This is a genomic window from Pseudomonas frederiksbergensis (assembly GCF_000802155.2).
Lineage (GTDB): Bacteria > Pseudomonadota > Gammaproteobacteria > Pseudomonadales > Pseudomonadaceae > Aquipseudomonas > Aquipseudomonas frederiksbergensis_A.
Map to the genome: position 1 here is coordinate 55,655 of NZ_JQGJ02000017.1, position 51,401 is coordinate 107,055.

General features: G+C 60.4%; 54 protein-coding genes and 1 tRNA gene. 28 read left to right on the plus strand and 27 right to left on the minus strand.

What is annotated here, in order from left to right:
* Positions 1-399: 399 nt before the first annotated feature.
* The 3 genes from JZ00_RS23630 (at position 400) to JZ00_RS23640 (ending at position 4,592) form a co-directional block, all read left to right on the plus strand.
* Complete coding sequence (locus JZ00_RS23630) at positions 400-1,605, plus strand: acetyl-CoA C-acetyltransferase (protein ID WP_039593694.1); 1,206 nt, start codon at positions 400-402, stop codon at positions 1,603-1,605.
* Positions 1,606-1,630: 25 nt separating this feature from the next.
* Entirely contained in the window at positions 1,631-3,775 is a 2,145-nt protein-coding gene (locus JZ00_RS23635) for a 3-hydroxyacyl-CoA dehydrogenase NAD-binding domain-containing protein (protein ID WP_039593695.1), read from the plus strand.
* 85 nt (positions 3,776-3,860) lie between these two features.
* Positions 3,861-4,592, plus strand: a complete 732-nt coding sequence (locus JZ00_RS23640) for an amidotransferase (RefSeq protein ID WP_039593696.1) — start codon at positions 3,861-3,863, stop codon at positions 4,590-4,592.
* Here JZ00_RS23640 and JZ00_RS23645 read toward each other — a convergent pair.
* The 3 genes from JZ00_RS23645 to JZ00_RS23655 form a co-directional block, all read right to left on the minus strand.
* Entirely contained in the window at positions 4,570-5,541 is a 972-nt protein-coding gene (locus JZ00_RS23645) for a magnesium and cobalt transport protein CorA (protein WP_039593697.1), read from the minus strand. The two genes, JZ00_RS23640 and JZ00_RS23645, sit on opposite strands and share 23 nt — an antisense overlap.
* Before the next feature lie 136 nt (positions 5,542-5,677).
* The gene (locus JZ00_RS23650; protein ID WP_039593698.1) at positions 5,678-6,400 is read right to left on the minus strand and encodes a 1-acylglycerol-3-phosphate O-acyltransferase; all 723 of its coding nucleotides are present in this window, start codon (positions 6,398-6,400) and stop codon (positions 5,678-5,680) included.
* 187 nt (positions 6,401-6,587) lie between these two features.
* A complete protein-coding gene (locus JZ00_RS23655) occupies positions 6,588-7,277 on the minus strand; it encodes a crotonase/enoyl-CoA hydratase family protein (RefSeq protein ID WP_039593699.1) in 690 nt (229 codons plus the stop codon).
* A gap of 306 nt (positions 7,278-7,583) precedes the next feature.
* Here JZ00_RS23655 and JZ00_RS23660 point away from each other — a divergent pair.
* The 3 genes from JZ00_RS23660 to JZ00_RS23670 all read left to right on the plus strand — a co-directional run bounded on the left by JZ00_RS23660 (position 7,584) and on the right by JZ00_RS23670 (position 9,564).
* Positions 7,584-7,673, plus strand: a tRNA-Ser gene (locus tag JZ00_RS23660).
* Positions 7,674-7,906: 233 nt separating this feature from the next.
* On the plus strand, positions 7,907-8,929 hold the full coding sequence (uvsE, locus tag JZ00_RS23665; RefSeq protein ID WP_039593700.1) for a UV DNA damage repair endonuclease UvsE: 1,023 nt from the start codon (positions 7,907-7,909) through the stop codon (positions 8,927-8,929).
* Positions 8,930-9,069: 140 nt separating this feature from the next.
* Positions 9,070-9,564, plus strand: coding sequence for a nuclear transport factor 2 family protein (locus JZ00_RS23670; protein ID WP_411829938.1), 495 nt, complete (start codon positions 9,070-9,072; stop codon positions 9,562-9,564).
* Here JZ00_RS23670 and JZ00_RS23675 read toward each other — a convergent pair.
* Positions 9,536-10,513, minus strand: coding sequence for a DMT family transporter (locus tag JZ00_RS23675; RefSeq protein WP_411829939.1), 978 nt, complete (start codon positions 10,511-10,513; stop codon positions 9,536-9,538). The two genes, JZ00_RS23670 and JZ00_RS23675, sit on opposite strands and share 29 nt — an antisense overlap.
* A gap of 203 nt (positions 10,514-10,716) precedes the next feature.
* On the opposite strand from JZ00_RS23675, the gene JZ00_RS23680 reads away from it, so the two are divergent.
* The gene (locus tag JZ00_RS23680; protein ID WP_039593744.1) at positions 10,717-11,289 is read left to right on the plus strand and encodes a GNAT family N-acetyltransferase; all 573 of its coding nucleotides are present in this window, start codon (positions 10,717-10,719) and stop codon (positions 11,287-11,289) included.
* Between the two features lie 55 nt (positions 11,290-11,344).
* Positions 11,345-12,148 carry a diaminopimelate epimerase gene (dapF, locus tag JZ00_RS23685; protein ID WP_039593701.1) on the plus strand — a complete coding sequence of 268 codons (804 nt, stop codon included), beginning with the start codon at positions 11,345-11,347 and terminating at the stop codon, positions 12,146-12,148.
* Positions 12,149-12,288: 140 nt separating this feature from the next.
* Here the strand turns inward: dapF and JZ00_RS23690 are convergent, their stop codons facing one another.
* Positions 12,289-12,516 carry a hypothetical protein gene (locus tag JZ00_RS23690; protein ID WP_235433113.1) on the minus strand — a complete coding sequence of 76 codons (228 nt, stop codon included), beginning with the start codon at positions 12,514-12,516 and terminating at the stop codon, positions 12,289-12,291.
* On the minus strand, positions 12,494-13,180 hold the full coding sequence (locus JZ00_RS23695) for an HD domain-containing protein (RefSeq protein ID WP_039593703.1): 687 nt from the start codon (positions 13,178-13,180) through the stop codon (positions 12,494-12,496). The genes JZ00_RS23690 and JZ00_RS23695 overlap by 23 nt, the downstream gene beginning before the upstream one ends.
* 250 nt (positions 13,181-13,430) lie before the next feature.
* Here JZ00_RS23695 and JZ00_RS23700 point away from each other — a divergent pair, with 250 nt between their 5' ends.
* From JZ00_RS23700 to JZ00_RS23720, 6 genes are all read left to right on the plus strand, one after another.
* Positions 13,431-14,603 carry a zinc-dependent alcohol dehydrogenase gene (locus JZ00_RS23700; protein WP_039593704.1) on the plus strand — a complete coding sequence of 391 codons (1,173 nt, stop codon included), beginning with the start codon at positions 13,431-13,433 and terminating at the stop codon, positions 14,601-14,603.
* Between the two features lie 367 nt (positions 14,604-14,970).
* Positions 14,971-17,160, plus strand: a complete 2,190-nt coding sequence (locus JZ00_RS23705) for a response regulator (protein WP_039593705.1) — start codon at positions 14,971-14,973, stop codon at positions 17,158-17,160.
* A gap of 89 nt (positions 17,161-17,249) precedes the next feature.
* A complete protein-coding gene (locus tag JZ00_RS23710; protein WP_230633476.1) occupies positions 17,250-17,501 on the plus strand; it encodes a hypothetical protein in 252 nt (83 codons plus the stop codon).
* 315 nt (positions 17,502-17,816) lie between these two features.
* A complete protein-coding gene (locus JZ00_RS23715) occupies positions 17,817-18,227 on the plus strand; it encodes a glycine zipper domain-containing protein (protein WP_039593707.1) in 411 nt (136 codons plus the stop codon).
* A 119-nt stretch (positions 18,228-18,346) separates the two neighbouring features.
* Complete coding sequence (locus JZ00_RS31275; protein WP_196304790.1) at positions 18,347-18,520, plus strand: hypothetical protein; 174 nt, start codon at positions 18,347-18,349, stop codon at positions 18,518-18,520.
* A 39-nt stretch (positions 18,521-18,559) separates the two neighbouring features.
* The gene (locus tag JZ00_RS23720; protein ID WP_039593708.1) at positions 18,560-18,766 is read left to right on the plus strand and encodes a hypothetical protein; all 207 of its coding nucleotides are present in this window, start codon (positions 18,560-18,562) and stop codon (positions 18,764-18,766) included.
* Between the two features lie 62 nt (positions 18,767-18,828).
* On the opposite strand, the gene JZ00_RS31810 is transcribed toward JZ00_RS23720, so the two are convergent.
* Positions 18,829-19,308, minus strand: a complete 480-nt coding sequence (locus JZ00_RS31810) for a hypothetical protein (RefSeq protein ID WP_160300878.1) — start codon at positions 19,306-19,308, stop codon at positions 18,829-18,831.
* 125 nt (positions 19,309-19,433) lie between these two features.
* Between JZ00_RS31810 and JZ00_RS23730 the strand changes: the two genes are divergently transcribed.
* Complete coding sequence (locus JZ00_RS23730; protein ID WP_039593709.1) at positions 19,434-20,129, plus strand: HAD-IA family hydrolase; 696 nt, start codon at positions 19,434-19,436, stop codon at positions 20,127-20,129.
* Positions 20,130-20,168: 39 nt separating this feature from the next.
* Here the strand turns inward: JZ00_RS23730 and JZ00_RS23735 are convergent, their stop codons facing one another.
* Entirely contained in the window at positions 20,169-20,915 is a 747-nt protein-coding gene (locus tag JZ00_RS23735) for a 3-oxoacyl-ACP reductase family protein (protein ID WP_039593710.1), read from the minus strand.
* A gap of 127 nt (positions 20,916-21,042) precedes the next feature.
* Here JZ00_RS23735 and JZ00_RS23740 point away from each other — a divergent pair, with 127 nt between their 5' ends.
* Entirely contained in the window at positions 21,043-21,966 is a 924-nt protein-coding gene (locus JZ00_RS23740) for a LysR family transcriptional regulator (RefSeq protein ID WP_039593711.1), read from the plus strand.
* Positions 21,967-22,075: 109 nt separating this feature from the next.
* On the opposite strand, the gene JZ00_RS23745 is transcribed toward JZ00_RS23740, so the two are convergent.
* Positions 22,076-22,804: an aspartate/glutamate racemase family protein gene (locus JZ00_RS23745; protein ID WP_039593712.1), complete on the minus strand. Its 729-nt coding sequence runs from the start codon at positions 22,802-22,804 to the stop codon at positions 22,076-22,078.
* 95 nt (positions 22,805-22,899) lie between these two features.
* On the minus strand, positions 22,900-23,643 hold the full coding sequence (locus tag JZ00_RS23750; RefSeq protein ID WP_039593713.1) for a phosphoadenylyl-sulfate reductase: 744 nt from the start codon (positions 23,641-23,643) through the stop codon (positions 22,900-22,902).
* A 172-nt stretch (positions 23,644-23,815) separates the two neighbouring features.
* Between JZ00_RS23750 and thrH the strand changes: the two genes are divergently transcribed.
* Positions 23,816-24,433 carry a bifunctional phosphoserine phosphatase/homoserine phosphotransferase ThrH gene (gene thrH, locus JZ00_RS23755; protein ID WP_039593714.1) on the plus strand — a complete coding sequence of 206 codons (618 nt, stop codon included), beginning with the start codon at positions 23,816-23,818 and terminating at the stop codon, positions 24,431-24,433.
* A gap of 63 nt (positions 24,434-24,496) precedes the next feature.
* Here thrH and pabB read toward each other — a convergent pair whose 3' ends face one another.
* The 4 genes from pabB to rloA form a co-directional block, all read right to left on the minus strand.
* Entirely contained in the window at positions 24,497-25,840 is a 1,344-nt protein-coding gene (gene pabB, locus JZ00_RS23760; RefSeq protein WP_039593715.1) for an aminodeoxychorismate synthase component I, read from the minus strand.
* A gap of 193 nt (positions 25,841-26,033) precedes the next feature.
* Positions 26,034-27,020 carry an alpha-L-glutamate ligase-like protein gene (locus tag JZ00_RS23765; RefSeq protein ID WP_039593716.1) on the minus strand — a complete coding sequence of 329 codons (987 nt, stop codon included), beginning with the start codon at positions 27,018-27,020 and terminating at the stop codon, positions 26,034-26,036.
* Positions 27,020-28,552, minus strand: a complete 1,533-nt coding sequence (rloB, locus tag JZ00_RS23770; protein WP_039593717.1) for an osmotic stress tolerance membrane protein RloB — start codon at positions 28,550-28,552, stop codon at positions 27,020-27,022. The genes JZ00_RS23765 and rloB overlap by 1 nt, the downstream gene beginning before the upstream one ends.
* Positions 28,553-28,557: 5 nt before the next feature.
* Positions 28,558-29,094, minus strand: coding sequence for a retropepsin-like aspartic peptidase RloA (rloA, locus tag JZ00_RS23775; RefSeq protein ID WP_039593718.1), 537 nt, complete (start codon positions 29,092-29,094; stop codon positions 28,558-28,560).
* A 279-nt stretch (positions 29,095-29,373) separates the two neighbouring features.
* Here rloA and JZ00_RS23780 point away from each other — a divergent pair, with 279 nt between their 5' ends.
* The 5 genes from JZ00_RS23780 (at position 29,374) to prpF (ending at position 36,102) form a co-directional block, all read left to right on the plus strand.
* The gene (locus tag JZ00_RS23780; RefSeq protein WP_039593719.1) at positions 29,374-30,087 is read left to right on the plus strand and encodes a GntR family transcriptional regulator; all 714 of its coding nucleotides are present in this window, start codon (positions 29,374-29,376) and stop codon (positions 30,085-30,087) included.
* Positions 30,084-30,968: a methylisocitrate lyase gene (gene prpB / locus JZ00_RS23785; protein ID WP_030137801.1), complete on the plus strand. Its 885-nt coding sequence runs from the start codon at positions 30,084-30,086 to the stop codon at positions 30,966-30,968. The genes JZ00_RS23780 and prpB overlap by 4 nt, the downstream gene beginning before the upstream one ends.
* Positions 30,969-31,009: 41 nt before the next feature.
* Positions 31,010-32,137 (plus strand): bifunctional 2-methylcitrate synthase/citrate synthase, encoded by a 1,128-nt coding sequence (prpC, locus tag JZ00_RS23790; RefSeq protein WP_039593720.1) that lies wholly within the window; start codon positions 31,010-31,012, stop codon positions 32,135-32,137.
* Positions 32,138-32,265: 128 nt separating this feature from the next.
* Positions 32,266-34,857 (plus strand): Fe/S-dependent 2-methylisocitrate dehydratase AcnD, encoded by a 2,592-nt coding sequence (acnD, locus tag JZ00_RS23795; protein ID WP_039593721.1) that lies wholly within the window; start codon positions 32,266-32,268, stop codon positions 34,855-34,857.
* 51 nt (positions 34,858-34,908) lie between these two features.
* Positions 34,909-36,102, plus strand: coding sequence for a 2-methylaconitate cis-trans isomerase PrpF (gene prpF / locus JZ00_RS23800; protein WP_039593722.1), 1,194 nt, complete (start codon positions 34,909-34,911; stop codon positions 36,100-36,102).
* A 126-nt stretch (positions 36,103-36,228) separates the two neighbouring features.
* Here the strand turns inward: prpF and JZ00_RS23805 are convergent, their stop codons facing one another.
* From JZ00_RS23805 to soxR, 9 genes are all read right to left on the minus strand, one after another.
* Positions 36,229-37,122, minus strand: coding sequence for a metal ABC transporter solute-binding protein, Zn/Mn family (locus JZ00_RS23805; protein ID WP_039593723.1), 894 nt, complete (start codon positions 37,120-37,122; stop codon positions 36,229-36,231).
* The gene (locus JZ00_RS23810; protein ID WP_030137806.1) at positions 37,123-38,022 is read right to left on the minus strand and encodes a metal ABC transporter permease; all 900 of its coding nucleotides are present in this window, start codon (positions 38,020-38,022) and stop codon (positions 37,123-37,125) included. It lies immediately after the preceding gene.
* Positions 38,022-38,774: a metal ABC transporter ATP-binding protein gene (locus JZ00_RS23815; protein WP_039593724.1), complete on the minus strand. Its 753-nt coding sequence runs from the start codon at positions 38,772-38,774 to the stop codon at positions 38,022-38,024. Before JZ00_RS23815 ends, JZ00_RS23810 begins: the two co-directional genes overlap by 1 nt.
* Positions 38,771-39,700, minus strand: coding sequence for a metal ABC transporter substrate-binding protein (locus tag JZ00_RS23820; protein ID WP_039593725.1), 930 nt, complete (start codon positions 39,698-39,700; stop codon positions 38,771-38,773). Before JZ00_RS23820 ends, JZ00_RS23815 begins: the two co-directional genes overlap by 4 nt.
* A gap of 36 nt (positions 39,701-39,736) precedes the next feature.
* Positions 39,737-40,312 carry a DUF6162 family protein gene (locus JZ00_RS23825; RefSeq protein ID WP_039593726.1) on the minus strand — a complete coding sequence of 192 codons (576 nt, stop codon included), beginning with the start codon at positions 40,310-40,312 and terminating at the stop codon, positions 39,737-39,739.
* Positions 40,309-40,635, minus strand: a complete 327-nt coding sequence (locus JZ00_RS23830) for a hypothetical protein (RefSeq protein ID WP_039593727.1) — start codon at positions 40,633-40,635, stop codon at positions 40,309-40,311. The genes JZ00_RS23825 and JZ00_RS23830 overlap by 4 nt, the downstream gene beginning before the upstream one ends.
* Positions 40,632-41,174, minus strand: coding sequence for a hypothetical protein (locus JZ00_RS23835; RefSeq protein ID WP_039593728.1), 543 nt, complete (start codon positions 41,172-41,174; stop codon positions 40,632-40,634). Before JZ00_RS23835 ends, JZ00_RS23830 begins: the two co-directional genes overlap by 4 nt.
* Entirely contained in the window at positions 41,171-42,385 is a 1,215-nt protein-coding gene (locus JZ00_RS23840) for a PepSY-associated TM helix domain-containing protein (RefSeq protein ID WP_039593729.1), read from the minus strand. The genes JZ00_RS23835 and JZ00_RS23840 overlap by 4 nt, the downstream gene beginning before the upstream one ends.
* 191 nt (positions 42,386-42,576) lie before the next feature.
* Entirely contained in the window at positions 42,577-43,059 is a 483-nt protein-coding gene (gene soxR, locus JZ00_RS23845) for a redox-sensitive transcriptional activator SoxR (RefSeq protein WP_039593746.1), read from the minus strand.
* Positions 43,060-43,152: 93 nt separating this feature from the next.
* Here soxR and JZ00_RS23850 point away from each other — a divergent pair, with 93 nt between their 5' ends.
* The 5 genes from JZ00_RS23850 to JZ00_RS23870 all read left to right on the plus strand — a co-directional run bounded on the left by JZ00_RS23850 (position 43,153) and on the right by JZ00_RS23870 (position 47,798).
* On the plus strand, positions 43,153-43,566 hold the full coding sequence (locus tag JZ00_RS23850) for an antibiotic biosynthesis monooxygenase (RefSeq protein WP_046510120.1): 414 nt from the start codon (positions 43,153-43,155) through the stop codon (positions 43,564-43,566).
* A 68-nt stretch (positions 43,567-43,634) separates the two neighbouring features.
* Complete coding sequence (locus tag JZ00_RS23855) at positions 43,635-43,901, plus strand: hypothetical protein (RefSeq protein WP_039593730.1); 267 nt, start codon at positions 43,635-43,637, stop codon at positions 43,899-43,901.
* A 99-nt stretch (positions 43,902-44,000) separates the two neighbouring features.
* Positions 44,001-44,615 (plus strand): LysE family translocator, encoded by a 615-nt coding sequence (locus JZ00_RS23860; protein ID WP_039593731.1) that lies wholly within the window; start codon positions 44,001-44,003, stop codon positions 44,613-44,615.
* Between the two features lie 161 nt (positions 44,616-44,776).
* Positions 44,777-45,931, plus strand: a complete 1,155-nt coding sequence (locus JZ00_RS23865) for a cysteine desulfurase family protein (RefSeq protein ID WP_039593732.1) — start codon at positions 44,777-44,779, stop codon at positions 45,929-45,931.
* 58 nt (positions 45,932-45,989) lie between these two features.
* Entirely contained in the window at positions 45,990-47,798 is a 1,809-nt protein-coding gene (locus JZ00_RS23870) for an aminopeptidase P family protein (protein ID WP_039593733.1), read from the plus strand.
* A gap of 9 nt (positions 47,799-47,807) precedes the next feature.
* On the opposite strand, the gene JZ00_RS23875 is transcribed toward JZ00_RS23870, so the two are convergent.
* Both JZ00_RS23875 and JZ00_RS23880 read right to left on the minus strand, forming a co-directional pair.
* A complete protein-coding gene (locus tag JZ00_RS23875; RefSeq protein WP_039593734.1) occupies positions 47,808-48,398 on the minus strand; it encodes a 2-hydroxychromene-2-carboxylate isomerase in 591 nt (196 codons plus the stop codon).
* 33 nt (positions 48,399-48,431) lie between these two features.
* The gene (locus JZ00_RS23880) at positions 48,432-49,160 is read right to left on the minus strand and encodes an SDR family oxidoreductase (protein ID WP_039593735.1); all 729 of its coding nucleotides are present in this window, start codon (positions 49,158-49,160) and stop codon (positions 48,432-48,434) included.
* 88 nt (positions 49,161-49,248) lie between these two features.
* Here JZ00_RS23880 and JZ00_RS23885 point away from each other — a divergent pair, with 88 nt between their 5' ends.
* Positions 49,249-49,818, plus strand: a complete 570-nt coding sequence (locus tag JZ00_RS23885; protein WP_039593736.1) for a TetR/AcrR family transcriptional regulator — start codon at positions 49,249-49,251, stop codon at positions 49,816-49,818.
* 7 nt (positions 49,819-49,825) lie between these two features.
* Here the strand turns inward: JZ00_RS23885 and JZ00_RS23890 are convergent, their stop codons facing one another.
* Both JZ00_RS23890 and rhtA read right to left on the minus strand, forming a co-directional pair.
* Entirely contained in the window at positions 49,826-50,107 is a 282-nt protein-coding gene (locus JZ00_RS23890; protein ID WP_039593737.1) for a hypothetical protein, read from the minus strand.
* Positions 50,108-50,272: 165 nt separating this feature from the next.
* Positions 50,273-51,160, minus strand: a complete 888-nt coding sequence (rhtA, locus tag JZ00_RS23895; protein WP_039593738.1) for a threonine/homoserine exporter RhtA — start codon at positions 51,158-51,160, stop codon at positions 50,273-50,275.
* Positions 51,161-51,401: the final 241 nt, after the last annotated feature.

The window sequence follows — 51,401 nt, forward strand, 5'->3', positions numbered from 1 at the left end:
TTGAACATGGCTGACCCGCCTTTTTTGTTATTTCCTGAGGCCAGCCTGCGTAACTCCGTGACGGCTGGCGGTGCACTTCCTGTGTGACAAGCGCCTCGGCAAAACCCGACGACTTTCTTGTACAAGGTTTACATTAGGGGCCGCAGCCCACTTGGCTTAGATCCAATTAATATCAGGTTAGCGCTTGACGCTATCAAAAAGACATGAGGCCTATTGCCAGCTGCTTGCCGGCCCTTTTGCTAGACAGCTTGCTTACCTGAAACGGTTAACCCGATAGCTCGCTACCGTTCGTCTGAGCGTGCCTGTCAATGCCATTGAGCCTTGAGGTCATTGCATCCGCGGCCGCTGGGCTTAAGGTTGGAGATGTTCTAGATTAGCCGATGGCGGCTTGAGGATGTCATGACCGAAGCGATGATTTTTGACGCATTACGCACGCCTCGCGGCAAGGGTAAATCTGATGGCGCCCTGCACACCGTCAAGCCGGTGACCCTGGTCAGCGGGCTGTTGACCGCGTTGCGCGAACGCACCAGCCTGGACACCAGCCAGGTAGACGATATCGTGCTCGGCTGCGTGACGCCGATTGGCGATCAAGGTGCCGACATTGCGAAGACCGCCGCCCTGGTGGCTGACTGGGATGTCAGCGTGCCTGGCGTTCAGCTCAACCGCTTTTGCGCCTCGGGCCTGGAGGCGGTGAACCTGGCGGCGATGAAAGTGCGCTCCGGTTTCGAAGACCTCGTAGTGGCGGGCGGCGTCGAGTCCATGTCACGGGTGCCAATGGGCAGCGATGGCGGCGCATGGGCGCTGGACCCTCAATCCAACTTGCACGGTCATTTCGTTCCCCAGGGCATCGGCGCCGACTTGATCGCCACCCTGGAGGGCTTCAGTCGCGAGGATGTCGATGCCTTTGCGTTGCAGTCCCAGCAAAAAGCCGCGCGGGCGCGGGGAAACGGTTCGTTCGATAAATCACTGGTGGCGGTGCGGGACCAGAACGGCATCGTGCTATTGGATCACGACGAATTCATCCGCGCCGACTCGACGCTCGAAGGCCTGGGCAAACTGCGGCCAAGCTTCGAAGCGATGGGCCAAATGGGGTTCGACGCCACGGCATTACGCGTCTATAGCCATGTCGAGCGGATCAATCATGTGCACACCCCGGGCAACAGCTCGGGCATCGTCGATGGCGCGGCGCTGATGCTCATCGGTTCCCAGGCCAAAGGCCGCGAGCTGGGGATGCAACCCCGGGCGCGGATTGTCGCCACCGCCGTCACCAGCACCGAGCCGACCATCATGCTCACGGGCCCGGCCCCCGCCACCCGCAAGGCGTTGGCGAAAGCGGGGCTGCGGGTCGAGGACATCGACCTGTTCGAAGTCAACGAAGCCTTCGCCTCGGTGGTACTCAAGTTCATCAAGGACATGGCCATCGACCCCGCCAGGGTCAACGTCAACGGCGGCTCGATCGCCATGGGCCATCCGTTGGGCGCCACCGGGTGCGCAATCCTCGGCACGCTGCTCGATGAACTGGAGGCGCGTCGCCTGCGTTATGGCCTGGCGACGCTGTGTGTTGGCGGCGGCATGGGTATTGCCACTGTCATCGAACGCCTCTGAGCCCCGACTTCAAGGAACACATTTCATGACCGATGCCATTCGTTACGAAACCGGGCCGGACCGGATCGTCGTGCTGACCCTGGACATGCCGGGGCAGGCCGCCAACACCATGAACGCGGTGTATCGCGAGGCGATGGCCGCCTGCGTTGCTCGCCTGAGCGCCGAGAAAGACTCGATTGCCGGCGTGATCATCACATCCGCCAAGCAGACTTTTTTTGCCGGTGGCGACCTGAACGAGCTGGTCCAGGTCGACAAATCCCAGGCCCAGGCTTTTTACAAAACGGTCTCTGACATCAAGGCGCAACTGCGCGCGTTGGAGACCCTCGGCAAACCGGTGGTCGCCGCTATCAACGGTGCGGCCCTGGGCGGTGGCTGGGAAATCTGCCTGGCTTGCCATCAACGGGTGGCATTGGATCACCCGTCGGTGCTGATCGGCCTGCCGGAAGTCACCCTTGGCCTGTTGCCGGGCGGCGGCGGTGTGGTGCGGATGGTGCGCTTGCTGGGGCTGGAAAAGGCCTTGCCGTATTTGCTCGAAGGCACGCGGGTTCGTCCGCAACAAGCGTTGCAGGCCGGCCTGATCGATGAGCTGGCGGCCGATCGCGACGAGCTATTGGCCAAGTCCAGGGCATGGATCCTCGCCAACCCGAGCGTGGCCCAGCCGTGGGACAGGAAGGGCTATCGAATCCCTGGGGGCACGCCGTCCGACCCGACCGTCGCCCAGATGCTGGCGATCGCGCCTTCGATCCTGCGCAACAAGACCCAGGGTTGCCTGCCGGCACCGGAGAAGATCCTCTGTGCCGCGGTGGAAGGCGCGCAGGTAGGCCTTGATGCGGCGCTGCTGATCGAAACCCGTTATTTCACTGAACTGGCAACCGGACAGGTGGCGAAAAACCTGATCGGCACGTTCTGGTTCCAACTCAACGAGATCAAGGCCGGAGGCTCTCGCCCCCCAGGCTATGCGCCTTTTCTGACAAAAAAAATCGCTGTGCTCGGCGCCGGAATGATGGGCGCGGGTATCGCCTATGTCGCAGCGACAGCAGGCATTGACGTGGTGCTCAGGGACGTCGATCTGGCCGCAGCACAGAAGGGCAGGGCGCGCGCGGCGGCACTGCTGGACAAGAAAGTCGCCCGCGGCCAACTCACCGCGCAACAGCGCGACGCCACGTTGGCGCGGATCCAGCCGAGCGACAGCGATGTGGACCTGGCCGGTTGCGATCTGATCATCGAAGCCGTATTTGAAGACCGCGCCCTCAAAGCCAGCGTGACGGCCGCAGCCCAGGCGGTGGCCGGCCCGGACGCGGTTATCGCCTCCAACACCTCGACCTTACCCATAACCGGCCTGGCGAGGGCAGTGCCGGACGAGGGCAAATTTATCGGCTTGCACTTCTTCAGTCCGGTGGAAAAGATGCCCTTGGTCGAGATTATCCGGGGCGCCCGTACCAGCGACGAGACGCTCGCCCGTGGCTTTGATTTTGCCCGGCAAATCGACAAGACACCGATTGTCGTGAATGACAGTCGTGGTTTTTTCACTTCACGAGTGTTTGGCGCCTTCATCCACGAAGGCATCGCGATGCTCGGCGAGGGCGTGAGTGCGCCAATGATCGAAACCGAGGCACGCAAGGCCGGGATGCCGATCGGACCGCTGGCTGTCTGCGACGAAGTTTCCCTCAGCCTGATGAGCCATATCCGCGCGCAGGCCGCCATCGACTCGCGAACAGAAGGGAAAGCACCGCCCGAGCACCCCGCATTCGCCGTGATCGACCTGCTGCTCGAAGAATACAAGCGGCGTGGTAAAACGGCCGGGGCCGGTTTTTACGAGTACCCCGCCCAAGGGCAGAAATACCTCTGGCCGGGGCTCAAGGAGCGTTTCGAGAAACCTGCCGGGCAAATTCCTGCCCAGGATATCCGGGATCGCCTGCTGTTCATCCAGGCTTTGGAAACCGTCCGCTGCGTCGAGGAGGGCGTTGTCACGTCGACGGCGGATGCCAATATCGGCTCGATCTTCGGTATCGGATTCGCGGCCTGGACAGGCGGGGCCTTGCAGTTCATCAACCAGTACGGTTTGCAGGCGTTTATCGCCCGCAGCCAGTACTTGGCCGAACAATATGGGGAGCGTTTTGCGCCACCCGCCTTGTTGCTGGAAAAGGCCGCCGCTCAGGCACTGTTCTGACCGCGCATGGGACTTGCCTTGAGACGGTGTTTCAGGGCAGGCTCTGGGGTGTGCAATATTCCCATCATCGTGTCAGGTATTTTTTATGTCGCTACGCATCTGCATTCTGGAAACCGATGTCCTGCGTCCAGAACTGGTCGACCAATATCAGGGCTACGGGCAGATGTTCCAGCGCCTGTTTTCGCAGCAGCCCGTAGCGGCCGAGTTTGTCGTGTACAACGTGGTGCAAGGGCAATACCCAAGCGATGATGAGCAGTTCGACGCTTACCTAGTCACCGGCAGCAAGGCGGATTCCTTCGGTACCGATCCGTGGATACAGACGCTCAAGACCTACCTCATGGACCGCTACCAACGTGGCGACAAGTTGCTGGGCGTCTGCTTTGGTCATCAACTGCTGGCGTTGTTGCTGGGCGGCAAGACCGAGCGCGCCAGCCAGGGTTGGGGGGTGGGCACCCATCGCTACAAGCTCGCGGCCAAGGCCCCGTGGATGAACCCGGTGATGGAGGAGTTGACCTTGTTGATCAGCCATCAGGATCAGGTCACCGAGCTACCGGAAAACGCCACCGTCATTGCTTCGAGCGATTTCTGCCCGTATGCGGCCTATCACATCAATGATCAGGTCCTGTGCTTCCAGGGCCACCCGGAATTCATCCACGATTATTCCCGCGCCTTGTTGGAGATTCGCCAGCAACACCTCGGCGAAAAAATCTACAGCCAGGGCGTGGCGAGCCTCGAACAAGAGCATCACGGCACCACCGTGGCCGAGTGGATGATGCGGTTTGTCGCCCACAAGCCTACAACCACCCCGACCGCTTGAAGCTTGCCCACAGCGCGGTACATCCCACCCCGATGAACCCGAGCACCAGGAAGTACCCGTAGTGCCAGGTTAGCTCCGGCATGTTCTCGAAGTTCATCCCGTAGATGCCGGCCACCGCCGTCGGAAACGCCAGGATCGCCGCCCATGCGGCGAACTTGCGTTGCACCACGCTCTGGCGTGAGGCTTCGAGCAGCACGCCGATTTCAATGGTCTGGCTGGCGATGTCCGCCAGGGTCGCCAGGTCTTCCATCTGCCGCGTGACATGAATCTGCACATCGCGGAAGTACGGGCTCATGTTCTTGTCGATGAAGGGGAAGTCCAGGCGCTGCAGCTCTTCGCTGATCTCCACCATGGGCGCTGCGTAGCGACGCAGGCGCAGCACGTCGCGGCGCAGGCTGTGGAGGTTCTGGATATCTCGTTCATTCAGGGCGCTGCACAACACGTTGCGCTCAAGCTCGTCGATCTCGGCATGAATGGCTTCGCCCACCGGCTGGTAGTTCTCAATGACGAAATCGAGAATTGCGTAGAGGACGAAATCCTCGCCATGCTCCAGCAGGATCGGACGAGCCTCACAACGCTGGCGGACATGGGCGTAGGACGCCGAATGACCGTTGCGGGCGGTAATGATGTAGCCCTTGCCTGCGAAGATATGGGTTTCGATGAATTGCAGCTTGCCGTCCTTGCGCACCGGCGAATACGTGACGATGAACAGCGCATCGCCGAAGGTTTCCAGCTTCGGGCGGCTGTGCTTCTCCATCGCATCTTCAATCGCCAGCTCATGCAGGTCGAACTGGCGTTGCAGGTTGGTCAGCTCCTGGGTGCTGGGCTCTTCGAGGCCGATCCACACGAAGTGTCCGGGCTTGGCAGCCCAGGCGCTGCCTTCGTCGAGGGTGATATTGGTAATTTTCTTCCCGGCGCTGTAAACCGCAGCAGCAACAACTCTACCCATGATGATGGTTCACTTCTTCTTGGAAATCTGGCAGTGGCAGGCAGCGTCCAGCTTAGCGCGCCACGCTGATTGAGAGTCAGCAAAATCCGCTGAGTTCGCCGCAAAAGAAAACCCGCCGTATGGGCGGGTTTTCTGTTCAGCCGATCTGCAACTGCCGGTCCATCGTCTCGATGCACTCGCGCATCTGCTCACGGCATTGGGCGATGAGGCGGGGCATGTCATCCATGCTCAGGCCCGTTGTAGGAATCGCCGGCAGAGAGCGTATGAGAATGTCGCCACTGCGCCAGCGATTAAGCTGCATATGCTTGATATAGGTGCTGACACACACCGGGATGATTGGCACCCCGGCGGCAATCGCCATCTGGAACGCGCCTTTCTTGAACGGCAACAACTCCTCGCCCAGGTTGCGCGTGCCTTCCGGGAACACCCAGATGGAGGTGTCCTCGTGCTGCAAGGTGTGGGTGGTGGTCAGCATCGACTTGCGGGCCTTGATCGCATTGCCGCGGTCAATCAACACGTTGCCCGCCAGCCAGAACAACTGACCGAACAGCGGCACCCATTTCAGGCTCTTCTTGCCAATGCACACGGTACGACGCGGCACCACGTTGCCGAAGACGAACAGATCATAGTTGGACTGGTGATTGGCGATGATCACGCTGCTATGGGCTTTATTCATCAGCGTGTCGACTTCGGCCTTGACCCGCAGGCGCAGGATCCACATCGCAGGGACTGCATAGAGCCTGGCGCATAAACGGCTGTTGTCAGGATTGAACGGCCGGCAAACACCGAGAATCACACCCAACACACCCGCCAGGATAAAGTGCAGGCCCATCAACGACATACGCAGTGCAAACAACATCAACAAGGCCCATTGGGACAAAAGGTGGCGCAGTGTACGGATGTGCACTGTTTTCAGCAATTGTCCCTATAGAGGGAGGAGATGGACGATGTTTAAGCTGATGTTTCGAAACGCTGCGCAACAAGCGGCTTAGAGCGGTTGCCGATTTTCAAGCCGCAGGTGTCGTAGACCTTGCTTCAACCACGGTTCAGCCCATGTATTCCTGATCCAGCAATATCGCGCTGTCCAACGCATCCAGCAGCGCCTTGCGAACCTTCAGCTTGGTATTCTTGTGGGCGGTCATGTTGATTTTCTTCAACTGGCGTGCCGCTTCCAGTGCCGCGGCCTGCAATTCATCCGGCGACACCACTTTGTCGAAAAAGCCCGCGTCCACGGCGCCCTGGGGACTGAACATCTCTCCATTGATGACCGAGCGGTGGAACGCCGATTTGCGCAACCGGTCCCGGGCCAGCTCGATGCCCGCATGGTGCATGGTCATGCCAATCTGCACTTCGTTCAGACCGATGGTGAACGGTCCCTCGACACCAATGCGGTAGTCCGCCGACAACAACAGGAACGCACCCTTGGCCACGGCATGCCCGGGGCAAGCGACAACGACAGGGAAGGGGTGGGACAGCAAGCGGCGGGCCAGGGTCGAACCGGACGCCACCAGACTCACCGCTTCCTTGGGGCCGGCGGTCATCACTTTCAAATCGTACCCGCCCGACAAAATTCCCGGTTGCCCGGTAATGATCACCACCGCGCGATCGGCCACCGCCTGGTCCAGCGCGGCGTTAAACGCGACGATCACATCAGGCGAAATGGCATTGACCTTGCCGTTGTTCAAGGTCAGGGTCGCGATACCGTCTTCGAGATGGTAGGCAATCAAGTCGCTCATGACTTTATTCCTTGTAAGAAAGATGAAGCAGACGTTACCCACCGTCGCAGGCCAGGTAAAGCACCGTGACTGACTCACCGGTCAGCCCCGCCCCTCCCAAACGGCCTTGCCCGCCCCACAGGCCGCGCCCGCTTCTTAACTTCGGTACGCAGACAAAGCCAGAGTTTGGCCGGTTTGCCATGCTCCGGCCCGATTGAAACGCTGCCAGCCTTAACCACATGAAAATTCTGAAAAAAAGCTTTGCCATCGCAAAGGCTTTCGACTACATTAGCGCGCCTCGACAGACTGAACAGTTTGCCGAGACACGGTGAAGTGTCCGAGTGGCTTAAGGAGCACGCCTGGAAAGTGTGTATACAGGAAACTGTATCGAGAGTTCGAATCTCTCCTTCACCGCCACATTCTACAAACACAAACCCCTGATTTTCCTAGAGAAAGTCGGGGGTTTGTGGTTTTTGGTGTCTGGAAAAGGGCGATATGGGAACGATTTGGGAACAGCCACGCTTCTGTTCTGGCTGACACGGCCTGATCCCGAACAGTTTTCGAGGAAAGCTGTTTCAACAGCCAATCCAAAACAACGACCCGATCACCAGGATGTCTACCGCCAACACGGACAACGGCCAGGACCTCCCATGACCCACCCCCGAATTGGCTTCGCCTGCCAATACCGACATCCTGATCGCGGCCTCTCGGTGGCTGCGCTAAAGACAATCGAAGCCCCCTTCAATCCGCGCACCACGACGTTACGATGGATGGACAGCGTCTCTCCACGGGTCGCCCGCGACAAGCTGTTGGAAATCATCACGCACAACCTCGACGCGCAGTTGCGCCTTATCGCCTACGTCGCCGAGCTGCCCCCGACCTTGCGCATGCTTCGACTGAGCAGCGATCTGTTGCCGTTCTATAGTCATCCGAAAGTGAGCGCGTTCTATCAGGACCCTGCCATTCAAAGCCAACTGGAAAAACGCTTCGGCGCGATTGGTGCGCTGGCGCGTTCAGCGGATATCCGGCTGTCCTTTCATCCTGGCCAATATTGCGTGCTGGGTTCGGATAAGCCGCCGGTGGTGGAGAACAGTCTCGCCGAGTTCGAATACCACGCCGACATGATCCGGATGATGGGCTTCGGTCAACGTTTCCAGGATTTTAAATGCAATGTGCACATCGCCGGGCGGCTAGGGGGCGAGGGGATACGTTCGGTCTGGCCGCGGTTGTCAGAGGTGGCGCGCAATTGCATCACCTTCGAGAACGATGAAAAGACCTACGGAGTGGATGACTGCCTGCAACTCTCCGATCTGGCGCCCGTCGTGCTGGATATCCATCACTGTTGGATCAACGAGAACGATTACATCGCGCCGGATTCCCCACGAGTCGATCGCATCATTGAAAGTTGGCGCGGCGTACGGCCCACCATGCATTACTCGCAACCACCGGAGCGACTGCAGGAGTTGGGTTTCGATGCAGACGATAAGCTTGAGATGGAAGCGTTGTTGAAGGTGGTGTCCAAGCGAGACCTATACGGCCACAGCGCGCAAATGTGGAATCGCTGGACGAACCAGTACGCCCTCAGGTTTCTGGACCGGTTCGACATAATGTTGGAGGCCAAGGACAAGAACGTGGCAGCGCAGGATTTTTATGAGGACGTTGTCCAGCGTTAATCGAATGACAAAATACGGGCTGGCCCAACACCAAACAGCATCAGGCAACCGCGCAGCAGTATCGAGCAAAGACCTTTTCTCATGGGCCGTTAAGGTTTTCTTGAAAGAACGTCTCAACTTAATTGCTGTGGGAGAACATCATGACCAAGTGGATGAGTTTGGCTTGGCAAGCCCGAGTGCTCGCACTGTCTTTCCTATTCTCAGCTGGCAGCAGCTGGGCTTCGGAAAGCGTTCAAGACACTAATACGGATCTGGTCCGCCAGGCTTTTGCGAATTGGCAGCAGGGCAAAGGCACGGTGTTCGACCTGCTGGCGCCCGATGCGAAATGGACGGTGGCTGGGACAAGCCCTGTGTCCGGTGTCTACACCAGCAAGGCTGAGCTGGCCCGAGCCGTGCGCCCGATCACCGCTCGGTTGGCTACGCCGATTGTCCCAACGGTGCAAAGCATCATCGCTGAGAACGATGTCGTGGTTGTTCTCTGGCGTGGCACAGCCACAGCACTTGATCACAAGCCCTATAACAATACTTATATGTGGCACATGACGCTCAAGGACGGGCAAATCATACAAGTGACGGCATTGTTGGACACTTATGTCCTGGATGAACTCATGCGTCGGGTGACGCCAGCGCAATAACTTTTACAGGATCCCGCGTCGTCAGGATGATCCGCACCCCCATGACCACCCCAACCAGCACCGCCGCAAGCCCCGACGTTTCCAGGAGCGTCGGCAGCCGGCCGTGAAACCACAAGCCAAGCAGCGTCGCGAACAGCGACTCCAGGGCGATCAATTGCCCGGAAAGCACCATGGGCAAACGCCGCGACGCGGCGTTCCAGGCCCAGGCCCCGACAAAGGATGACATCAACGCGATCACGAAACCCCAGAGATATAAATGCCCCGCAACGGGAACGCTGAAACCCAGGCTCGGTAGTTTGAACAGGTCGAACGCTTGTACCACCGGTAACAAGCACAAGGTGCCCAGGCCGGCGCCAGTCATCATGAGGCCGGTCCACGCGCCAGACGCGTGGGCTGGCAGCGTGAGCAAGGCGCGCTGGTTCAACCAACTGAATGCGAGCCACAAGATCACGGCTCCGATTGAAAACAATAATCCCATCAACCACGATCCGCCGCCTGCAACGGGTTGATGGAGCGCGCCGAGATTCGACAGCAGAAGTCCGACCGTCAGGAATATCAGTGGGATCGCCAGTTTGCGCCACTGGAGGGTCTTGGAGGTGGCGTTGCCCAGCAGCGCCAGCAATACCGGCACCATTCCAATGAAGGCCGGGGTCAGCACCGGCCCGCCGAAAATGATGCCGGCGGCGATGCACGCGCTATAACCGAGGTAGCCGATCACGCCCAGGCTTGCGCCCAGAAGCACCTGGTCGCGATGCAGTAGCCTCAACTGGGCCCGATAAAGCAGCACGACACCCAGGCCCAAGGCACCGGCAATCAGGAACCTTACGACCAACAAATCATGGATCGTATAGGCGCCGGTGACGTAGGGCGCGATGAAATTCAACGCCCAGCTCAGTGTCGCGACGATTGCGAGGGCTACACCGGCGATGAGGTTTGAGTGCGTCTTCAATGTCAGGCAGGTTCTCCGATACGCCACCAATGAACGTCGATTTCATCATCGGTATGCGGTTCAATGTACTGAGCGCCTTCAGTGTAGGTCGTGAAACGATGTGATTGGAAGTTGCGGTGGCTGAGTGTGCAACCTGGCTTTTCCGACTCAAGCTGGCAGCATCCGCTCTGCAGGACGCCACAACATCAAAAAAGGAATTTACCTTGGGAATCATCCCCACCTTCCAAACCCGCCGCCTCATCCTCACGCCCTTGGCGCTGACGGACGCACCGGCAATTCAACGGCTATTCCCACATTGGGAAGTGGTCCGTTACCTGGACCGCCGCGTACCCTGGCCTTACCCGGCTGACGGCGCGCTGACCTACGTGCGCGACCATGCGCTGCCCGCCGTTGCCGCCGGACGCGAGTGGCACTGGATGATTCGTTTAGCCGAAGAGCCCACACAGCGCATCGGCAACATCAGCCTCTACGACCAGCCAGGCAATAACCGCGGTTTCTGGCTGGCACAGCAATGGCAGGGAAAAGGCTACACGCGCGAGGCTTGCGCGGTAGTCAACGGCTATTGGTTCGAAACGCTGGAGCGTCCGGTCATGCGAGTGCCGAAGGCGGTTGGCAACCTGGCTTCGCGCAAGATTTCGGAGCGTGAAGGGATGCGCATGATCGGGACGCAGCAGGGTGATTTTGTCTGCGGGGCGTTGCTAAAGGAAATTTGGGAAATGACGCTTGAGGAGTGGTCTAGGGCAAAAGCTGCGTCAAGGACACCCAGTTGTACCTGAATGAGCCCAGATTGCTCCGAGTCACTTTGGCCAGACCCATACCAGGATCAAATTCATGCCGCTGAACTTCCACAAAATGCACGCCAACGGCGATGACTTCGTTATTGTCGATTCACGAAACTCGGCCAGTCCGGTGACAAGTGCCATAGCGCAGCGAATGGGCGATCGCAACCGCGGGGTGGGCTTCAACCAACTCGCGGTGCTGCTCGATTGCGACGATGCCGCTGCGCGGTTGATTTTCTGGAATGCGGATGGCTCCGCACTGGATGTTTGTGGCAGCGCGACGCGGGGTGCGGCGGACCTGCTCATGCGCGAAGCAAATGTGACTTCGCTGATGCTGCGCACTCACCGTGGTCTGCTGACTTGCGAACGTACCCCAACCGGCAACATTTCAGTCGACATGGGCGTACCGCTTTTCGACTGGTCGGACATCCCTTTGGCGCAAGCAGTGGACACCGCTGCCTTGCCACTGGCTGGCAATCCAGCCGCGTGCAGCATGGGTAATCCGCACTGCACCTATTTTGTCGATGATCTGGCCGGCCTTGATATCGCGACGGTCGGACCGGCTATCGAAACCGACGCTCTATTTCCACTCAAGACCAACGTTCATTTTGTCCAGATCATTGATCGCAGGCACATTCGATTGCGCATCTGGGAGCGTGGCGCCGGGGTCGCGCTGGGTTCAGGTTCTTGCTCCTGTGGTGCGGTTGTTAACGGAATTCGTCGGGGTTTGCTGGACAGCACCGTCGAGGTTGAATGCGATGGCGGAAGTGTGACCGTGCAATGGGATGGCGTGGGGTCTGTCTTTCTTGTCGGGCCGGTGGCGGCGAGTTTTTCGGGGACGATGAACGTCGGCTGAGCGGTTTGGGTTTCTGACACCAAAGGGTTGATCGGAAAGTTATGTGCTATTTTCCAGGATACGGTCCTGGCGCCCGGAATGTCTGAGCAAAATCAGGTCAGCCAAGCTACCAGACGCGCTTCACATTAATGTTTATCACCTCACCCGCTGGTAAAGATAAGCAAGGCGATGAGAATCGCGAGAAGTGCGAGCATCACAAAGCCGCCGACGACAACCGCCCAACCCCAGGCAAAACCGCTCTCTCCCTTGAAACGGCCACCGCTGAGTAGGCGAAGGATGAATGCGCCAATCCGATGTGCCAACGTGTTGATCAGGCAATCAAAAATGTATTTTGGTCCCGGCATTTCAGTCGAGACGGCCAATGGCACGTGCAAGATTGGCGCGTGCCTGCTGTTCGAATGCGTCGAAGTATGCTGCGGTCGTATAAATGCGCCCGCGTGACAGGAAGCCTTCAAGCACTTGGCGCCGTTTTTGGCGGTATACAGGCAGTGGAACAAGCTGATACTCGCTGCGGATTTGCTGATCGTATTCCTCGAACCGTTCGAACGATGCCCCCAGGATCGCCAGATCCGTGTCCACCAGCACCGCTTCGTCTGCCGACGCTGGGGCACCGTCGTGTCGCGTCACCATGACCAGGTCGTAAAGCCTGCGTCGCGTTTCATCGCCCAGGCCGCCATCACGTGCCACGTCGTCCAGCCATTGCGCACTGCGCAGCTCGTTGTCGCTGCGCAGAGGGTCGTAGATCGCATCATGGAACCATAGCGCGAGGTCGACTTCGGCTGGGGCTTGGCAGGTAGCGTTGACGCACTGGCGCACCTGAAGGCATTCCTTCAAATGCTGCAGGTTGTGGTAAGCGCGATGCGGCTCGCTGTAGTGTCGAATGAGTGTTTCGTACGTTTCTCGTGACGCGTTTTCAACGCCCAGCTCCGCCCAGACACAAGCCCAGGCGGCGAGCCCTGTGCCCTCGGCCACGACGAGGTCGCCGTGTGTGCTGGCCGGGAGTGAACCGTTCCCTTCTGGCGAACCCGTCATCGTTCCTCCTGCGCTTCAAAAAATGAAAAAAGGCGACACCCAACAAGCTTGAACGAGGATCCATCCTGGTGGCTCCAACCATAGGGTGCTTTCAGCCTGAGCATCGGCGCAACCGTCTATCGCGTCCTTCTTATCTGCACAGACATGTTTTGAACTAGTCGGCGTTCCCTCCGAACGAAAACATCAGTAGGTGCGCATAACGAGGGAATTTCATGGCTGGCGCACCGACTCTGCCCTGGAGGTGTTCCAAATGAAAGCATTGCGCTGGCATGGAAAAAAAGATATCCGCTGTGATGACCATCTGCCCGATCCGACCATAGAAGACCCGCGAGACGCGATTATCAAGGTGACCTCGTGCGCGATTTGTGGCTCGGACCTGCACTTGTACGACGGCTTCATGCCCGGCATGAAGCATGGCGACATCATGGGCCATGAGTTCATGGGGGAAGTGGTGGAAGTGGGCTCGGCCAACAAGAAACTGAAGATTGGCGATCGCGTGGTGGTGCCCTTTACGATTTGCTGCGGTGAGTGCGATCAATGCCGCCGAGGTAATTTCTCGGTCTGTGAGCGCAGCAACCGCAACAAGGACCTGGCCGACAAGGCCTTCGGCCACACTACTGCCGGGCTGTTTGGCTATACGCACTTGACCGGCGGCTATCCTGGCGGGCAAGCCGAATATGTGCGGGTGCCTTACGCGGACTTCACCCCGGTCGTCATCCCGGACGGCCTGACCGATGAGCAAGTGCTCTTTCTCGGGGACATCTTTCCTACCGGATGGCAGGCCGCCGTGCAATGCGATATCCAGCCTACCGACACCGTGGCCATCTGGGGCGCCGGCCCAGTGGGGCAGTTTACCGTGCGCAGCGCGGTGATCCTGGGGGCCAAGCAGGTGGTGTGCATCGACAACGTGCCCGAGCGCCTGGCCATGGCCAAGGCCGGGGGCGCCATTACCATCAACTTTGATGACGAGAGTGTCCTGGACCGCTTGGCCGAGCTGACGGGTGGCAAGGGGCCAGAAAAGTGCATCGACGCGGTAGGCATGGAATCCCATGCGACCCGTTCGTTCGACTCCCTCTACGATCGGGTCAAGCAAGCGGTGATGCTGGAGTCCGACCGCCCCCACGTGCTGCGCGAGATGATGTACGTGTGCCGCCCCGCTGGCACGCTGTCCATCCCTGGAGTGTATGGCGGCTTGATCGACAAAATCCCGTTCGGCGCCGCCATGAACAAGGGCCTGACTTTCAAGATGGGGCAGACCCACGTGAACCGCTGGACCGACGACCTGCTCCAGCGCATCCAGGAGGGACAGATCGACCCGAGCTTCGTCATCACCCATACCGTGAGCCTTGAGGATGGTCCGGACATGTACAACACCTTCCGCGACAAGAAAGATGGCTGCGTGAAGGTGGTGCTCAAGCCTTGAACCTTCCGCTCCCCACGTTGCCTTGAGAAAATGCTGAACCCGTGGCGAGGGAGCTTGCTCCCGCTTGACCGGGCTGGCGCTCCAGTGCGGAGCGCTCACAAAATGGGGGCTGCTATGCAGCCCGGCGGGAGCAAGCCCCCGCCACGATTCGGCATGACCCTCGCCTGCGTCAGGGCTATTCCCAAAGACATGTAGGAAACTGCCGTAATCCTTCCGCCCATTTTCCCCAATTGCTGTCCATTTGCAGCCCGACACTTCCCACAATCCAATCGCGATTTCCCACTAAGCTCTGGATAATACGCGTTTGCTTGAGGTCACAAGCGCTCCCCCTCCATGGTTTTTTTGGCGGCTGAGAAGGATCGAACGCATGACAGATTGGCTCCAGAGCTATGGAGAAATGGCTGAACGGGTGCGAAGCCATGACTGGGAAGGCACGCCGCTGGGGTTGCCTGAGCAGTGGCCCGATGTGCTGAAGACGACAGCGGCGCTGAGCTTGGCCTCGCACTTTCCCCAGGCAATTGTGTGGGGACCGGACTTGATCACGCTATACAACGACGCGTTTGCGCCCATTCTTGGCAGCAAGCCCGAGGCGCTGGGGCGGCCGTTCAACGAGGTCTGGCAAGAAGCCTGGAGCGATATCGGACCGATCGTGGAAGCGGCGTTCAATGGGCAAGCGACCTATATCGAGAACTTCCCGCTGGTCATCGAGCGCGGCGACGGCCCCGAGCAAGCCTATTTCACGTTCTGCTACAGCCCCATCCGCGATCAGTTCGGCAAGGTCGTGGGCATGCTGGACACGGTTACCGAGACGACTTCCACGGTACTCATGACTCAACGGCTGGCGGTGCTTGATGCGATTGGCAGCGCCGTGGCGAATGCCACGGATCCGCAAGTCATCATGGCGACCACCGCGCGCATCCTCGCGGCGCACCTCAACCTGTCCAACTGCGCCTATGCGGATATGGATGAGGACGAGAACGGTTTTACGATCCGTGGTGATTGGGCGAGAGCTGGTTCGCCGAGCATCAAAGGGCATTACCGTCTGGCGGATTTCGGCCGGTTGGCGGTTACCAACCTGCGCGCCGGCAAGCCATTGGTGATCAACGACAACCTGGCGGAGCTGGCGCCAGAGGAAGCGGCAGCGTTCCAGTCGATAGGAATCGCGGCCACTATTTGCGTGCCGCTGATCAAGGACGGTCGTTTGACCGCCCTGATGGCGATCCACGACAAAACGCCCAGGATCTGGTCACCGAACGACCTGACGTTGCTGCTGGAGGTCACCGAGCGATGCTGGGCTCACATCGAGCGTGCTCGTGCGGACGTCGCGGTGCGTGAAGGCCTGGCGGCCCTGGCCGAGCTGAACGCGACTCTGGAGGAGCGAGTCGAGGAGCGCACCACGCGACTGAAACAGACTGAAGCGGCGCTTCGCCAGTCGCAAAAGCTCGAAGCCATCGGCCAGCTCACCGGTGGCGTGGCCCATGATTTCAACAATCTGTTGACCATCATCCGTTCTTCGGTCGACTTCCTGCGCATGCCCAACCTGTCCGATGAGCGGCGGCAGCGCTACATGACAGCCGTTTCCGAGACGGTGGAGCGGGCTTCGAAGCTGACCAGCCAGTTGCTCGCGTTTGCGCGGCGCCAACCGTTGAAGCCGGAAATCATCGACGTGGGCAAGCAAGTGCAGAGCCTGGGGGACATGCTCGAAACCGTGACCGGGGCTCGCATCCACGTCAAGGTCCAGTTGTGTGACCGGCCTTGCTACATCCGCGCAGACCTGAGCCAGTTCGAAACGGCGCTGATCAACATGGCCTTGAACGCCCGGGATGCCATGAACGGTCAGGGAACGCTGTGTTTGAGGCTCGATTGCGGTCACAGCATGCCGCCGATCCGGGGCCATGCCGGGGCGGGGCAAGCCTTTGCCGCGATCGCTCTTGAGGACACCGGCACGGGGATCACGCCGGACATACTCGAGCACATCTTCGAGCCGTTCTTCACCACCAAGGAGGTGGGTAAAGGAACAGGGCTGGGGTTGTCACAGGTCTTTGGTTTTGCCAAGCAGTCGGGAGGCAACGTCGATGTGTCGACCGTCGTCGGGAAGGGCACGGTATTCACGCTGTATCTTCCGGAAGTCGAGCCTGAGGAAGTACAGGCGCCCGGACGGGAGGAAACCACGCATCTGGTCCTGGAAAAAGGCCGGCGTCGGGTATTGGTGGTGGAGGACAATCTGGAAGTGGGGCGTTTTGCCAATCAGATCCTGCAAGACCTTGGGTACGAAACGGAGTGGGCGACCAATGCCGAGCAGGCGCTGGAAATGATTGGCCCGGATGCGGCGCGGTTCGACGCCGTCTTTTCCGACGTCGTGATGCCAGGCATCAGCGGTATTTCCCTGGCGAGGGAATTGCGCAAGCGTCGCCCGGACCTGCCGGTGGTGCTGACCTCTGGCTATAGCGAGGAGTTGGCCCGCAGCGGTCATGAGGGTTTCGAGTTCTTGTCCAAACCGTATTCCGCGGACCAGGTTTCCAGGGTGCTGAGCCGGACCATACTGGGTGCGGATTAGGTGTTTCTTTTTTGAAACAGTGGGTTCCGTTCGTCAGCCTGGGTTGTTGTGGATATGCAGTCTGTTGATGACCGGCTAGTCTCATTGGCGTGAAGGTCGATATTTCCAGGCAATCGGTTGTTGCCGGTATCGGCCTCGTCGAAAGGGGAAATGCGATGGGAGCACCATACAGCGAGGAAAATGGCGCCGCGTATCCGGTCAACGAAGGTTTACAGTGTGGTCAGGCGGCTTATCGATCAGATTTTGGCGACGAGCCCATCAAGTCCATCAGGACGAAAGTACCCAAGGTGCAGCGAGGGGAAAAAGCCAAGTTCCTGCCCCGTATACCCATCAGGAAATAATCGTCAGCGCAGCCCCGTCACCGAATGGGGCTTTTTTTGCACGTCGGTTTGTAAAATTAGGATGTTTCCTAAGTGTTTTTTATTTTTTTCCTACAGACAATTGCTTTCACGTTTCTTTCACACTCGACCGCGTAGTCTGAGCTCATCCGTTAGAAAGCAGTACCTGCCCGTTTCCCCAGCGGGCTTTTTTTTGCCTGTCATAAAACTACCTTCCTGTTTGTGGTCCAACCGTCATGGCTGTTGCGGTTTGGCGTACACTCGCGCCCGCGCGCGCCGGCCCTTTTTCCCCGATGCGGCATTCTTGAGGTTTTTATCATGCGTTTGACTTTGTCCACCTTGGTGCTTGGGCTTGTGCTCGCTCAGGGCGCGATGGCCGCTGGCGACGGTACTGCTGCGGTCGGCGGTGGTCTCGGCGGTGTATTGGGTAATGTGGTCGGCCAGCAGATGGGCGGCAGCACGGGCGCCGCGATTGGCGCGGGTGTCGGCGGTGCGGCCGGCAGTGCGGTGGGGGCTCGCAAGGGCAGCCGTACGGAAGCAGCCATCGGTGGTGGCCTGGGTTCGGCGGGCGGTTCGATCGTCGGCAACCGTTTGGGCGGATCGACAGGATCCACCATCGGCGCGGGTATCGGCGGGGCTGCCGGCGGTGCGTTGGGCAGCAATCTTTCCAACGACAATGATGGCCATTCGGGCGGCAAGAAGCACAAGCACAAGAAAAAGCATCGCTGAGTGAGCACGCATTAAAAAAACCGGCCTAGTGCCGGTTTTTGCTTATTGGCATTTGGCCGGAACGTTTGCGTTCCCATCGCCTCGAATTCATACATTCACTTGCGATTGTGAGGTCTGCCATGACGCCGGAAACCGAAGGCAAGGAAGAAAAAGGCCCGTCGGGTGTTCCCTTCATCAATGATCCGGGCGTCAACGATCCGGGCAACGAAGATCCCGGTTCCCTGATGGATGATGCCCAGGTTCCCTTGATCGAGGATGAAGATGCCGAGCTTGAGGACGAATCCTACGACTGAGTCGTCTTGCTCCGATAACTGCGCCACCAGGAGGTTGAAATGACTGCCGACACGCCCATTCCCGAAGACGATGAAACGCCGGAGTATCCATTGGGCTCACCCACCGACCCGCTGGGCCGCAATCAGCGGCCACCTGATGACGAGGACAGCGGCGTCGAGCAGGTTCCAATCGACGACCAGGACGTCGAGGCGGCTCCGGAAGATCCGGATATCGCCGGTGACGATGCTTCGGGCAAGCCCAGCTGATCACTTCCGCCCGTCGATTTTGCGGCACCATCGGCGCGCCAGGGTTGCCAGACATCAGGTAATCATCTGAAAAGGAGATTGACCATGATGAAGGTAAACCTGACGGCCGTGGCACTCGCTGGCGTCCTTTCCGCCAGTTCAATGGCAGCTTTTGCCCAGTCTTCGGATAACGCGCCCGTGGACAAGGGAGGCATGCCACCCTCGACCCAGATGGACGCCGGATCCACCACCGAGACTACCGGCAACGCCTTGCCACCCGGCTCCGTGGGAGGAGGCAACGGCGGTGATGCCAGCGGCAGCAGCACCAGTCCGGGAACCGGCAGTGGTTCCACCAGCGGTGGCAGCACGATGGGGGGCGGTTCCGGCACAGGCAATGGAACCGGTAGCAGCGGCGGCAGCGGAAGCGCAAGTGGCAGCTCAAGCGGCGGCGGATCGGGCTCCGGTTCAGGGAGTTCCGGCGGTTGATGCACCAACCGACTGCTGATCATCCAACCTAAGGGTGGCGAGGGGGCTTGCAGCAGCCACCCCCTCGCCATCGTCACGAAAATTTCCCATTGCCTGCACCGAGCGCGCCTCGCTATTCTGCTGAATCCTTTAAGGCGAACACGCTGCGCCGGGCGCACCTGAGCCATCCCTGGAATGTTGTGTTGATAACGGATCAGATGCAATGAATGCACCGCTGAAAAAGTTTGGCCCGATCAAGGCCGTGATTTTCGACATGGATGGCTTGCTGCTGGACACCGAAGGCATCTATACCGAGGTCACCTCCATCATCGCCGAGCGCTACGGGCGCACGTTCGACTGGAGCGTCAAGCAGAACATCATCGGGCGCGGCGCCACGGACCTGGCCAATTACGTCGTCCAGGCGCTGGAATTGCCGATCACCCCGCAAGAATTCCTGATCATTCGCGAACCCTTGATGCGCGAGCGTTTTCCCCATGCCCTGGGAATGCCTGGGGCCGAAGAACTGGTGCGGCATCTCAAGGCTCACGACGTTCCGATTGCGGTGGGGACGAGTTCGGCGCGCCAGTCGTTCGAGCTGAAAACCACCCTGCATCGGGATTGGTTCGCGTTGTTCGACTTTATCGTGACGGCAGATGACCCGGAAGTCGGTGCGGCCAAGCCGGCGCCGGATATCTTCCTCACTGCGGCCCGACGCCTGGGCGTCGAGCCTCGCGATTGCCTGGTGTTCGAGGACTCGCCGTTCGGCGTCACGGCGGCGAAAGCGGCGGGCATGACTGCCATCGCTATCCCGGACTCGGCCATGGCTGATGAAAAGTACGCCCACGCCGACGCGATCATCCGTTCGCTCAAGCTGTTCCAGCCAAGCCTGTGTGGGTTGCCGGAACTGGAGTGGGCTTGAGGCAAAGGGCTGCTGGGCACCCCTGCGGTTTGGCTTGGATCAGGCGCCGAAACCACCGTCGATGGTCAGGCTGGCCCCGGTGATGTAGGCGGCTTCCGGGCCCGCGAGGTAGGCAACGAAGCTGGCGATTTCCTCTACCGTGCCATAGCGACCCACTGCCATCAGGTCTATCAGGCTGGAGGCGAAGTCACCATCGGCCGGGTTCATGTCGGTGTCCACCGGGCCGGGTTGCACATTGTTGACGGTGATTCCCCGTGGGCCGAGGTCCCGCGCCAGGCCTTTGGTCAGGCCCACCAGCGCGGACTTGCTCATGGCATACGTGGCGCCGCCGGTGAAAGGCATGCGATCGGCGTTGGTGCTGCCGATGTTGATGACGCGTCCACCTTCGCTCATGTGTCGCGCAGCGGCCTGGGTGGCGACGAATACGCTGCGCACGTTGATGGCCAGGGTCTGGTCGAAATCTTCCAGCTTGAACTCGTCCAGCGGCGCCATCGCCAGCACGCCTGCATTGTTCACCAGGATATCCAGCCGGCCGAAGGCTTCGACTGTGGCCGATACTGCGTTGCGGATGGCCTCGGCGTCGGCGCTGTCGGCCTTGATCGCCAGGGCTTTGCCGCCGGTTGCGGTGATGCTGTCTTGCAATGCTTCGGACTTGGCGGCGGAGCTGACGTAGGTGAAGGCTACTGCCGCACCTTCCGCCGCCAGGCGCTTGACGATAGCGGCGCCGATGCCGCGGGAACCGCCTTGGATCAATGCGACTTTTCCACTCAGTGCTTGGGTGCTCATGTTGATGTTCTCCAAAGGTGCCAGGGCGAGATGCCACGGTGGTGGGGCGAGTATCGAGACTGGGTGACCCGCTGTGTAGACCTATATTGTTATAGTCTGTGTAAACCAAAAGTTTATAGTGGGCGCCATGGAGAGTTTCAGCAGTATCGAATGTTTTGTTCGCAGCGCCGAAGTTGGCAGCTTTGCCGAGGCTGCGCGTCGCTTGAGCCTGACGCCCGCGGCAGTCGGCAAAAGCGTGGCAAAGCTGGAAGCGCGCTTGGGGGTGCGGCTGTTCCAGCGCAGCACTCGCAGCCTGGCGTTGACGGAGGCCGGCCAGCTTTTCCTGCGGGAAGTGGGCAGCAGCTTCGCTACGATCCAGAACGCCGTCGCCAACCTCGCCAGCGCCGGTGGCCAGCCTGCCGGCACCCTGAAGGTGAGCATGGGCACGGCGTTTGGGCGGTTGTACGTGGTGCCGTTGTTAGGGGAATTCCTGCGGCGGTATCCGGCCATCAGCCCGGACTGGCATTTCGATAACCGCCAGGTAGACCTGATCGGCCAAGGCTTCGATGCGGCCATCGGTGGCGGTTTTGAACTGCCTCAAGGCGTCGTCGCACGAAAACTCGCCGTGGCCCACCGGGTGCTGGTTGCGTCCGAGGACTACTTGAAGAAACATCCCGGGATAGTCGAGCCTGAGGATCTGGCGCAACATCGGGGCATCTTGATTCGCTCGCCACAAACCGGGCGTGTCCGCTCATGGCAATTGACCAGCTGCCACCACCAGCAGAGCCCGCTCATGCTTAAACCAGGCATGACCATGAGTGACTCCGAGGCCGATTGTGCCGCCGCAGCGCAGGGGTTGGGCATCGGTCTGGTCAGTATGCCGATCGCCGTTCCCTTTCTGCAGAGCGGCGCAGTGCAACGGGTATTGCCGGACTGGTACGTTGATGACGGTAACATTTCGATCTATTACGCCGAGCACAAATTGCTGCCAGGCAAGACCCGGGCCTTTGTGGATTTCATCATCGAACAGTTTGCCGAGCAGGGGTTGGCCGAGCGGTTCAGTGCCGTTTGAGCCAGGCTCCCATCGGAGGATTTCAGCGGCCGCATAAAATATGCTCGCCGCGAAACCTTTGGCGGAGAGCCTGCGCGCGAAGGGTGCGATGCGGTCTAGCGCTGGAAACTCACCGCCCGAACCGCCCCGGCCAGCCCACGATGTTCTTCGGCCGAGGCGTCGCATAGGTACGCACTTTCGAGGTGGACAGCCCCAGCCGAACCAGCGATTCGGCAATCGTCACCGCGGCCGTTACACCATCGACCACCGGTACGCCGGTGCGCTGGTGGATCTGCTCATCGAGCCCGGCCATGCCGCCGCAACCCAGGCAGATCACTTCCGCTTTTTCCTGCCTGACCGCCAGTTCGGCTTGCTGCACGATGGCTTCAACCGCCCGTTGCGGGTCCTGCTCAAGCTCCAATACCGCCAGGCCGCTGGCCCGAACCGAGGCGCAACGGTCGAACAGGCCGGAGAGTTTGAGACGGTCTTCGATCAGCGGCACGGTGCGATCCAGCGTCGTGACCACCGAGTAGGCATGGCCCAGGAACATCGCGGTGCTGGCGCCAGCGTCAGTGATGTCCACCACCGGCACGTCGAGCAATTCCTGCAAGCCTTCGCGCCCATGCTCGCCGTAACCCGCCTGGATCACCGCATCGAACGGCTGATCGTAGGACATTACCCGATCCATCACGGCAATGGCTGCCAGGTAGCTCTCGAAATTGCCTTCGATGGAATCGGCACCGAAATGTGGCGTGAGCCCGATGATCTCGGTGCCCGGCGCGGCGACGGCTTGGGCCTGTCGAGCAATGGCCTGGGTGATGGATTCGGTGGTATTGACGTTGACGATGAGAATTCGCATGAAGAGTCCTTTCGGTAGCTTCAACAAGGATTCGGTGCTGACGTCCCCGTAGTGGACGTCGCGCTGCGTAACGAACCGCTATAACCCGGGAGCGATCAAACAGTCTTGGATTTGGCGATGATGTTGCCGGCATGCAGCCCGCATTCTTTCTGCGTAGCTTCTTCCCACCACCAGCGGCCTTCGCGCTCATGTTGGTTCGGCAGGACCGGGCGGGTGCACGGTTCGCAGCCGATGCTGATGAAGCCGCGCTCATGCAAGCTGTTATAAGGCAGCTCAAGCATGCGGATATAACCCCAGACTTCTTCGCTGGTCATCTGTGACAGAGGGTTGAATTTGTACAGTGTGCGCTCCGGCGTCGAGAACGCCGTGTCGATTTCCAATACCGCCACCTGGCTACGGGTACCCGGGCTCTGGTCGCGGCGCTGCCCGGTGGCCCAGGCACGAACGTCAGTCAGCTTGCGTCGCAATGGCTCGATCTTGCGGATGCCGCAGCACTCGCCGTGGCCGTCCTTGTAGAAGCTGAACAGGCCTTTTTCCTTCACGAAAGGGTCCAGTTTCGTATGGTCGGGCGAGATCAATTCGATGTCGATCTTGTAGTGTTCGCGCACCTGGTCGATGAACCGATAGGTTTCCGGGTGCAGGCGGCCGGTGTCGAGGCTGAACACCTTGACGTTCTTGTTCAGCTTCCAGGCCATGTCTACCAGCACCACGTCTTCGGCGCCGCTGAAGGATATCCACAGATCATCGCCGAATTCGGCGAAGGCCAGCTTGAGGATGTCCTGGGGGGACTTGTTGGCATAGGTCGTGGCGAGTTCCACGACGTCAAACGATGGGCTCATCAGGGCGGCTTCCTACAGGTCGGTGGCGCTGGGCGCTCTATATGGGGCTGATGTTAACAAAAGCAGCCGGGGCTGGCGCGTCCCTGTGCGTTGCGCGTACTTCGACGAATGGCTAGAGTCGGCAAGCCTTTTATTCGCCAACCGATAAACATCAGAAAAATGGGAGTGTCTTGTGGAAATTGCCTGTCTCGACCTGGAAGGTGTGCTGGTCCCGGAGATCTGGATCGCCTTCGCTGAAAAAACCGGGATTGATTCCCTCAGGGCGACCACTCGGGACATCCCCGACTATGACGTGCTGATGAAGCAACGGCTGCGCATCCTCGACGAGCATGGCCTCAAGCTTTCTGATATCCAGGAAGTCATCGCCACCCTCAAGCCGCTGGATGGCGCTGCCGAATTTGTCGATTGGCTGCGCGAGCGGTTCCAGGTGGTAATTCTTTCCGACACCTTTTATGAGTTCTCCCAACCGCTGATGCGTCAGTTGGGCTTCCCGACACTGCTTTGTCATCGCTTGATTACCGATGAAGGCGGGCGGGTGACCGGCTACCAGTTGCGTCAGAAAGATCCGAAGCGTCAGTCGGTCCTGGCCTTCAAGAGCCTGTATTACCGGGTGATTGCGGCGGGGGATTCCTACAATGACACCACGATGCTGGGCGAAGCCGACGCCGGGATTCTGTTCCATGCGCCTGAAAACGTGATCCGCGAGTTTCCGCAATTCCCGGCGGTGCACACGTTTGCCGAGCTGAAGCAGGAGTTCATCAAGGCCTCGAACCGTTCCTTGAGCCTATAAACGCAACTTCCCGTGGGAGCGGGCAAGCTCGCTCCTGCAGTGCTATGTGTTGTTCAGGATGTATTAAAGATCTTGCAAGGTGTCGAGCAACACCCGAACCTTGGTCATCGACTCCTGATACTCCGCCTGCCAATCCGAATCCGCGACAATCCCGCCGCCGCCCCAGCAACATACCTGCCCATCCTTGACCAGCAGACTGCGAATGGCGATGGAGCTGTCCATCTCCCCGCGCACGTCCAGGTACAGCAACGAGCCGCAGTACAGTCCGCGTCGGGTCGGTTCGAGTTCGTCGATGATTTGCATCGCGCGGATTTTCGGCGCGCCGGTGATCGAGCCGCCGGGGAAGCTGCCCGCTATCAAGTCCAAAGCGTCTTTATCGTCGGCCAGTTCACCGGTCACGCTGCTGACCAGGTGATGCACATTGGGGTAGCTTTCCAGGCTGAACAACTCTGGCACGCGCACCGAGCCGATGCGGCAGGTGCGGCCCAGATCGTTGCGCAACAGGTCGACGATCATCAGGTTTTCCGCGCGGTCCTTGGGGCTCGCCAGCAGCTCGGTGGCGTGGGCCGCGTCTTCCTCGGGCGTTGTGCCACGGGGGCGGGTGCCCTTGATCGGCCGGGTTTCGACGTGGCCTTCGCTGACCTTGACGAAGCGCTCCGGGGACAGGCTCAGTATCGCGTCACCCTCCGACAGGCTCTGGAAGCCGGAAAACGGCGTCGGGCACGCCGCCCGCAGCGCTTGATAAGCGGCCCAGGCATCACCCTGGCATTGGGCGCGGAAGCGCTGGGCAAAGTTGACCTGATAACAGTCGCCGGCCTGGATGTATGCCTGGATGCGTTCGAATGCCTGTCGATAGGCTTCGGCGCTGAGGTCCGGCGTCATCGGTCCTTCAAGATTGAACCGGGAAATGGGCGCCGGGGTTGGCTGGCTGAACAGCGCGATCAGGCGCTGGCGTTCGCCTTCGCCACAATGTGGGTGAAACACCAGTTGGCTGGTGCCCGCCTGATGGTCGCTGACCAGCGCCCAGTCGTACACGCCAAAACGTGCGTCGGGCAATTGCAGGTCGTCCGTGGCGTAGGACGGCAACGCTTCCAGGTGTCGGCCAAAGTCGTAGCTCAAGTAGCCGATCAGGCCGCCGGCGAAGGGCAATTGCATTGTCGTAGGCAGTTGCGCGTGGCCCAACTGCGTCAGATGCATGCGAAGCCGTTGCAGGAAAGCGCTGCCACTCTCGTCCGGCAACACCGTCAGTTGTTCCAGCGGCCAGGCGCTGAGCAGGTCGTAACGCCCACGTTCGGCACTTGGCCGGCCACTGTCGAGCAACACGCTGCCGGGGGCATGACGGATTGCCGCGAAATACTCGGCGGGGTTGGTGCGGTAGGGCAGCGGGTGTACGGAGCAGGTTGGCATGGGCGGGGTGGGTCAGCCGTTCAGGCGGGGGGAGCGATTGTAATCCCCTGTAGGATTTGCTCCTAGGGGGATGTCGGAGATGAGCACGTCTGTGGCAATCAAAACTATTTCTGGCGAGGTCTTTTTAACTGTGAGGAGGGGATAAATCCCCTCGCCACAAGGTCCGCCATGTTCCAAGTCATCGGGAACGAGATCACCCCTCGACAGGTGGAATATGCCCAAACAGTTCCTGGGCAAATGCCACACGCTCCTCCACGGTTTCGATAACGCCGCGGGCCTTGAGTTCTTCCAGGCGTGCTTCCACGGCGTGGGTGCGCAGGGTCAGGCCGCAGTCGTTGGCAATCTGGATGTTCAGCCCCGGCCGGGCGTTCAGCTCCAGGATCAACGGGCCTTTTTCTTGATCCAGCACCATGTCGACGCCGATGTAGCCCAGTCCGCACAACTCATAGCAACCGGCGGCCAGTTTCATGAAGCCGTCCCAATAGGGCAGTTGCACGCCGTCCACCGCGTTGGTGGTGTCGGGGTGCTTGGTGATGATGTTGTTCAGCCAGGTGCCGCGCAGGGTCAGGCCGGTGGCGAGGTCGACGCCCACTCCGATGGCGCCCTGGTGCAGGTTGGCCTTGCCGCCGGACTGACGGGTCGGCAAGCGCAGCATGGCCATCACCGGGTAGCCCATCAGCACGATGATGCGAATGTCCGGCACGCCTTCGTAGCTGATGCTCTTGAAGATCTGGTCCGGCGTCACGCGGTACTCGATCAGCGCCCGGTCACGGTGCCCGCCTAACGAATACAGGCCGGTGAGGATGCTCGACACATGGTGCTCGATTTCCTCATGGCTGATGATCTTGCCGGACACGGTGCGGTAGCGGCCTTCGAAGCGGTCGGCGATGACGATGATGCCGTCGCCGCCAGCGCCCTGGGCCGGCTTGATCACGAAGTCGGTGCGCCCGCCGATGATCTCGTCGAGCTTGTCGATTTCCTTCTCGGTGGAGATCACCCCGTACAGCTCCGGCACGTGGATGCCGGCGGCGATGGCCCGTTCCTTGGTGATGATCTTGTCATCGACGATGGGGTACAGGCTGCGCTTGTTGTACTTGAGCACGTAGTCGGCATTACGCCGGTTGATGCCCATGATGCCCCGGGCTTCCAGGGCCTTCCAGGTCTTCCAGAGGCCGAACATCAGGAGTCAGCCTTGACGAAGGCCTTGAACCGTACCAACTCGGTCAGGCGATAGCCGCGATAACGACCCATGGCCAGCATGAAGCCCACCAGGATCAGCAGGATTGCCGGGAAGGTGAATACGAAATAAACCAGTTCCGGCACGCTCATGATCAGGTGCGCCAGGGACGCGGCGAACAAGGTGCCGATGGCGACTTTCATCGCGTGGCCGGCGCCACGTTCTTCCCAGGTGATGGACAGGCGTTCGATGGTCATGGTCAGGATCACCATCGGGAACAGCGCCACGGACAAGCCACGCTCCAGGCCCAGCTTGTGGCTGAACAGGCTGATGGCGGCGATCAGCACCACCACGAACGTCAGCACCACCGACAGCCTCGGCAGCATTTGCAGCTTGAGGTGCTCCAGGTAGGAGCGCAGCGACAGGCCCAACGTGGTAATCACCGTAAACAGGATGATGCCGAAGCCCAGTTGGGTCTCGCGGAAGGCCAGGGCGATCAGTACCGGGGTGAAAGTGCCGAGGGTCTGCAGCCCGATCAGGTTGCGCAGCACCAGGATCACCAATACGCCGATCGGGATCATCACCATGATCATGAAGGTTTGCTGGGTCTGCAGCGGCAGGCCGTAGAGCGAATATTCGAGGAAATTGGCGTCGGTGTTCTCGTCCGTCAGCTTGGCCAGGCGAATGGCGTTCATTTCGCTGTTGTTCATGCTGAAGGTCACGGTGGCTTTCTTGCCGCCATCGACAGTGATCAGGTTTTCATCGCCGGTCCACCACAGCAGGCGGTCGGTCGGCAGGCCTTGCTCGCCGGTATCCGGGTTGAAATACAGCCAATCGGTGCCGTTGAAGCTGCGCAGCCACAACTCGGGTGTCTGCGGCTGGTCGGCCACCAGGCGGATGGTGTGGACCTTTTCCACCGGCACATGGGCGATGGACAGCACCAATTCGACGATCCTTGCCTTGTTGCTGGACGACGGATCGCCGGCCAGCAACAGCTTGACGTTGTCGTCGTTGAGGTTGTTCACCCGCTTGATCGCTTCGCTGATGAAGGTCTCGACGTCGGCCGAGTGCTGGCGGATCGGCGCGAGCAGGGCTTCGGCGGCCAGTTTTTCCGGACCTTCGACGGCGATGCTGTCGCGGAAGGTCGGGCCCTTGACCTTGGTTTTCTCGGCGCTGTAGCGCTTGGTCAGCACCAGGCGGTAATAAAGGGTCTGGTTGCCTTTGGCGCGGCGGGCCGACCACGTCACCTTCCGATTGCCGTCGACCCGGTTCACCGCAACACCGTAATTATTGGAAATGAAACTCTCGTTGAGGCTCACGTAGTCGCGGCTCAACGGCGGCACGAACATCTGGATCTTCACCGGATCCTTGGCGTTGGGCACGAATTCGACCTTGGCATCGATATTCCACAGGTCGTCGGTGGCGTCTTCGGTCACCGGAATGCCGAGCACGAAAATCTGATAGGCCGTCACCGACAGGCCCAGCACCACCAGGATGGCGATCAGCATTTTCAAATGGAGGGTAAGGGAGCGCATTGGAATTACTCTGCGGTATGAGCGGCATTGGCGCAGGCGGGTTTGCCGGCAGCGTATTTGAGACTGGGGTCGACCAGCGCGTCGAAACGCTTGAGCGCCTCGGAGCCGATCAGCAACGGGTATTGGAAGGCGCTGCGGTCGGTCAGGTTCACTTCGATGCTTCGCAGGGCCGAGCCCATGCAGATGTCCAGTTCGATGACCGGCCGGGCCGTGTATTTCTTGCCTTCTTCCGGGTCGTAGTCACCGGCGCGACGCTTGATCTTGCTGACACGGGCCAGCGGGCGTTCGATGGGGTGCGAATGGGCCGCGTCGATGGCCAAGTAGAAACGCACCCAGGATTCGCCATTGCGCTTGAAGCGCTTGATGTCCCGAGCGCTGAGCGAGGCCGTCTTGGCACCGGTGTCCAGCTTGGCGGCAACCTCCAGGTCAATGCCCTGCAGGGCCGCATATTCGTTGAGGCCGTACACGGTTTTTTCGCCCGCCGCGGCGAGCCCCGGCAGGCACAAGAAGCAAAAGGCAGCGGATAAGGGCTTGAGTGTCATAAATCCTGGTGCGCAGCGTTCCGTTTTTCGGTTCAGGCCCTGGCATTGCTGCACAAGCTCCTAGGTCGCCTTCTCTATATAGGAGAGGGGGCAATTGCGGCGGCATTCTAGCACGGTGGTTTTCTGGCGCCACCGCTGGCCGGAGGCTACATCTCTTCATGCAGCCGGGTTATCGCCGGGGCGTTTATTAGACGATTGTCGACAATATCGATTTTTGTTTTGACGCATAGGGGGATTTTGGTTAGTTTTCGGCGTATTGATTTTAAAGGTGTCGACAATATGCTCGATCAGCTCGAATCCCCGGTGATGGCTCAGGACGACTCGGAAACCCTGTCCGAGAACGTCTTCCGGCGCATCCAGGCCGCCATCGTCAAGGGCGAGATCGCCCCTGGCAGCAAGATCTCCGAGCCCGAGCTGGCACGTACCTACGGCATCAGCCGCGGGCCGTTGCGGGAGGCGATTCACCGCCTGGAAGGCCAGCGCCTGCTGGTGCGCATCCCGCATGTCGGAGCGCGAGTGGTCTCGCTGAGCCATGCCGAGCTGCTGGAACTCTACGAAATCCGTGAATCCCTTGAAGGCATGGCCTGCCGCCTGGCGGCCGAGCGCATGACCGTCGAGGAAATCGACGAGCTGCGCCAGGTCCTGGAAACCCACGAACGTGATGCGGCGTTCCAGGCCGGTGTCGGCTATTACCAGCAGGAAGGCGACTTCGACTTCCACTATCGGATTATCCAGGGCAGCGGCAATCGCACCCTCACGCAAATGCTCTGCGGCGAGCTGTACCAACTGGTGCGCATGTACCGCATCCAGTTTTCCACCACGCCCAACCGCCCGCGCCAGGCCTTTGCCGAGCACCACCGGATTCTCGATGCCATCGCCGACCGTGACGGCGAACTGGCTGAATTATTGATGCGCCGGCACATCGGCGCGTCCAAACGCAACATTGCGCGTCATTTCCAGGACAGCGCCGCCACTGAACGAGGTGAGTCATGAGCAACAGCACTCCAGGCCAGCGTTTCCGCGATGCGGTCGCCAGCGAGCATCCGCTGCAAGTGGTCGGCACGATCAACGCCAACCACGCGCTGCTGGCCAAGCGCGCCGGTTTCAAGGCGATCTACCTGTCGGGTGGCGGCGTCGCGGCCGGCTCCCTCGGCGTGCCGGACCTGGGCATCACCGGTCTGGACGACGTGCTGACCGATGTGCGCCGCATCACCGATGTGTGCGACCTGCCGCTGCTGGTGGACGTGGACACCGGTTTCGGTTCCTCGGCGTTCAACGTGGCGCGCACGGTCAAGTCGATGATCAAGTTCGGCGCGGCGGCGATTCATATCGAGGACCAGGTCGGCGCCAAGCGTTGCGGCCATCGTCCGAACAAGGAAATCGTCTCCCAGCAAGAAATGGTCGACCGCATCAAGGCCGCCGTCGATGCCCGCACCGATGACAGCTTCGTGATCATGGCCCGTACCGATGCCTTGGCGGTGGAAGGCTTGGAATCGGCCCTGGACCGCGCCGCCGCGTGCATTGAGGCCGGTGCCGACATGATTTTCCCCGAGGCCATCACCGAGCTTGAAATGTACAAACTGTTTGCCAGCCGCGTGAAGGCGCCGATCCTGGCCAACATCACTGAATTCGGCGCGACCCCGCTGTACACCACCGAACAACTGGCCGGTGCCGACGTGTCCCTCGTGCTGTACCCGCTGTCGGCGTTCCGGGCCATGAACAAGGCTGCCGAAAACGTCTACACCGCGATCCGCCGCGACGGCACGCAACAGAACGTCATCGACACCATGCAGACCCGCATGGAGCTTTACGATCGCATCGACTACCACACCTTCGAGCAGAAGCTCGATGCGTTATTCGCGGCGAAGAAGTAAGGCGCGACTCCCTACAAATTCAAGAAAATGGAGACAGCAACATGGCCGAAGCAAAAGTACTCAGTGGCGCCGGGCTCCGTGGTCAGGTGGCCGGGCAAACCGCATTGTCCACCGTGGGCCAATCGGGCGCCGGCCTGACCTATCGCGGCTACGACGTCCGCGACCTGGCGGCTGACGCGCAATTTGAAGAAGTGGCCTACCTGCTTCTATACGGCGAGCTGCCGACCCAGGCCCAGCTGGACGCCTACACCGGTAAACTGCGTCAGTTGCGCGATTTGCCCCAAGCCTTGAAAGAAGTGCTGGAGCGCATTCCCGCCGACGCCCACCCGATGGACGTGATGCGCACCGGTTGCTCGTTCCTGGGTAACCTGGAGCCCGAGCAGGATTTTTCAGAGCAACACGACAAGACCGACCGCCTGCTGGCCGCGTTCCCGGCGATCATGTGCTACTGGTATCGCTTCAGCCATGAAGGCCAGCGCATCGATTGCGTGACCGACGAAGCGTCCATTGGCGCCCACTTCCTGCACTTGCTGCATGGCAAGAAGCCGAGCGAGCTGCACGTCAAGGTGATGAATGTCTCGCTGATCCTCTACGCCGAGCACGAGTTCAACGCCTCGACGTTCACCGCCCGGGTCTGCGCTTCCACGCTGTCGGACCTGTTCTCCTGCATCACCGCGGCCATCGGCTCGCTGCGCGGTCCGCTGCATGGCGGCGCCAACGAGGCGGCGATGGAAATGATCGAGCGCTTCAGCTCTGCGCAGGAGGCCATCGAAGGCACGCTCGGCATGCTGGCGCGCAAGGACAAGATCATGGGCTTCGGCCATGCGATCTATAAGGACAACGATCCGCGCAACGAGGTGATCAAGGGCTGGTCGAAAAAACTCGCTGAGGAAGTGGGCGACACAGTGCTGTTCCCGGTCTCCGAGGCGATCGACAAGACCATGTGGGAACAGAAGAAACTGTTCCCCAACGCCGATTTCTACCATGCCTCGGCGTACCACTTCATGGGCATCCCGACCAAGTTGTTCACGCCGATCTTCGTCTGCTCGCGCCTGACCGGCTGGGCCGCCCACGTGTTCGAACAACGCGCCAACAACCGCATCATCCGACCGAGCGCCGAATACACCGGCGTCGAACAGCGCAAGTTCGTGCCAATCGAACAACGCTGAGCTGGAGGTTCTAGCGCTGCTACTGAAATAACCGAAGACCCTTGTGGGAGCAGGCTCGCTCCCGCAAGGAATGTGTTTGTTTCAATGGTGCGCCACCTTCTGAAACCACCGTGACCCGAGTCCTGACGATGAACACAGAATTTCGCAAACCGCTGCCCGGCACTTCGCTGGATTATTTCGACGTTCGCGGGGCCGTGGATGCCATTCGCCCCGGCGCCTACGACGGCCTGCCGTACACCTCCCGCGTGCTGGCGGAAAACCTGGTGCGGCGCTGCGACCCGGCCACGCTGCGCGAGTCGCTGCTGCAACTGATCGAGCGCAAGCGCGACCTGGACTTCCCATGGTTCCCGGCGCGGGTGGTGTGCCATGACATCCTCGGCCAGACCGCCCTGGTCGACCTCGCCGGCTTGCGCGACGCCATCGCCTTGCAGGGCGGTGACCCGGCGCAGGTCAACCCGGTGGTGCCGACTCAGTTGATCGTCGACCACTCGCTGGCGGTGGAAAGCGCCGGTTTCGATCCCCAGGCCTTCGCCAAGAACCGTGCTATCGAGGACCGGCGCAATGAAGACCGCTTTCACTTCATCAACTGGACCAAGAAGGCCTTCAAGAACGTCGATGTGATTCCGCCAGGCAACGGGATCATGCATCAGATCAACCTGGAAAAAATGTCACCGGTGATCCAGCAGCGGGACGGCGTGGCCTTCCCGGACACTTGCGTGGGCACCGACAGCCACACGCCCCATGTCGATGCCTTGGGCGTTATCGCCATTGGCGTCGGTGGCCTGGAAGCCGAAAGCGTCATGCTCGGTCGCGCCTCGTGGATGCGCCTGCCGGAAATCGTCGGCGTCGAACTGACCGGCAAACTGCAACCGGGCATCACGGCCACGGACATGGTCCTGGCCCTGACCGAGTTCCTGCGCAAGCAGAAAGTCGTGGGGGCGTGGCTGGAGTTCTTCGGCGAAGGCGCCAGTGCCCTGACCTTGGGCGACCGTGCGACCATCTCCAACATGGCCCCGGAATACGGCGCCACGGCGGCCATGTTCCATATCGATCAACAGACGATCGATTACCTGAAACTCACGGGGCGCGAAGACCAGCAGGTGCAGTTGGTCGAGAACTACGCCAGGACCACGGGCTTGTGGGCCGACAGCCTTAAAGGCGCGCAATACGAACGTGGCCTGACCTTCGACCTGTCGTCGGTGGTGCGCAACATGGCAGGTCCCAGCAACCCGCACGCCCGCGTCGCGGTGTCGGATCTGGCGGCCAAAGGCATCTCCGGCCAGTGGGACGATGTGCCAGGCCAGATGCCCGACGGCGCAGTGATCATCGCCGCGATCACCAGTTGCACCAATACCAGCAACCCGCGCAACGTGATCGCCGCTGGCCTGCTGGCGCGCAACGCCAATCGCCTGGGCCTGGCGCGCAAGCCGTGGGTCAAGTCATCCCTCGCACCGGGTTCGAAAACCGTGGCGCTGTACCTGGATGAAGCCGGCCTGACGTCCGAACTCGAGAAGCTGGGCTTCGGCGTGGTCGCGTTCGCCTGCACCACCTGCAACGGCATGTCCGGCGCGCTGGACCCAGTCATCCAGCAGGAGATCATCGACCGCGACCTGTACGCCACCGCAGTGTTGTCGGGCAACCGCAACTTCGACGGGCGTATCCATCCGTACGCCAAGCAGGCGTTCCTGGCGTCGCCGCCGCTGGTGGTCGCGTATGCCATCGCCGGGACCATTCGCTTCGACATTGAGAAGGATGTGCTGGGCGTGGTGGACGGTCGCGAGATTCGCCTCAAGGACATCTGGCCGAGCGACGAAGAAATCGACGCCGTGGTGAAGGCCTCGGTGAAACCGGAGCAGTTCCGCCAGGTGTACATCCCGATGTTCGCCATCCAGGAAGACACCGGGCCGAAAGTGACGCCGCTGTACGACTGGCGCCCGCAAAGCACCTACATCCGTCGTCCGCCGTATTGGGAAGGCGCGCTGGCCGGTGCGCGGCCGCTCAAGGGCATGCGCCCGCTGGCCGTGCTGCCGGACAACATCACCACCGATCACCTGTCGCCGTCCAACGCCATCATGCTGGACAGCGCCGCCGGTGAATACCTGGCGAAAATGGGCCTGCCGGAAGAGGACTTCAACTCCTACGCGACTCACCGTGGCGACCACCTGACCGCACAACGGGCGACCTTCGCCAACCCGAAACTGTTCAACGAAATGGTCGTTGAGGACGGTAAGGTCAAGCAGGGTTCCCTGGCGCGGGTCGAGCCGGAGGGCAAGGTGATGCGCATGTGGGAAGCCATCGAGACCTACATGGAACGCAAGCAGCCGCTGATCATCATCGCGGGTGCCGACTACGGTCAGGGATCGTCGCGGGACTGGGCAGCCAAGGGTGTGCGCCTGGCCGGTGTCGAGGCGATTGTCGCCGAAGGCTTCGAGCGTATCCACCGCACCAACCTGGTGGGGATGGGCGTGTTGCCGCTGGAGTTCAAGCCCGGCACCGATCGCAAGACCCTGGACATCGACGGCAGCGAAATCTATGACGTGATCGGCGAACGGACCCCGCGGGCGACGTTGACGTTGGTGATCACTCGCAAGAACGGCGAGCGCGTCGAAGTGCCTGTGACCTGCCGCCTCGATACCGCTGAAGAAGTGTCGATCTACGAAGCTGGGGGCGTGCTGCAACGCTTCGCCCAGGATTTCCTCGAGTCGGCGGTGGCCGTTTAAATCGCTTGGGTGGCCGCTGTTCCGGCCACCTGTTTTTTCAGGAGTTAGAGCATGGCTCACTCGCCTCAAATCAAGATCCCCGCGACCTACATGCGTGGCGGCACCAGCAAAGGCGTGTTTTTCAGCCTGCAAGACCTGCCCGAAGTCGCCCGCGTTCCTGGCCCGGCCCGGGATGCCCTGTTGCTGCGAGTGATCGGCAGCCCCGACCCGTACGAGAAGCAGATCGATGGCATGGGTGGCGCGACGTCCAGCACCAGCAAGACCGTGATCTTGTCCAAGAGCGCCCGGGCCGACCACGATGTCGATTACCTGTTCGGCCAGGTCTCCATCGACAAGCCGTTCGTGGACTGGAGTGGCAATTGCGGAAACCTGTCGGCGGCGGTGGGGTCGTTTGCCATCAGCAGTGGCTTGGTGGAGCCCGGCCGGATTCCGCAAAACGGCGTGGCCGTGGTGCGGATCTGGCAGGCCAACATCGGCAAGACCATCATCGCCCATGTGCCGATCACCGACGGCGCGGTGCAGGAAACCGGTGATTTCGAGCTCGACGGCGTGACCTTTCCGGCGGCCGAAGTGCAATTGGAGTTCATGGACCCGGCGGCCGAGGAAGAGGGCGGTGGCGGCTCGATGTTTCCCACCGGCAACTTGGTGGATGACTTGGAAGTGCCCGGTGTTGGCACTTTGAAGGCGACGCTGATCAATGCCGGGATTCCTACGATTTTCATCAATGCTCGCGATGTGGGCTACACCGGCACCGAACTGCAGGGCGCTATCAATGGCGATCCCAAGGCGTTGGCGATGTTCGAAACCATCCGCGCACATGGCGCCTTGCGCATGGGCTTGATCAAGCACTTGGACGAAGCCGCCCAGCGCCAGCACACCCCGAAAGTCGCGTTTGTCGCGCCGCCGGCGGATTACCTCTCGTCCAGCGGAAAAGCCGTGGCGGCGGGCGACGTCGATTTGCTGGTGCGGGCATTGTCCATGGGCAAGCTGCACCACGCCATGATGGGCACCGCCGCCGTTGCCATCGGCACCGCCGCGGCGATTTCCGGCACTTTGGTGAATCGGGCGGCGGGCGGTATCGAGCGCAACGCCGTGCGTTTCGGCCACCCCTCCGGCACCCTGCGCGTCGGCGCCAAGGCCAGCGTGGTCAATGGCGAATGGACCGTGAAAAAAGCCATCATGAGCCGCAGCGCGAGGGTGTTGATGGAAGGATTTGTGCGGGTGCCAGGTGATGTTCTGAACTGAGTCGAAAAACCTGTGGGAACGGGCTTGCTCGCGAAAGCAGTGCATCGGCCAACACAGATGTTGGATGTGCTGGCCTCTTCGTCGGATCGCCGCCCGGAGCAGGTCCGCGCCCACAGCGGCCTGTTGTCAGCCTCCGGTCAGTGCAGTGACAACCAGCCCCACATTATTCTCCAACTCCGCGACCGGGTCGGCACCATCGGTGTTCAGCACCAGCAGTTGGCTACCGCCTTCGGTGATGGCTGCCTTCAGCGCATCCGAGGGCTGGCGATGATGCAGCACCAGCGCCACATCGTTGTCTTTCAATGTGGTCGTCAATTGTTTGAGGGCTTCGGGCTTCCACTCGGTGTCAGGGCGGGTGTCGGTGCTGATGCCATCCAGATTCAATCCACTGATCAAGTAACCGAAATGCTCGCTCAGGCTGACCACGCTCAGGTTGTCAGCGCTGGCGAGGCGTTTTTCGCTGTCGGCGCTGAGTTTGAGCAGGCGTTGCTTGAGGGCCGCCAGGTTGGCGTCGATTTTCGTTTTGTCCGCCGGGGCCAGGCGCACCAGGTCGGCGGCGATCACGTCGGCCATCCGCCCCAGGTTATGACTGGCCATCCACGGCTGGCTCGCCAAACCGTCAGCCATGCCCGGTTGCACGGCGATACCGGGCAGGGCGCCGTCCACGGGGCGGGCCGCGTCGACTTCGACGATGCGTATATTGCTGCGTCGGGCCATGGGGTACAGCGGATCGTCCGGCCATAACGAGCGCAGGCCGATCACAGCGTCGGCCTCGCGGGCCAGTTTGTTCAGCGCCGTCGCGCCACGGCCACTGAAGTAGGCGCTCTGGCGGGTGCCGGGCAGATTGTCCGGTGCCGCCCGCTCCAGGCTGACCTCGGTCCCCTTGAGCAAGGCCTCGCCCAACCCGTAGGTGACCGGCAACGATGCCAGCAGACGGACCTTTTCAGCGGCGAATGATGAAGTGACGGCCACGCCGCACAACGCGACGGCCAGGGTCAGTTGTCGCAATGAAAAAACCATTTATCCAAGATTCCCTTTGAGGCTGGGGACGACGCCACGGGCGATGGCGCTCAGGGCGAAGGCGATGCCGGCTACCAGAATGATCGCGGCGCCGGACGGGATAGGCAGGTCGAACACAATCGGCGCGAGAATCCCGCACAGGGTGCTGACCGTGGCAATCAGCACGGAACACCAGAAAAAACCTTTCAAGGATTGGCTGAGCAGACGCGCCGCCGCCGCCGGAATCACCAGCAACGCCCCCACCAGGATGGCGCCGATGACTTTCACCGCCGCCACGGTGATCAACGTCACCAGGACTACGAACAGGTAGTCCAGGGTCTTGACCGCCACCCCGCGCACCGCCGCCAGTTGCGGGTTGAAGCTGGCGAGCATGATGCGGTTGTACAGCGGCAACGCCAGGGCCATCACCAACGAACCGACCACCGCGAGCACCAGCAGATCGTTGCCGTTGACTGTCAGCACTGAGCCGAACAATACGTTTTCCAGGATGTGCACGTTGATCTTGCCCGCCAGGATCAACAGCAAGCTCGCGCCCAGTGCCAGGGACACCGACAGGAAGACGCCAATCAGGGTGTCGGGCGCGAGACCGGTGCGGTTGCGCAGGTAATTGAGCAGGATGCCGAACAGCAGGCAGTAGCCGAACAGGCTGCCGTACGGCCCGGTGTAGGGTTCGCCGAGCAGGATGCCAATCGCCACGCCGGTCAGCGCCGCATGGCCCACCGCCTCGGAGAAAAATGCGAAGCGCTTGACCACCACCAGCGTGCCGAGGCCGCCCAGGACCGGGCCGATCAACAGCCCGGCCAACAACGCATTGACCACAAACCCGTAGGCCAGCGCCTCGGGCAAATATCCTGACGAGGCCCAGCCCTGGACCATCAAACGAAAGGCTTCATAACTCATCAGGCTGCGCTCCCGTTCGTGCGTGGGTGGGTGGAAAACAGCGTCAGCAGCCGCTCCGGGGTCAGGGTCTGGCGTGGCGGGCCGTCGAACAGTACCCGGCGATTCAGGCCGGTGACCCGATCGGCCAGGCGTCCGACGGCTTCCAGGTCATGTTCGATCCACAGCACGGTAATCCCGGCCTGGCGCCAGTCCTGCAACAACCGTTCGAACACCCGGATGCCGGCCTCGTCGAGGGCTGACATCGGCTCGTCGAGCACCAGCAATTGCGGCGAAGGAATCAAGCCCTGGGCCAGCAATACCCGCTGGCGCTCGCCCCCGGACAGGGCGCCCATGCGCCGCTTGCGCTTGTCCTGCATGCCGACCTGTTCCAGGGCCTGGCCGATGGCGCCGGCGTAATGCTTGCTCAAGCCGAGGAAGGCCGGTCGCCGCTGACACATCGCCGCCATGAAATCATCCACCGTCATCGGCAGGCCCCGGTCGAATTCCAGTGCCTGGGGCACGTAGCCGATCACCCCGGGTTCGCCCGGCCATTGCAAGCTCAGGCGTCCCTGGTGTGGCATTTGTCCGAGCAAGGTCTTGATCAGCGAACTCTTGCCGCCGCCGTTAGGGCCTACCAGGGCGTGGACGCTGCCGGGTTTCACCTGGAAACACACTTGGTCGAGGATCGTGGTGCGCCCCAGCTCAAGGCTGATGTCGGCGAATTCGATCAACGGGCCGGATTGTTGCTGGATAAGGGTTTCCTGCACCGTCATGCGCCGGACTCCTGGATCGCCCGGACCACGGTGTCGAGGTTGCCGGTCATCTCCTTTTCGTATTTCTCGGCGCTGTATTCACCGTAGGAAATGTGCGAAAGCGGGTACAGCTTTACGCCCGATTCACGCTGGATGGTGTCGACGTAGGTGGACGGAAAATCCATCTCCGAGAAGATCACTTTCACATCCAGTTCACGCAGTTGGTCGATGGTTTTTTTCAGCTGGCTGGGACTCGGTTCGATGCCATGGGCCGGCTCGACCACGGCGGTCACTTCCAGGCCGAATTCGCGCAGCAGGTAATCGTAGGCGGCATGTACGGTGGCGACCCGCAGCTCGGCATTCGGCGCCTGGGTCAGCTTGGCCAGGGCATCGGCGCGCATCTGCCGCAGGCGCTTGCCGTAGGCGCGGGCGTTTTGTGTATAGGTCTTGGCGTTGTCCGGGTCGAGCTTGCCCAGCTCCCGGGCGATGTTGTTGACCTGGGCAATGGACGCGCTGATGGACAGGAACGTATGCGGGTTGACGACTTTGCCCGCGCCCCGGGCGGCAGTGCCGGTGGCGGCCAGCAGGGGCACGTTTTCGTTGGCTTCGATGACCTTCACGTCCGGGGTTTCGCTGGCGGCGATCATGCGGTCGGCGAAATCGTCGTGGCCGACGCCGTTGAGCACGATCACATCCAGGCCGCTGATGCGCTTGATGTCCTCGGCCCGAGGTTCATAGGCGTGAGGATTGAACCCGGCCGGGATCAACGGCACGACCTCGGCCTTGTCGCCGACGATGTTGGCCACGTAGCTGTAATACGGGTGCAAGGTGATACCGATGCGCAGGCGATTGGGCGCTTCGGCGCTGGCCAGCGGGGCGAGCAGGCAGGCCAGCAGGCCAATCACCAGCAGGCGCAGGAATGGGCGACGTGGAGATGCGATAGACATGGGCAAGCGGTCTTCTCTTGAATGAGGGGCGTTGGGTCAATGCCGGTGCTGGCGAGTCACGCCGGCATCGAACTGCGCGACGATCTGCTGCCAACCGGCGACGGACAGGGCTGCGTCGTCGGATGCGGCAGGAGCGGTCGCAGGTTGGCTGCGGTTGAGCCAGATGTCCGGGGGCGCGTCGGGCGATTCGCTGATGCGCATCAGAAAGGAGCCGGAGACGGAAGGGTTGGCGCTGGCGCCAAAGTAGGCGTCGTCGCCCAGTAGTTGCCAGGCGTGGCCGCCGCGACTGACAGAGCTGGCATCCTGGGCGAACGGGGCAAAGCCTTCGTCCGCCAACGCTTGGGGGGCGGGAAGGGCTGGCTCGCTTTCGCGCAGGATGCGGATCTCGTCCAGCGTGACCCGCAGGTCGGCGTAGATCCCTTGCTCGGCGGCGCTGAGGTCGCGACGGGCATCCAACTGGTTGCTTTCCAGGTGGGCGACCTCCTGGGTTTCGCCGTGCCAGGCCACCACTGACCCGGCCCCCAACACGATGATCAGGCACAACAGCAGGACATAAAGGGTTTCATGGCCGGCGCCGGCGGGGCGGACAACCTGGAGGGTCGGTGTGCTCATGGGGCCTCGATGTCGGCTTGGTCGATTTCCACGACGTGGCCGGGGCCGGCGTCGAAGAGGACGTAGAATTCGGTGCTCGGTTTCTTGAAGGTCAGCGTTGAGTCGGCGCCGAGCTTGCCAGGGACCAGGATGGTTTCGTCGTAGCCAATCACATCCAGCGTCACCCCGGGGGCACCACTGCCGTCGGAAAAACCACCGGTGCATTGGATCTGTTCGGCGTCGATGGCCTTGCACTCGCACATAGGGTTGTGAGCCAGTGCGCTGGTGCTCAAGCCTGCGCACAGCAGCAGCGCCAGGCTGTTGAGAGAGGCGCGGAAGGTCATGGTTGGGCTCCTTGGGTTTTCAGCCAGGCGACAGTGGCCGGGGAGGCCTGGTTCAGGGGGATGGAGGCTTGATGCATCGAGCCGTCCCAGCCTTCGAGGGTGATCCAGAGCTCGGCGTCTGGCTGGGTCTTCTTGGGCACCGGCAGCATGGCGCCCATGCGATAGGGCGAGCCGAAGAAAATCACCCCGGCGGCCCGCAGGCTGCGAGGCTTGCCGATGCGCAGGTAGGTGGCTTTCACCTGGCTGATGCAGCGTTGGCACAAAGCGGCATTGAAGTGCTTCATGGGGCCGGCGGGGCCCTGGGTACGAGGGGCTTCGTTGCGAAATTCCGCCAGGTGCAGGCTCCACGGACCCACCTGGATCTCGCCGACTTCCCGCTCGCCGAGCCCTCCGTCGCCTCGGAACAACGCCGCTTCCGACAGGTACTTGGGCATGAAGCCCAGGGGAATCAGCAGCAACAGCACATTGAGATGGAAGCGCCATTTATGCCAGAACCGGCCCAGGCGTGCAGATGATATGGTTGTGGTGGACGGATTCACAGGTTGCCCTCCGGCGAGTCACGGTGGAGGGAGGGTTGCAATGGCGATGCGATACGAGCAGGCCGGGCAGGTTTCTGGCTGCGCTTGACGGCGTTGGCAGTGGCCAAGGCCGTGCGTTTGGTCCAGATCAACAATCCGCTGAGGACCATCATGCTCAGGACCAGGCCGAAGAAAAACCAGATGAGCTTGATCCAGAGGCCGCCGAAGTCCCCGGTATGCAACGGCCGCATGGATTCGGTGACGAACTCCAGGGCCGTCCGGTCCGACAACAATCGCGAGGCGTCTACCTCGCCGTTGTAGGGATTGATGGTTGCGGTCTGGAACATCAATGGATACCAGCCCCGTCCGCCGATTTCGAGGTGGCTGTAGGCGTTGCCGGGCAAACTGACGAAGCTCGCCTCCAGTCCCGGGATCTGTTGCCGGGCGATCTCGATGGCCCGGTCCAGGTTCAATTGCGGGGGAGCGGTACCATCGGCCGACAGCGGAACGCTTTCACGGGCCACGACCGGGACGACGGGCGCGCTGGAAATGGAGATCCCGTTGTCGGCCAGTGTGGCTTCGATCAGAAACCAAGTGCCGGTCACGGAAATGACCGCGATGAACCAGATCGACCAAATGCCACTGAGCCGATGCAAATCGCCCCAGAAAATCCGCGCGCCGTGGCGGATACGCAAGGTCGGGCGCAGGAAACCTTTCCAGAAGCGTTTGTAGACGACGAGGCCGGTTACCAGTGAGGCGAGCATCGGCAGGCCGAGGAAAGACACCAGGTACCAGCCCCAGCTGTAGCCGTTGGTGAACGGCACCAGCCACCAGCCATGCAAGGCGCGGGTAAAGCCCCGGAAATTGAACGCCGGAGCCGATCCCTGGATGACACCGCTGTAAGGGTTGACGTAGACGGTGTCCGGGCGCCCGTCGGGATACGTGACCTTGGCTTCCAGGGCAAAATGCGATTCATCCGGACGCACGATACTTTGCACCTGGGTCAGCGGCTGGGCTTGCTTGATGGCAGCCCTGACCTGATCGTAGCTAAGCAATGTGGCGTCATCGCTGGGCTTGCTGGCGCGCATCTCAGGGTTCGCCAGCCAGACGATCTCCTGGCTGACCACCGCCAGGGTGCCGGTGACACAGACGATCAAAACGAAAAACCAGATGGGCAGCGCCAACCAGCTATGGACGAGAAACCAGAGTTTGGAGCGGGACTTTTTCGACATGATTGAACGTCTTGATTCGATGAAAGGTTCCGTGTCACGGGCTTCGCAACACCCTGAACCCTGGAAAGGCAGGTCGTGGCTTTTGCCGACGCGGCCTGCTGCATCTAATTAAGACGAACGAGTCACTCAAATCCTGAAGGGAAAGATGAAAGAAAATGTTTCGCGTTAGCGATAAGCATCGAGTGTCTTCTTCAGTCCGGGGCGTAAATCTCCCTCGCCACGGGCTCGCCCAACAAATGTGCCCCTGGCCCTCGCTTGCCCAGTACGTCGCCCTGATTACGCAACGGGCAATTTTCCATCGAGAGGCAACCGCAGCCGATACAGCCGTTCAGCCGATCACGCAGGGCGATGAGTTGATTGATGCGCTCATCCAGATTTCGACTCCACTGCTCTGACAAGGTTTTCCAGTCGGCCGCGGTCGGGGCACGATTGTCCGGTAGGTTTTGCAGTGCCTCGCCAATCTCAGCCAGGGGAATACCCAGGCGTTGTGCGACTTTGATCAGCGCCACCCGCCGTAGCACTTCCCTGGGGTAGCGACGCTGATTGCCCTGGTTGCGGGTGCTTTTGATCAGCCCCTTGGTTTCATAGAAGTGCAGCGCGGTGACCGCCACGCCGCTGCGAGCGGCGACTTGGCCGACGGTGAGCTCTTTGTGGACATTGATAGGCTTTGTCACTTCAATCACCGCTTGACCTTGACTTAACTAGAGGTTTTACCCTGCAGGCCTTCGGATCGCAAGATTCGCCTTATTTCAATGGGGGGACCTTCCATGCAATCGCCAACCAACGAGCGCACCTTCACACAGTTGATTGAGTTCGATATCGAGCCTCAATGGCTACAGGCGCTGGTGACCGCCCTGTCGGAACAGACCGAGCGCCTGGCGCGGGATTTTCCAGGCTTTCTCAGCGCCACTATCCAAGCCAGCGAGGACGGAAGGCGGGTGCTCAATTGCCTGCAATGGCAAACCCGCGAAGCTGGGGACGCGGCGTTTCGAAGTGTTGAACATGGCGAGGGAAATTTCTGGCGGCTGATCCAGCAGCATCGGGCCAAAGCGGTGACGTTCGGCTCTTTCCAGGTGCTGCGCAACATCGAGCGCAGCCTGGATGATGCTCTGCATTGCCCGTGGCTCAACCAAGCGCAACGAGGAATACGAGAGGGCGATAGCCACTATCAAAAGCGTTGATTTCTGCCGTTGCGTGCCGGCGGGTAGCCTTTGTTCATCGCCCCACTAAAGAACATTGGACGCCCGCCATGAATCGTATCCTTGCTGTCTTGCTGCTGTTGACCGTCACCGTGTTGAGCGGTTGCGCCTCGTCCTCTCCGGAGCTGCGTCCCTATACCGCCGAGGAAACCCGCGAGCTGGCCCTCGAAGCGTTGAATCGCCGGGGTCTTTCGTTCGAGGAGTATCACGCCAAGAAAGCCGAATTGCTCGGCACATCGCAGAAGAACGTCGGCTTCGATGAGCGTGGCGAAATGAATGCCGAGCGGACCGTCCAATTGCTTGGCCGGCCAGGCTGAAAGACTGTACCGCTCGAAGTTTTGCCTAACTGTCCATGGGCGGGCGCCGGGACGTGGGGTAGGGTCATCACCTGACTGCCCCCGACGGATTGACGTGCCATGACCCTCTCGCTTGACCTTCTGCTGGGCTTCGCCCTGTTTGCCCTGGTGACCTCGATCACACCAGGCCCCAACAACACGATGTTGCTGGCCTCGGGTGTCAATTTTGGTTTCAACCGTACCATCCCTCACATGCTGGGTATCACCTGTGGCTTTTTTTCCCTGGTGCTGGCGGTGGGCCTCGGCCTGGGCGCGGTGTTCCAGACGTATCCATTGCTCTACACCCTGTTGCGCTATGTCGGCGCGGCATACCTGATCTATCTGGCATGGAAAATTGCGCATTCCGGCCCCGTCTCGGACAACGCTGCAGGCGACAACAAGCCGATCAGTTATTGGGGCGCGGCGGCGTTTCAATGGGTCAATCCCAAGGCCTGGATCATGGCCATCGGTGCAATCAGCACCTATACACCACTGCAAGGCTATTTTTTCAACGTGGTGGTCATCGCGGCGGTGTTTGCCTTGATCAATCTGCCAAGCGTCAGCCTGTGGGTGGTATGCGGCAGCCTGCTGCGCAATTTGTTGCGTGATCGTCGGTGGCTGCGCCTGTTCAACTGGGGCATGGCGCTGCTGTTGGTCGCGTCGCTGTATCCGTTGTTGCTCGAAAGCATGAGTTGATGGCTGAGCTTCGACGCGATGCCTGCTAAGCTCGCTGTTCCAGGAGCGTTCCTACGCACTTTTAAATGAAGTCCGACTTCTTTAAGGTCTTGATCAGGTAAAGCTTGTCTCGAACCCAACGAGGGCACCCTGGTCCCGGAACCGGCTCTGCGAGTTTCCTTATGAATAAGCGTCCTTTGTATTTTGATTACGCGGCCACCACGCCGGTGGATGAGCGGGTGATCCAGGTCATGGTCCAATGCCTGGGTTTTGACGGCAATTTTGGCAACCCTGCCTCCAGCTCCCATGCGTTCGGCCAGGAGGCACGACGTGCCGTGGAGCAGGCGCGGGAACAAGTGGCCCGTTTGGTTGGCGCTCAAGCCGATCAGATCGTCTGGACTTCAGGTGCCACCGAATCCAATAACCTGGCCCTGAAGGGGGTGGCCCAGGCGCGCGGTGCGCGTGGGCACGTGATCACCAGCTTGATCGAGCATAAAGCAGTTCTTGATACGGTCCGGCAGCTTGAAGAGGGCGGTGTCGCGGTGACTTGGCTGGCGCCGGGAACCGATGGCCTGATCAATCCGCAATCTGTCCGCGAGGCGTTGCGCGAGGACACGTTCCTAGTGTCGTTGATGCTGGTGAACAATGAGCTGGGGACCGTCAACGACGCCGTCGCCATCGGTGAGATCGTTCGAGAGCACGGCGCGCTGTTTCACATGGACGCCGCCCAGGGCGCGGGGAAGATGAGCATCGACCTGGCCCGTTGGCCGGTGGATCTGATGTCTTTTTCTGCACACAAGATCTACGGTCCCAAGGGCATCGGCGCGCTTTACGTCGGCGATCGTGCACGGCCGCGGGTGTCGGCTCAGATCCATGGCGGAGGCCATGAAGGTGGCTTGCGCTCCGGTACATTGGCGACCCATCAGATTGCGGCCATGGGAACGGCGTTCGAACTGGCGTCGCAGTCATTTGACGAGGAGCTCGCCAAGATCGATCAATTGCGCAATCGTTTGCTTGAGCCGCTGTTGACGTTGCCCGGCGTATGTATGAATGGCAGCCCGAGTTGCCGAATCCCTCATACGCTGAGCCTGACGTTTAATGAAGGCGAATTCAACCCGGCGACGTTGGGCTCCTCGATTGCGTTTTCCGCGACGTCGGCCTGCAACTCGGCGCAAAATACCCCATCCCATGTCCTGCTGGCCCTGGGGCACGATGCACGTGCGGCCGGGCGGACCATTCGCTTGAGCCTGGGACGTTTCACCAGCGAGCAGGACATTGACGAGGCGGTGCGGTTGATCAAGTCCGCCTGCGCCGCTGCCCCGGCATTTTGGGTGTAACCCTTGAGCCGAACACGTTCGGCGTACGAACAATAAAATTGAATTAGCAGGAGTGATGATGAGTACCGAGCCTTCGACCCCAGGACAGATTCCCCAGCGCCTGGTCCGAATCCGCCAGTTGATGCGCGAAGAGGGCATCCATGCGCTGCTGGTGCCTTCGGCCGACCCGCATCTTTCGGAATACTTGCCGGGCTACTGGCAAGGTCGTCAATGGTTGTCCGGGTTCCATGGCTCGGTAGGTACTTTGATCGTGACCTTGGATTTTGCCGGGGTCTGGGCCGATAGTCGGTACTGGGAACAAGCCACCAAGGAGCTGGAAGGCAGCGGGATTGAGTTGGTCAAGCTTGTTCCAGGTCAGCCCGGCCCATTGGATTGGCTCGGTGAACAAACGCCCGAGGGGGGTGTGGTAGCGGTTGACGGAGCAGTCATGGCCGTTGCGTCGGCCCGGACGCTGAGCAGCAAGCTTGAATCGCGTGGGGCGCGGTTGCGTACCGATATCGACCTGTTGCATAAGGTCTGGACCGATCGTCCAGCCCTGCCGAATCAGCCCGTCTACGCCCACCTGCCGCCACAAGCGACGGTAAGTCGTGTGGAAAAACTGGCCAAGCTGCGCGAATCGCTAAAGGAACGCGGCGCCGATTGGCACTTCATTGCCACCCTGGATGACATTGCCTGGCTGTTCAACCTGCGCGGCGCGGATGTGTCGTTCAACCCTGTGTTCGTCTCCTTTGCCTTGATTGGCCAGCAACAGGCGACGCTGTTCGTTGCCTTGGACAAAGTCGATGCGGCACTGCGTGCAACGCTTGAACAGGATGGCGTGACGCTGCGCGATTACAGCGAAGCCGTTGTCGCGCTGCGTGAAGTGCCAAGCGGTGCGAGTCTGCAGATTGATCCGGCGCGGGTCACCGTCGGCTTGCTGGGTAACCGGGACAGTGGCGTCAAGCTGGTCGAAGGGCTCAACCCGACGACGCTGGCCAAATCCCGCAAGACCCCGGCAGATGCCGAGCATATTCGCCAGGCAATGGAGCAGGATGGTGCCGCTCTCTGCGAATTCTTCGCCTGGCTGGAAAGCGCCTGGGGCCGTGAGCGCATCACCGAGCTGACCATCGATGAGCATCTGACCGCGGCGCGCATGCGTCGGCCGGATTTCGTCTCCCTGAGCTTCAATACCATCGCCGCGTTCAACGCCAACGGCGCGATGCCTCACTACCACGCCACGGAAGAAGCGCACGCCGTCATTGAAGGCGATGGCTTGCTGCTGATTGATTCGGGGGGGCAGTATCTTGGCGGCACCACGGACATCACGCGCATGGTGCCGGTCGGAACGCCGACACCAGAGCAGAAGCGTGATTGCACCCGAGTCCTCAAGGGTGTGATTGCCTTGTCGCGGGCCAAATTTCCCCGAGGCATTCTGTCGCCTTTGCTGGATGCCATCGCCCGCGCGCCAATCTGGGCCGAACAGGTGGATTACGGCCATGGCACCGGTCACGGTGTCGGTTATTTCCTGAACGTCCACGAGGGGCCGCAGGTCATTGCCTACCAGGCCGCCGCCGCGCCGCAAACCGCGATGCAACCGGGGATGATCACGTCTATCGAGCCCGGCACTTATCGGCCAGGTCGTTGGGGAGTGCGTATCGAGAACCTGGTGCTCAACCGCGAGGCGGGGAGCAGTGAGTTCGGTGAGTTCCTGTCCTTCGAAACCTTGACGCTATGCCCGATCGACACCCGCTGCCTTGAGCCATCCTTGCTGACCCAGGACGAAAAAGACTGGTTCAATGCGTACCACGCCGAGGTCCAGCGTCGATTGAGCCCGTTGCTGGAAGGCGACGCGTTGCAATGGCTGAACATGCGGACCGCGACCATCTGACAAAAACGGTCAGGCCAGGGCTTCACGGACGAAGTCGAGCCGATCCTGGCCAAAGAACAATTCGTTGCCGACGAACATGCTCGGTGCTCCAAACACACCTCTACGGATGGCTTCTTCGGTGGCATCCTTGAGATGGTCCTTCACGTGTTGGTCGGTGGTCAGGGCGAGGACATATTCAGGATCGAAGCCACCTTCGTTCAGGGTCGTCGCAACTGTCGCCGGATCGTTGAGGTTGCGGGCGTCCACCCAGAGGGCGCGGAACAGGCAATCGATAAAAGCCTCGAAGCGGTCCGGATGGCGCAATTGCATGCCGGTTACGGCGCGCATCAGCAGCAATGTGTTGATTGGAAAATAGGGGTTGAGCTTGAACTCAACGCCATAACGGATGGCAAAGCGATTCAAGTCCTTGAACAGATAGGGCCCCTTGGCCGGCACGGTAACAGGGGAGGCGTTGCCAGTTGCCTTGAAGACGCCACCTAGCAACATGGGACGGTAGATCAGTTCACTGTCCGTTTGTGCGCAAAGCGCAGGCAACTGGGTGTAGGCGAGATAGGTGGTCGGGCTGCCGAGGTCGAAGAAAAACTCTACGGATTTGCTCATGGGGGCTGCTCTCTTATTGTTATGAGGGGAGGCTTACCAGCGTTCGCTCCAGGGGCGCAGGTCCAGCTCGAAGGTCCATGCGTCGCGGGGCTGGGTATGCAAATACCAATAATTCTCGGCAATGTGTTCCGGATCGAGGATGCCGTCCTCCTCCCTGGTTGCATATTTTTCCGGGAAATTGTCACGGATAAACGCAGTGTCGATGGCACCGTCCACTACCACATGAGCCACATGGAGGTTCATCGGGCCTAGTTCACGCGCCATGCTTTGCGCCAGCGCTCGTACGCCATGCTTGGCCCCGGCAAACGCGGCGAACCCTGACGCGCCGCGCAATCCTGCCGTGGCCCCAGTGAACAGGATTGTGCCGCGTTGGCGCTTGACCATGCGCCTAGCAACTTCCCGCGCATTGAGAAATGCGGAGAAGCAAGCCATCTCCCAGATCTTGAAGTACTTGCGAGCCGTCTCTTCCAGAATGCTGCACGGCACATTGGCGCCGATATTGAAGATGAATGCTTCGATCGGCCCGACCTGGCTTTCTATCTGCTCGATCAGCGCGATGACATCGTCTTCCTTGCGCGCATCGCAGGCGTACCCGTGGGCTTCACCCCCTTCGGCCCGAATACTGTCCACCAGTGGCTCAAGTTTGTCGGCGCTTCGACGCGTGACGCAGGCCACGAAACCTTCCCGGGCGAAACGCCTGGCTATTGCCCCACCCGTGGCATCGCCGGCACCAACAACCAGTACGACCTTCTTGTTATTCATGGTTAGCTCCATTGCTAAACGATCGTTAACTAAACGGACGTTATGTTAAGGTCGGGCGAACGTCAAGGTGTACATCAGAGGCAAGACGATGCGTTATTCAGCCAACCACAAGATGGAAACCCGCGAAAAGCTGCTCGCGAGCAGCGCCACCTCCATCAAAAAGTCCGGTTTTGCCACGGTAGGCGTCGATGGCTTGATGAAGGCAATCGGGCTGAGCGGCGGTGCGTTCTACAGCCATTTCTCGTCCAAGGATGAGCTTTTCAGGGCCATTGTCGAAAGAGAACTCGCCCAGAGCCTGGACCGTTTGAACGGTGAGGGGGGCATGGACGCAGTAAAGTTGCAGCGTTGCCTCAAGCAATACTTGAGCATGGGCCACGTTGAACAACCCGAGGCAGGGTGTGCATTGCCGGTGTTGGGGGCAGAGATTGCACGTTCGGATATGCAGGTACGCGAGGCGGCGCAGACTTGGATCTGCCGGCTGCATGAAGGCTGGGCGCGAATCTTAGGAAGCGATAGCTTGGCGTGGTCGGTGTTGTCGCAATGTGTCGGGGCGTTGGTGGTTGCGCGCATGCTTGCGACTCCCGAGGTCCAACGCGATGTCCTCAAATCCAGCTATGACGAAATCAGCCGTCGTATCACCGACCGACCGTTTGACTGATCCCTGCTTATTTGCAGATGACGATCATGCTGCGACTGGTATACCCGGCGGGGTTGAGTCCGAATGGATAGTCTCCCGGCTCCTCGACGGTATCCCCCGATTTGGCGATCACCTTGTAGTTCTTTGGGGCGCATGAATTGGCAGCGGTGGCGGCGCATTGCTCCCAGGATGAAGTCAGCCCAGAGCAATTGATGTGCAAGCCCTTTTTACCGCGCTTCATTTCGGTTTTCGAAGTCGCCGCGCAGCCCGCAATTGCCAGTATGGCGATCAAGATCAAAATTCGTTTCATTCCCGTCCTTATGCCGTCGTGGATCTTGTGTCTACGTACGGCTGTGTTCGCTCTCGCTTGAAGCGTTCATGACGTCCTGTATGAAAAAATCCATGTCCAGCATTAGGTTACGAGGCTAAACATGGCCTAAATGGGCGGCAAATACCAGACCTATGATCAAACTGATTAATCTGCCGCAATGACGGGTTTGGCGGCATCGCCCATCGTCAGCGTTGCGCCGACTGACGCAAGGATAATGCAGGTAATGGCGGCCCACTGCGCCAGCGATAGGTATTCCTGAAGGAACACCAGTCCCGACAAGGCGCCGATCGCGGGCTCGACACTCATCAGCGTGCCGAACGTGCGGGCGGGAATTCGGGTCAGGGAAATCATCTCCAAGGTATAAGGGAGGGCAGTAGACAGAATGGCCACCGCAATGGCGATTGGAATAAGACTTGGTGTCAGCAGTGCGGCACCGGCGTGCACAATGCCAATGGGCGCGACAAACAGTGCGGCGATCATGACCCCTAGTGCAGCGGTCTGCACGCCGTTGTCCGCGCCGGCTTTCTGGCCAAACAAAATGTACAGTGCCCAGCACACGCCTGCGCCCAATGCATAGCCTGCTCCGATCAAGTCGATGCTGGTGCTGGCGGCTCCGTTGGGTATGAGCAGCAGCAGGCCGACCAACGCCAGGGCAATCCAGAGAAAATCAATCGCCCGACGTGACGCATAAATCGCAACCGCCAGAGGGCCGGTAAACTCCAATGCCACCGCAATGCCCAGCGGAACGGTACGAAGTGACATATAAAAGAGAAAATTCATGCCCCCCAGGGCCATCCCGTAGACCAACACGGTGCGCAAGGATTGGGCTGTGAGTTTGGCCCGCCACGGGCGTAGCAATAACAACATGATGATGCTGGCGAAAATCAGCCGCAGGGTCGTCGTGCCTTGCGCGCCTACTATCGGGAACATGCTCTTGGCGAGGGAAGCGCCGGACTGGATGGAGGCCATGGCGACCAGTAGCAAGGCAACCGGAAATAAAGAAGAGGCCAGGCTTCGATTGGGTGGAGTCATTACGGGGTGTCATCCAATGAAAAGGGCAGGGGGGAAGTGGATTGAGCAATATAGTGCGCATTTCAAGCGACGTAGTCTATATATAAGGCGCCCTTGAGCTCTTTCATCCATAAAGATGGAGAAAGACACAACAAAGGGTTGACGGCAGATTCTGGATGTCTATAATTCGCCCCACTTCCGGCGCAGTCGAAACGTAAAATTTCTTGAATTTCAATGAGTTAGATGGTTTCGGCAAAGCAGG

Excerpts from the sequence above, each read along its gene's own strand:
- JZ00_RS23630 (WP_039593694.1), top strand. The coding sequence starts at position 400 with ATGACCGAAGCGATGATTTTTGACGCATTACGCACGCCTCGCGGCAAG.
- JZ00_RS23635 (WP_039593695.1), top strand. The coding sequence starts at position 1,631 with ATGACCGATGCCATTCGTTACGAAACCGGGCCGGACCGGATCGTCGTG.
- JZ00_RS23640 (WP_039593696.1), top strand. The coding sequence starts at position 3,861 with ATGTCGCTACGCATCTGCATTCTGGAAACCGATGTCCTGCGTCCAGAA.
- JZ00_RS23645 (WP_039593697.1), bottom strand. The coding sequence starts at position 5,541 with ATGGGTAGAGTTGTTGCTGCTGCGGTTTACAGCGCCGGGAAGAAAATT.
- JZ00_RS23650 (WP_039593698.1), bottom strand. The coding sequence starts at position 6,400 with ATGTTGTTTGCACTGCGTATGTCGTTGATGGGCCTGCACTTTATCCTG.
- JZ00_RS23655 (WP_039593699.1), bottom strand. The coding sequence starts at position 7,277 with ATGAGCGACTTGATTGCCTACCATCTCGAAGACGGTATCGCGACCCTG.
- uvsE (WP_039593700.1), top strand. The coding sequence starts at position 7,907 with ATGACCCACCCCCGAATTGGCTTCGCCTGCCAATACCGACATCCTGAT.
- JZ00_RS23670 (WP_411829938.1), top strand. The coding sequence starts at position 9,070 with ATGACCAAGTGGATGAGTTTGGCTTGGCAAGCCCGAGTGCTCGCACTG.
- dapF (WP_039593701.1), top strand. The coding sequence starts at position 11,345 with ATGCCGCTGAACTTCCACAAAATGCACGCCAACGGCGATGACTTCGTT.
- JZ00_RS23695 (WP_039593703.1), bottom strand. The coding sequence starts at position 13,180 with ATGACGGGTTCGCCAGAAGGGAACGGTTCACTCCCGGCCAGCACACAC.
- JZ00_RS23700 (WP_039593704.1), top strand. The coding sequence starts at position 13,431 with ATGAAAGCATTGCGCTGGCATGGAAAAAAAGATATCCGCTGTGATGAC.
- JZ00_RS23705 (WP_039593705.1), top strand. The coding sequence starts at position 14,971 with ATGACAGATTGGCTCCAGAGCTATGGAGAAATGGCTGAACGGGTGCGA.
- JZ00_RS23715 (WP_039593707.1), top strand. The coding sequence starts at position 17,817 with ATGCGTTTGACTTTGTCCACCTTGGTGCTTGGGCTTGTGCTCGCTCAG.
- JZ00_RS31275 (WP_196304790.1), top strand. The coding sequence starts at position 18,347 with ATGACGCCGGAAACCGAAGGCAAGGAAGAAAAAGGCCCGTCGGGTGTT.
- JZ00_RS23720 (WP_039593708.1), top strand. The coding sequence starts at position 18,560 with ATGACTGCCGACACGCCCATTCCCGAAGACGATGAAACGCCGGAGTAT.
- JZ00_RS23730 (WP_039593709.1), top strand. The coding sequence starts at position 19,434 with ATGAATGCACCGCTGAAAAAGTTTGGCCCGATCAAGGCCGTGATTTTC.
- JZ00_RS23735 (WP_039593710.1), bottom strand. The coding sequence starts at position 20,915 with ATGAGCACCCAAGCACTGAGTGGAAAAGTCGCATTGATCCAAGGCGGT.
- JZ00_RS23740 (WP_039593711.1), top strand. The coding sequence starts at position 21,043 with ATGGAGAGTTTCAGCAGTATCGAATGTTTTGTTCGCAGCGCCGAAGTT.
- JZ00_RS23745 (WP_039593712.1), bottom strand. The coding sequence starts at position 22,804 with ATGCGAATTCTCATCGTCAACGTCAATACCACCGAATCCATCACCCAG.
- JZ00_RS23750 (WP_039593713.1), bottom strand. The coding sequence starts at position 23,643 with ATGAGCCCATCGTTTGACGTCGTGGAACTCGCCACGACCTATGCCAAC.
- pabB (WP_039593715.1), bottom strand. The coding sequence starts at position 25,840 with ATGCCAACCTGCTCCGTACACCCGCTGCCCTACCGCACCAACCCCGCC.
- JZ00_RS23765 (WP_039593716.1), bottom strand. The coding sequence starts at position 27,020 with ATGTTCGGCCTCTGGAAGACCTGGAAGGCCCTGGAAGCCCGGGGCATC.
- rloB (WP_039593717.1), bottom strand. The coding sequence starts at position 28,552 with ATGCGCTCCCTTACCCTCCATTTGAAAATGCTGATCGCCATCCTGGTG.
- rloA (WP_039593718.1), bottom strand. The coding sequence starts at position 29,094 with ATGACACTCAAGCCCTTATCCGCTGCCTTTTGCTTCTTGTGCCTGCCG.
- JZ00_RS23780 (WP_039593719.1), top strand. The coding sequence starts at position 29,374 with ATGCTCGATCAGCTCGAATCCCCGGTGATGGCTCAGGACGACTCGGAA.
- prpB (WP_030137801.1), top strand. The coding sequence starts at position 30,084 with ATGAGCAACAGCACTCCAGGCCAGCGTTTCCGCGATGCGGTCGCCAGC.
- prpC (WP_039593720.1), top strand. The coding sequence starts at position 31,010 with ATGGCCGAAGCAAAAGTACTCAGTGGCGCCGGGCTCCGTGGTCAGGTG.
- acnD (WP_039593721.1), top strand. The coding sequence starts at position 32,266 with ATGAACACAGAATTTCGCAAACCGCTGCCCGGCACTTCGCTGGATTAT.
- prpF (WP_039593722.1), top strand. The coding sequence starts at position 34,909 with ATGGCTCACTCGCCTCAAATCAAGATCCCCGCGACCTACATGCGTGGC.
- JZ00_RS23805 (WP_039593723.1), bottom strand. The coding sequence starts at position 37,122 with ATGGTTTTTTCATTGCGACAACTGACCCTGGCCGTCGCGTTGTGCGGC.
- JZ00_RS23810 (WP_030137806.1), bottom strand. The coding sequence starts at position 38,022 with ATGAGTTATGAAGCCTTTCGTTTGATGGTCCAGGGCTGGGCCTCGTCA.
- JZ00_RS23815 (WP_039593724.1), bottom strand. The coding sequence starts at position 38,774 with ATGACGGTGCAGGAAACCCTTATCCAGCAACAATCCGGCCCGTTGATC.
- JZ00_RS23820 (WP_039593725.1), bottom strand. The coding sequence starts at position 39,700 with ATGTCTATCGCATCTCCACGTCGCCCATTCCTGCGCCTGCTGGTGATT.
- JZ00_RS23825 (WP_039593726.1), bottom strand. The coding sequence starts at position 40,312 with ATGAGCACACCGACCCTCCAGGTTGTCCGCCCCGCCGGCGCCGGCCAT.
- JZ00_RS23830 (WP_039593727.1), bottom strand. The coding sequence starts at position 40,635 with ATGACCTTCCGCGCCTCTCTCAACAGCCTGGCGCTGCTGCTGTGCGCA.
- JZ00_RS23840 (WP_039593729.1), bottom strand. The coding sequence starts at position 42,385 with ATGTCGAAAAAGTCCCGCTCCAAACTCTGGTTTCTCGTCCATAGCTGG.
- JZ00_RS23850 (WP_046510120.1), top strand. The coding sequence starts at position 43,153 with ATGCAATCGCCAACCAACGAGCGCACCTTCACACAGTTGATTGAGTTC.
- JZ00_RS23855 (WP_039593730.1), top strand. The coding sequence starts at position 43,635 with ATGAATCGTATCCTTGCTGTCTTGCTGCTGTTGACCGTCACCGTGTTG.
- JZ00_RS23860 (WP_039593731.1), top strand. The coding sequence starts at position 44,001 with ATGACCCTCTCGCTTGACCTTCTGCTGGGCTTCGCCCTGTTTGCCCTG.
- JZ00_RS23865 (WP_039593732.1), top strand. The coding sequence starts at position 44,777 with ATGAATAAGCGTCCTTTGTATTTTGATTACGCGGCCACCACGCCGGTG.
- JZ00_RS23870 (WP_039593733.1), top strand. The coding sequence starts at position 45,990 with ATGAGTACCGAGCCTTCGACCCCAGGACAGATTCCCCAGCGCCTGGTC.
- JZ00_RS23875 (WP_039593734.1), bottom strand. The coding sequence starts at position 48,398 with ATGAGCAAATCCGTAGAGTTTTTCTTCGACCTCGGCAGCCCGACCACC.
- JZ00_RS23880 (WP_039593735.1), bottom strand. The coding sequence starts at position 49,160 with ATGAATAACAAGAAGGTCGTACTGGTTGTTGGTGCCGGCGATGCCACG.
- JZ00_RS23885 (WP_039593736.1), top strand. The coding sequence starts at position 49,249 with ATGCGTTATTCAGCCAACCACAAGATGGAAACCCGCGAAAAGCTGCTC.
- JZ00_RS23890 (WP_039593737.1), bottom strand. The coding sequence starts at position 50,107 with ATGAAACGAATTTTGATCTTGATCGCCATACTGGCAATTGCGGGCTGC.
- rhtA (WP_039593738.1), bottom strand. The coding sequence starts at position 51,160 with ATGACTCCACCCAATCGAAGCCTGGCCTCTTCTTTATTTCCGGTTGCC.